Origin of the sequence: Trichocoleus sp. DQ-U1 (genome assembly GCF_039961925.1) — a bacterium.
GTDB lineage: Bacteria > Cyanobacteriota > Cyanobacteriia > Cyanobacteriales > FACHB-T130 > FACHB-T130.
Genome location: NZ_JAMPKB010000038.1, coordinates 1 through 57,671, shown reverse-complemented (window position 1 = coordinate 57,671; position 57,671 = coordinate 1). Strand labels below are relative to the sequence as shown.

The 57,671-nt window shown below is 47.1% G+C and carries 52 protein-coding genes and 1 pseudogene (1 of these 53 running past the window's edge); 27 read left to right on the top strand and 26 right to left on the bottom strand.

Annotated features, from left to right (window positions below):
- A protein-coding gene (locus tag NDI34_RS16925) for a LysR family transcriptional regulator (RefSeq protein WP_190413151.1) crosses the window boundary here: on the bottom strand, positions 1 to 720 show its 5' portion. 285 nt of this gene lie to the left of the window's left edge; 720 of the gene's 1,005 nt are visible here — the first part of the coding sequence; it begins with the start codon at positions 718 to 720; the stop codon falls past the left edge of the window.
- Between the two features lie 299 nt (positions 721 to 1,019).
- On the opposite strand from NDI34_RS16925, the gene NDI34_RS16920 reads away from it, so the two are divergent.
- The 4 genes from NDI34_RS16920 to NDI34_RS16905 all read left to right on the top strand — a co-directional run bounded on the left by NDI34_RS16920 (position 1,020) and on the right by NDI34_RS16905 (position 6,507).
- Entirely contained in the window at positions 1,020 to 1,736 is a 717-nt protein-coding gene (locus NDI34_RS16920; protein WP_348233247.1) for an NnrU family protein, read from the top strand.
- Between the two features lie 249 nt (positions 1,737 to 1,985).
- A complete protein-coding gene (locus NDI34_RS16915) occupies positions 1,986 to 2,327 on the top strand; it encodes a thioredoxin domain-containing protein (protein ID WP_190413147.1) in 342 nt (113 codons plus the stop codon).
- A 362-nt stretch (positions 2,328 to 2,689) separates the two neighbouring features.
- Positions 2,690 to 4,762 (top strand): NAD(P)H-quinone oxidoreductase subunit 5, encoded by a 2,073-nt coding sequence (locus NDI34_RS16910; RefSeq protein ID WP_348233246.1) that lies wholly within the window; start codon positions 2,690 to 2,692, stop codon positions 4,760 to 4,762.
- Between the two features lie 143 nt (positions 4,763 to 4,905).
- On the top strand, positions 4,906 to 6,507 hold the full coding sequence (locus NDI34_RS16905; RefSeq protein WP_348233245.1) for an NAD(P)H-quinone oxidoreductase subunit 4: 1,602 nt from the start codon (positions 4,906 to 4,908) through the stop codon (positions 6,505 to 6,507).
- A gap of 144 nt (positions 6,508 to 6,651) precedes the next feature.
- Here the strand turns inward: NDI34_RS16905 and NDI34_RS16900 are convergent, their stop codons facing one another.
- The 3 genes from NDI34_RS16900 to acsF all read right to left on the bottom strand — a co-directional run bounded on the left by NDI34_RS16900 (position 6,652) and on the right by acsF (position 10,920).
- Positions 6,652 to 8,847, bottom strand: coding sequence for an ATP-binding protein (locus NDI34_RS16900; protein ID WP_348233244.1), 2,196 nt, complete (start codon positions 8,845 to 8,847; stop codon positions 6,652 to 6,654).
- A 99-nt stretch (positions 8,848 to 8,946) separates the two neighbouring features.
- Positions 8,947 to 9,741 (bottom strand): hypothetical protein, encoded by a 795-nt coding sequence (locus NDI34_RS16895; protein WP_242033868.1) that lies wholly within the window; start codon positions 9,739 to 9,741, stop codon positions 8,947 to 8,949.
- Between the two features lie 102 nt (positions 9,742 to 9,843).
- A complete protein-coding gene (gene acsF / locus NDI34_RS16890; protein ID WP_348233243.1) occupies positions 9,844 to 10,920 on the bottom strand; it encodes a magnesium-protoporphyrin IX monomethyl ester (oxidative) cyclase in 1,077 nt (358 codons plus the stop codon).
- 234 nt (positions 10,921 to 11,154) lie between these two features.
- Here acsF and NDI34_RS16885 point away from each other — a divergent pair, with 234 nt between their 5' ends.
- Positions 11,155 to 11,631 carry an NINE protein gene (locus tag NDI34_RS16885; RefSeq protein WP_190438676.1) on the top strand — a complete coding sequence of 159 codons (477 nt, stop codon included), beginning with the start codon at positions 11,155 to 11,157 and terminating at the stop codon, positions 11,629 to 11,631.
- A gap of 55 nt (positions 11,632 to 11,686) precedes the next feature.
- Here NDI34_RS16885 and NDI34_RS16880 read toward each other — a convergent pair whose 3' ends face one another.
- From NDI34_RS16880 to NDI34_RS16860, 5 genes are all read right to left on the bottom strand, one after another.
- Complete coding sequence (locus NDI34_RS16880; RefSeq protein ID WP_348233242.1) at positions 11,687 to 12,442, bottom strand: DUF2996 domain-containing protein; 756 nt, start codon at positions 12,440 to 12,442, stop codon at positions 11,687 to 11,689.
- 112 nt (positions 12,443 to 12,554) lie between these two features.
- Positions 12,555 to 12,830, bottom strand: a complete 276-nt coding sequence (locus NDI34_RS16875) for a MoaD/ThiS family protein (RefSeq protein ID WP_348233241.1) — start codon at positions 12,828 to 12,830, stop codon at positions 12,555 to 12,557.
- A 103-nt stretch (positions 12,831 to 12,933) separates the two neighbouring features.
- Positions 12,934 to 14,226 carry a threonine synthase gene (thrC, locus tag NDI34_RS16870; RefSeq protein ID WP_190413131.1) on the bottom strand — a complete coding sequence of 431 codons (1,293 nt, stop codon included), beginning with the start codon at positions 14,224 to 14,226 and terminating at the stop codon, positions 12,934 to 12,936.
- Positions 14,227 to 14,471: 245 nt separating this feature from the next.
- Positions 14,472 to 14,732 carry a MoaD/ThiS family protein gene (locus NDI34_RS16865; protein ID WP_348233240.1) on the bottom strand — a complete coding sequence of 87 codons (261 nt, stop codon included), beginning with the start codon at positions 14,730 to 14,732 and terminating at the stop codon, positions 14,472 to 14,474.
- Between the two features lie 32 nt (positions 14,733 to 14,764).
- Positions 14,765 to 15,202 (bottom strand): late competence development ComFB family protein, encoded by a 438-nt coding sequence (locus NDI34_RS16860; protein WP_348233239.1) that lies wholly within the window; start codon positions 15,200 to 15,202, stop codon positions 14,765 to 14,767.
- A gap of 295 nt (positions 15,203 to 15,497) precedes the next feature.
- Between NDI34_RS16860 and NDI34_RS16855 the strand changes: the two genes are divergently transcribed.
- From NDI34_RS16855 to NDI34_RS16845, 3 genes are all read left to right on the top strand, one after another.
- Entirely contained in the window at positions 15,498 to 16,730 is a 1,233-nt protein-coding gene (locus NDI34_RS16855; protein WP_348233238.1) for an NB-ARC domain-containing protein, read from the top strand.
- A 67-nt stretch (positions 16,731 to 16,797) separates the two neighbouring features.
- On the top strand, positions 16,798 to 17,457 hold the full coding sequence (locus NDI34_RS16850) for a serine/threonine-protein kinase (protein ID WP_348233237.1): 660 nt from the start codon (positions 16,798 to 16,800) through the stop codon (positions 17,455 to 17,457).
- Between the two features lie 28 nt (positions 17,458 to 17,485).
- On the top strand, positions 17,486 to 19,234 hold the full coding sequence (locus tag NDI34_RS16845) for an ABC transporter substrate-binding protein (RefSeq protein ID WP_348233236.1): 1,749 nt from the start codon (positions 17,486 to 17,488) through the stop codon (positions 19,232 to 19,234).
- 19 nt (positions 19,235 to 19,253) lie between these two features.
- Here NDI34_RS16845 and NDI34_RS16840 read toward each other — a convergent pair.
- The 3 genes and pseudogenes from NDI34_RS16840 to hemW form a co-directional block, all read right to left on the bottom strand.
- Positions 19,254 to 19,403, bottom strand: a pseudogene (locus tag NDI34_RS16840) (phosphate ABC transporter substrate-binding protein); the annotation flags it as partial.
- Between the two features lie 165 nt (positions 19,404 to 19,568).
- Positions 19,569 to 20,318, bottom strand: coding sequence for a rhomboid family intramembrane serine protease (locus tag NDI34_RS16835; protein ID WP_348233235.1), 750 nt, complete (start codon positions 20,316 to 20,318; stop codon positions 19,569 to 19,571).
- A gap of 65 nt (positions 20,319 to 20,383) precedes the next feature.
- Positions 20,384 to 21,646 carry a radical SAM family heme chaperone HemW gene (gene hemW / locus NDI34_RS16830; protein WP_348233234.1) on the bottom strand — a complete coding sequence of 421 codons (1,263 nt, stop codon included), beginning with the start codon at positions 21,644 to 21,646 and terminating at the stop codon, positions 20,384 to 20,386.
- Between the two features lie 366 nt (positions 21,647 to 22,012).
- Between hemW and NDI34_RS16825 the strand changes: the two genes are divergently transcribed.
- Positions 22,013 to 23,092 carry a PIN/TRAM domain-containing protein gene (locus tag NDI34_RS16825; protein ID WP_190413113.1) on the top strand — a complete coding sequence of 360 codons (1,080 nt, stop codon included), beginning with the start codon at positions 22,013 to 22,015 and terminating at the stop codon, positions 23,090 to 23,092.
- Positions 23,093 to 23,242: 150 nt separating this feature from the next.
- On the opposite strand, the gene NDI34_RS16820 is transcribed toward NDI34_RS16825, so the two are convergent.
- Together NDI34_RS16820 and NDI34_RS16815 are read right to left on the bottom strand one after the other, a co-directional pair.
- Positions 23,243 to 24,484 (bottom strand): VWA domain-containing protein, encoded by a 1,242-nt coding sequence (locus NDI34_RS16820; RefSeq protein ID WP_348233233.1) that lies wholly within the window; start codon positions 24,482 to 24,484, stop codon positions 23,243 to 23,245.
- Positions 24,481 to 24,690 carry a hypothetical protein gene (locus NDI34_RS16815; protein ID WP_190413110.1) on the bottom strand — a complete coding sequence of 70 codons (210 nt, stop codon included), beginning with the start codon at positions 24,688 to 24,690 and terminating at the stop codon, positions 24,481 to 24,483. Before NDI34_RS16815 ends, NDI34_RS16820 begins: the two co-directional genes overlap by 4 nt.
- A gap of 262 nt (positions 24,691 to 24,952) precedes the next feature.
- On the opposite strand from NDI34_RS16815, the gene NDI34_RS16810 reads away from it, so the two are divergent.
- From NDI34_RS16810 to NDI34_RS16795, 4 genes are all read left to right on the top strand, one after another.
- Positions 24,953 to 25,612, top strand: a complete 660-nt coding sequence (locus NDI34_RS16810) for an ATP-dependent Clp protease proteolytic subunit (protein WP_190413108.1) — start codon at positions 24,953 to 24,955, stop codon at positions 25,610 to 25,612.
- A gap of 114 nt (positions 25,613 to 25,726) precedes the next feature.
- On the top strand, positions 25,727 to 26,323 hold the full coding sequence (locus NDI34_RS16805) for an ATP-dependent Clp protease proteolytic subunit (RefSeq protein ID WP_190413106.1): 597 nt from the start codon (positions 25,727 to 25,729) through the stop codon (positions 26,321 to 26,323).
- 174 nt (positions 26,324 to 26,497) lie between these two features.
- Positions 26,498 to 27,115 carry a DnaJ domain-containing protein gene (locus NDI34_RS16800; RefSeq protein ID WP_348233232.1) on the top strand — a complete coding sequence of 206 codons (618 nt, stop codon included), beginning with the start codon at positions 26,498 to 26,500 and terminating at the stop codon, positions 27,113 to 27,115.
- Positions 27,116 to 27,953: 838 nt separating this feature from the next.
- The gene (locus NDI34_RS16795) at positions 27,954 to 28,160 is read left to right on the top strand and encodes a hypothetical protein (protein WP_190413102.1); all 207 of its coding nucleotides are present in this window, start codon (positions 27,954 to 27,956) and stop codon (positions 28,158 to 28,160) included.
- 331 nt (positions 28,161 to 28,491) lie between these two features.
- On the opposite strand, the gene NDI34_RS16790 is transcribed toward NDI34_RS16795, so the two are convergent.
- Positions 28,492 to 28,920 (bottom strand): hypothetical protein, encoded by a 429-nt coding sequence (locus tag NDI34_RS16790; RefSeq protein WP_190413100.1) that lies wholly within the window; start codon positions 28,918 to 28,920, stop codon positions 28,492 to 28,494.
- 1,026 nt (positions 28,921 to 29,946) lie between these two features.
- On the opposite strand from NDI34_RS16790, the gene NDI34_RS16785 reads away from it, so the two are divergent.
- The 4 genes from NDI34_RS16785 (at position 29,947) to NDI34_RS16770 (ending at position 35,467) form a co-directional block, all read left to right on the top strand.
- Positions 29,947 to 30,126, top strand: a complete 180-nt coding sequence (locus NDI34_RS16785; RefSeq protein ID WP_190413097.1) for a hypothetical protein — start codon at positions 29,947 to 29,949, stop codon at positions 30,124 to 30,126.
- Between the two features lie 269 nt (positions 30,127 to 30,395).
- The gene (locus NDI34_RS16780) at positions 30,396 to 32,171 is read left to right on the top strand and encodes a S8 family peptidase (protein WP_348233249.1); all 1,776 of its coding nucleotides are present in this window, start codon (positions 30,396 to 30,398) and stop codon (positions 32,169 to 32,171) included.
- On the top strand, positions 32,168 to 32,398 hold the full coding sequence (locus NDI34_RS16775) for a hypothetical protein (RefSeq protein ID WP_190413096.1): 231 nt from the start codon (positions 32,168 to 32,170) through the stop codon (positions 32,396 to 32,398). The genes NDI34_RS16780 and NDI34_RS16775 overlap by 4 nt, the downstream gene beginning before the upstream one ends.
- Positions 32,399 to 32,917: 519 nt before the next feature.
- Positions 32,918 to 35,467 carry a CHAT domain-containing protein gene (locus tag NDI34_RS16770; protein WP_348233231.1) on the top strand — a complete coding sequence of 850 codons (2,550 nt, stop codon included), beginning with the start codon at positions 32,918 to 32,920 and terminating at the stop codon, positions 35,465 to 35,467.
- Positions 35,468 to 35,576: 109 nt separating this feature from the next.
- Here NDI34_RS16770 and NDI34_RS16765 read toward each other — a convergent pair whose 3' ends face one another.
- On the bottom strand, positions 35,577 to 36,266 hold the full coding sequence (locus NDI34_RS16765; protein ID WP_190413092.1) for a hypothetical protein: 690 nt from the start codon (positions 36,264 to 36,266) through the stop codon (positions 35,577 to 35,579).
- Between the two features lie 374 nt (positions 36,267 to 36,640).
- On the opposite strand from NDI34_RS16765, the gene speA reads away from it, so the two are divergent.
- Positions 36,641 to 38,698, top strand: a complete 2,058-nt coding sequence (speA, locus tag NDI34_RS16760) for a biosynthetic arginine decarboxylase (RefSeq protein WP_339380229.1) — start codon at positions 36,641 to 36,643, stop codon at positions 38,696 to 38,698.
- A gap of 73 nt (positions 38,699 to 38,771) precedes the next feature.
- Here the strand turns inward: speA and NDI34_RS16755 are convergent, their stop codons facing one another.
- The 4 genes from NDI34_RS16755 to NDI34_RS16740 all read right to left on the bottom strand — a co-directional run bounded on the left by NDI34_RS16755 (position 38,772) and on the right by NDI34_RS16740 (position 42,868).
- A complete protein-coding gene (locus NDI34_RS16755; RefSeq protein WP_190413091.1) occupies positions 38,772 to 39,941 on the bottom strand; it encodes an NDP-sugar synthase in 1,170 nt (389 codons plus the stop codon).
- A 199-nt stretch (positions 39,942 to 40,140) separates the two neighbouring features.
- Positions 40,141 to 40,953 carry a ScpA family protein gene (locus NDI34_RS16750; protein WP_190413723.1) on the bottom strand — a complete coding sequence of 271 codons (813 nt, stop codon included), beginning with the start codon at positions 40,951 to 40,953 and terminating at the stop codon, positions 40,141 to 40,143.
- 35 nt (positions 40,954 to 40,988) lie between these two features.
- Positions 40,989 to 41,399: a LapA family protein gene (locus NDI34_RS16745; RefSeq protein ID WP_190413090.1), complete on the bottom strand. Its 411-nt coding sequence runs from the start codon at positions 41,397 to 41,399 to the stop codon at positions 40,989 to 40,991.
- Positions 41,400 to 41,782: 383 nt separating this feature from the next.
- A complete protein-coding gene (locus tag NDI34_RS16740; RefSeq protein WP_348233230.1) occupies positions 41,783 to 42,868 on the bottom strand; it encodes an AI-2E family transporter in 1,086 nt (361 codons plus the stop codon).
- 199 nt (positions 42,869 to 43,067) lie between these two features.
- Here NDI34_RS16740 and pdxH point away from each other — a divergent pair, with 199 nt between their 5' ends.
- The 3 genes from pdxH (at position 43,068) to NDI34_RS16725 (ending at position 45,217) form a co-directional block, all read left to right on the top strand.
- On the top strand, positions 43,068 to 43,712 hold the full coding sequence (gene pdxH / locus NDI34_RS16735) for a pyridoxamine 5'-phosphate oxidase (protein ID WP_190413088.1): 645 nt from the start codon (positions 43,068 to 43,070) through the stop codon (positions 43,710 to 43,712).
- Between the two features lie 391 nt (positions 43,713 to 44,103).
- On the top strand, positions 44,104 to 44,604 hold the full coding sequence (locus NDI34_RS16730) for a hypothetical protein (protein ID WP_190413087.1): 501 nt from the start codon (positions 44,104 to 44,106) through the stop codon (positions 44,602 to 44,604).
- A gap of 148 nt (positions 44,605 to 44,752) precedes the next feature.
- The gene (locus NDI34_RS16725; protein WP_190683827.1) at positions 44,753 to 45,217 is read left to right on the top strand and encodes a translation initiation factor; all 465 of its coding nucleotides are present in this window, start codon (positions 44,753 to 44,755) and stop codon (positions 45,215 to 45,217) included.
- Between the two features lie 126 nt (positions 45,218 to 45,343).
- Here NDI34_RS16725 and NDI34_RS16720 read toward each other — a convergent pair whose 3' ends face one another.
- Together NDI34_RS16720 and NDI34_RS16715 are read right to left on the bottom strand one after the other, a co-directional pair.
- Positions 45,344 to 46,003, bottom strand: coding sequence for an HAD family hydrolase (locus NDI34_RS16720; RefSeq protein ID WP_190413085.1), 660 nt, complete (start codon positions 46,001 to 46,003; stop codon positions 45,344 to 45,346).
- A gap of 123 nt (positions 46,004 to 46,126) precedes the next feature.
- Positions 46,127 to 48,145, bottom strand: a complete 2,019-nt coding sequence (locus NDI34_RS16715) for a hypothetical protein (RefSeq protein ID WP_348233248.1) — start codon at positions 48,143 to 48,145, stop codon at positions 46,127 to 46,129.
- 488 nt (positions 48,146 to 48,633) lie between these two features.
- On the opposite strand from NDI34_RS16715, the gene NDI34_RS16710 reads away from it, so the two are divergent.
- On the top strand, positions 48,634 to 49,377 hold the full coding sequence (locus NDI34_RS16710) for a DUF2993 domain-containing protein (RefSeq protein ID WP_348233229.1): 744 nt from the start codon (positions 48,634 to 48,636) through the stop codon (positions 49,375 to 49,377).
- Between the two features lie 579 nt (positions 49,378 to 49,956).
- Positions 49,957 to 51,267 carry a nucleotide disphospho-sugar-binding domain-containing protein gene (locus tag NDI34_RS16705; protein ID WP_348233228.1) on the top strand — a complete coding sequence of 437 codons (1,311 nt, stop codon included), beginning with the start codon at positions 49,957 to 49,959 and terminating at the stop codon, positions 51,265 to 51,267.
- Between the two features lie 173 nt (positions 51,268 to 51,440).
- On the opposite strand, the gene NDI34_RS16700 is transcribed toward NDI34_RS16705, so the two are convergent.
- Entirely contained in the window at positions 51,441 to 51,635 is a 195-nt protein-coding gene (locus NDI34_RS16700; RefSeq protein WP_190438634.1) for a hypothetical protein, read from the bottom strand.
- Between the two features lie 564 nt (positions 51,636 to 52,199).
- Between NDI34_RS16700 and NDI34_RS16695 the strand changes: the two genes are divergently transcribed.
- Positions 52,200 to 52,544: a helix-turn-helix transcriptional regulator gene (locus NDI34_RS16695; protein ID WP_190987210.1), complete on the top strand. Its 345-nt coding sequence runs from the start codon at positions 52,200 to 52,202 to the stop codon at positions 52,542 to 52,544.
- 75 nt (positions 52,545 to 52,619) lie between these two features.
- Here NDI34_RS16695 and NDI34_RS16690 read toward each other — a convergent pair whose 3' ends face one another.
- Complete coding sequence (locus NDI34_RS16690; protein ID WP_190987211.1) at positions 52,620 to 52,763, bottom strand: hypothetical protein; 144 nt, start codon at positions 52,761 to 52,763, stop codon at positions 52,620 to 52,622.
- A gap of 95 nt (positions 52,764 to 52,858) precedes the next feature.
- Here NDI34_RS16690 and NDI34_RS16685 point away from each other — a divergent pair, with 95 nt between their 5' ends.
- The 3 genes from NDI34_RS16685 to NDI34_RS16675 are packed head-to-tail and all read left to right on the top strand — an operon-like array spanning position 52,859 to position 55,035.
- Positions 52,859 to 53,662, top strand: a complete 804-nt coding sequence (locus NDI34_RS16685) for a hypothetical protein (RefSeq protein ID WP_190987212.1) — start codon at positions 52,859 to 52,861, stop codon at positions 53,660 to 53,662.
- A gap of 5 nt (positions 53,663 to 53,667) precedes the next feature.
- Positions 53,668 to 54,882: a DNA methyltransferase gene (locus tag NDI34_RS16680; RefSeq protein WP_190987213.1), complete on the top strand. Its 1,215-nt coding sequence runs from the start codon at positions 53,668 to 53,670 to the stop codon at positions 54,880 to 54,882.
- Positions 54,883 to 54,891: 9 nt separating this feature from the next.
- Positions 54,892 to 55,035, top strand: a complete 144-nt coding sequence (locus NDI34_RS16675; protein ID WP_190987214.1) for a hypothetical protein — start codon at positions 54,892 to 54,894, stop codon at positions 55,033 to 55,035.
- Here NDI34_RS16675 and NDI34_RS16670 read toward each other — a convergent pair.
- Both NDI34_RS16670 and NDI34_RS16665 read right to left on the bottom strand, forming a co-directional pair.
- The gene (locus NDI34_RS16670; protein WP_190413078.1) at positions 55,032 to 55,238 is read right to left on the bottom strand and encodes a hypothetical protein; all 207 of its coding nucleotides are present in this window, start codon (positions 55,236 to 55,238) and stop codon (positions 55,032 to 55,034) included. The genes NDI34_RS16675 and NDI34_RS16670 overlap by 4 nt on opposite strands.
- 191 nt (positions 55,239 to 55,429) lie before the next feature.
- A complete protein-coding gene (locus NDI34_RS16665) occupies positions 55,430 to 57,160 on the bottom strand; it encodes an ATP-binding protein (protein ID WP_348233227.1) in 1,731 nt (576 codons plus the stop codon).
- Between the last annotated feature and the right edge of the window lie 511 nt (positions 57,161 to 57,671).

Genomic DNA, 57,671 nt, shown 5'->3' with positions numbered 1-57,671 from the left:
ATTTTTAATTGCCTCAATCGAGTTAAGTTCCATCTCTATTTTGAGGCGTCGGGTATCGATACCACAGCGAGTTAGCACTTGGTCAATCACCTTGCGGATGGTGGATTGGGAGTCTAAGGCAATGAACTGCAATTTGTAAAGATCGTCTTTTTGGATAGTCCCAATTTTGGCGAGGGGATGTAAGGCTGGCAAGATCAGCGCTAGTTCATCTTCAGCATAAGGAATAATTTTTAGTGCTTCTTGTAGTTCGGAAGGAACCTCTCCCCCAATGATTGCCAGGTCAACTTGCCCGTTGGCGACACTCCACGCCGTGCGGCGCGTCGAGTGAACGTGTAATTGTACTGCTACATCTGGATACTGCTGGCGGAACATCCCAATCATTCGGGGCAGTAAGTAGGTTCCTGTCGTCTGCGAAGCTCCTATAATCAGGGTGCCACCCTGGAGATTTTGCAAGTCTTCAATGGCGCGGCAGGTTTCTTGACAAAGCGTCAAGATTTTTTCGCCGTAGCTGAGAAGTAGGTGCCCTGCTTCCGTCAGTTGTGCCCTGCGTCCTCCCCGGTCAAACAACGGCACATCCAACTGCCGCTCTAAGTTTTGGACTTGGAGGCTGACAGCGGGTTGCGAGACGTACAGGCTATCGGCGGCACGCTTGAAGCTTCCCTCGGCGGCGATCGCTTTAAGAATGCGGAGTTGGTCTAAAGTGAAAGGAAGGTCAGACATACAGGCTTTACCTGAAAAGGGAAAGGAGCGACTGAGGCATAAAGCTCGGCGATCTGTTAGCTTTTTGTCGGTTGTCAGTTGTCAGTTGTTGGTTACTGCTGACATTTGACCGATGACCCATCACCAATGACCGAAGGATCGCTAAGCGCTCTCTTGCGAGAGATGGGGCTGGACTCAAGCGATTGATAGCCCACTTCGTTGTAAAGCCTCTCAGTCATCGACAGTAACACAACACGAGATCAAGTCTCTCAGGGAATACTTGGGGGGTCTATTTTCTACTGGAAATTACGTAAAAGTTTATGAATTTCTTTAGCCTTCTGACTCCTAGCCACTACATAATGCTGGGACTGCTTTTTGGGTTTGCGATCGCTCACAGTGGTCTGGCTGCACTGCGTCCTTGGGGCGAAAAAAAAATCGGCCCCCGCCTCTACCGCATCTTATTTGCCCTCGTCAGTCTTCCTCTAGCAGTGGTGTTGATCGTTTACTTCATTAATCATCGTTATGATGGGCTGCAACTGTGGCAAGTTCAGGGCGTCCCCGGCGTTCAGTCGGTGGTGTGGGTGCTTTCGGCTATCTCATTTCTGTTTCTTTATCCAGCAACTTTCAACTTGCTAGAAATTGCCGCCATCGAAAAGCCTCAAGTGCATCTTTACGAAACCGGCATTATCCGCATCACTAGGCATCCCCAAATGGTCGGACAGGTGATTTGGTGTATTGCCCATACGCTTTGGGTTGGCACGACGTTTACCCTCTTAACTTCAGTAGGGCTAGTGCTGCATCATTTATTCGCAGTTTGGCATGGCGATCGCCGTCTCTTGGCTCGCTATGGGGAAGCTTTCGAGGCTGTGAAAGCTCGCACCTCTGTTGTCCCCTTCCAGGCGCTCCTGGAAGGGCATCAAACCCTGAAATGGCAAGAGTTTCTCCGCCCTGCGTATCTGGGGGTCACTGCTTTCATTCTGCTGTTGTGGTGGGCGCATCCCTGGTTGATCCAGGCGACAGGTGTTGTCAGATGGTAGTGTGAGTTCCGCAATTATGCTGAGCCACGCGATCCCAAATGGATGTAGCATGATTCCAAATAACTTTCAGCTTAATTACGCTCTGGTTCTACCGCCTTAGCTTCCCCATAGATGCCTAGACGTAGTAGATACGCACTGGCATACCAGTTGCGCTAGAGTAAGCTGAAGGATTTTACTTCATTGTTTATTGTTCCACTTCCTCCTTTTGGCTGACTTTCAATAGTAAAAGCGAATAAAACTAGAGGGATCATGGTGCTTTCTGTTAACGAACGGACGTTTACACAAGAAGTTTTAGAATCTTCCACCCCAGTCCTAGTTCATTTTTGGGCACCCTGGTGTGGATTATGTCGGCTAATTAACCCCCTCCTGACTAGAGTTCAATCTGAATGGGGCGAACAAGTCAAATTAGTTGGAATTAATGCCGATCAAAATTTAAAACTGGCGAATACTTATCGCCTCCAGACTCTACCCACGATCGTTCTGATTGAAAACGGCAAGGTAGTTCACCGCATTGATAGCTTTCAAGGGCGGGATGATTTACGCATGGCATTAGAAAAAATTATGGTAAGTTATTTGCCAAATTCTGCCTGAAGTTGGAGATAGCTGCTCCTATCCAAGATAAATAGGACTGACGCAGAGATCCCCTTTACATCCGCCGATAAAGTAGGGAATTGTCCGGTTCCCCGTTTTCAAGGGGGGTTTGGGGGATCTCGGTTTCAAGTTTTCAGTGCGTAAATCCCGATCAATTTTTTCGCTGCTTGTAACTTTTCAACCTGAATGCAACGTTTTACCCGTTCTTAAACCCACCGATTCTCTCTATCGGTGGGTTTAATTTTTGGCTGACAGGTTTCTGCCTGTCTAAACTGTTAGTTATAAATACTTTAGAGACCGTCTGTGTCACAATGTAAACGGTCTTACCAAGTTAGTGAAGAAATATAAAGTAGGCGTCAGTGATGGAACTGCTCTATCAGTATGCCTGGATCATCCCAGTCCTGCCGCTAGCTGGGGCGATGCTGGTTGGTCTGGGACTAATCTCGATTAATCGATTTACCAACAGTCTGCGGCAGTTCAACGCCGTGGTTATAGTCTCCCTGCTAGGGGCGGCGATGAGTTTCTCCTTGGCGTTGCTCTGGAGTCAAATTCAAGGTCATGCTACCTACACTCGTAGCCTGGAGTGGGCAGCAGCGGGAAATTTTCACCTGAATATGGGCTACACGATTGACCACTTGACGGCCCTGATGCTGGTCATCGTGACGACAGTTGCCTTCCTGGTGATGATTTACACCGATGGCTACATGGCTCACGATCCGGGGTATGTGCGCTTCTATGCCTATCTGAGCCTGTTTAGTTCCTCCATGTTGGGTTTGGTGGTCAGCCCCAACTTGGTACAGGTTTATATTTTCTGGGAACTGGTCGGTATGTGTTCTTACCTACTGATCGGATTCTGGTATGACCGGAAGGCAGCAGCCGATGCTTGCCAAAAGGCTTTTGTCGTCAACCGCGTCGGCGACTTCGGGCTGTTGTTAGGGATGCTGGGGCTGTACTGGGCGACGGGCAGCTTTGAATTTGACGTAATCGGCGATCGCCTGCAAGCATTTGTCGCATCAGGCTACCTAAGTACCGGCCTTGCGGCTCTGTTCGCAATCTTAGTGTTTATGGGACCAGTGGCGAAATCTGCTCAGTTCCCGTTGCACGTCTGGCTACCAGACGCGATGGAAGGCCCTACCCCCATCAGCGCCCTGATTCACGCGGCAACGATGGTGGCTGCGGGCGTCTTCCTAATTGCGCGGATGTATCCCGTGTTTGAAGGCATCCCAGTCGCAATGAACGTGATTGCCTGGACGGGTGCCTTTACTGCATTTTTGGGGGCAACTATTGCCATTACCCAAAACGACATCAAGAAGGGTCTCGCTTATTCCACCATGTCCCAACTGGGCTACATGGTAATGGCAATGGGCGTCGGTGCCTATACTGCCGGTCTATTTCACCTAATGACACACGCCTACTTCAAGGCAATGCTGTTTTTGGGTTCTGGTTCTGTGATTCACGGCATGGAATCAGTCGTAGGTCACGATCCCGCCTTGGCTCAGGATATGCGGATGATGGGCGGACTGCGGAAGTATATGCCGATTACCTCCCTCACCTTTTTGATTGGAACGCTCGCGATCAGCGGGATTCCACCTTTCGCTGGGTTCTGGTCGAAAGACGAAATTCTAGGCAGCGCTTTTGGGGCAAATCCGGCGCTGTGGTTCGTCGGCTGGCTGACGGCTGGAATGACTGCTTTCTATATGTTCCGGATGTATTTCCGGACGTTTGAGGGCAAATTCCGAGGGCATGAATCAGGCATCAAGCAGGAACTACTAGGGGCGACTAAATCTCCCCAGGTCGAATACGCTTTTGGCCCTGGGGCGATGGATACTAGAGAGTTATCCTCCAAAGCCCATGACAGCCACGATGACCACGGTCATAGCGAGTATCCCCACGAGTCGCCGCTGACGATGACGCTGCCCCTGATTGTTCTGGCGGTGCCGTCGATGCTGATTGGTTTGGTTGGGACACCTTTCCACAATTATTTTGAGGAATTCATTCACGCCCCCGGCGAACCGCTGACCGAGGTGCTAGAAAAATCCACTGAGTTTGATTTGACAGAATTTCTGATCATGGGGGGTAATTCGGTCGGAATTGCCTTGATTGGAATTACGCTGGCTTCTCTGATGTACTTGAGAGGCAAGATCGATCCTGCTGCGATCGCTGCTAAAATCCCCTTCTTTTACAAGCTGTCGCTCAACAAGTGGTATTTCGACGAAATCTATGACACCCTCTTCGTTCAAGGGTGCCGTCGCTTAGCGCGACAAGTCATGGAAGTGGATTTCCGCGTGGTTGATGGCGCAGTCAACTTCACCGGCTTAGCGACGCTGTTGAGTGGTGAAAGTCTGAAATACTTTGAAACTGGTCGCGTCCAATTCTATGCCCTGATTGTGTTTGGGGCGGTGCTAGTGGGCGTGATTGTCTTTGGTGTGACTTAAATTTAGAAACCGCTCGCTGTGTGTTTCTACCCGCTGTCAACAAAAGATAAAAGGAAAAAGCCGAAAACTTTTTCCTTTTTCCTTTTTAAGTACACTTACTCATAGCTGACAGCTAAACCTTATTGCTCACGATTTGATATCTCATGAATACAGCTAATTTTCCTTGGCTGACTTTTATCATCCTGTTCCCCATCGCGGCATCCCTGTTGCTTCCGTTAATACCCGATAAAGATGGTAAGACGGTACGCTGGTACGCCCTCATTATTGGGCTGATTGATTTCGTGGTGATGGTTTATGCCTTCTATACTCAGTACGACTTTTCTAATCCCGGTCTGCAACTGGTGGAAAGTTACTCCTGGGTACCCCAAATCGACCTAAGGTGGTCGGTGGGCGTAGATGGCTTGTCAATGCCGCTAGTATTGCTTACCGGCTTCATCACCACCCTGGCGACTTTGGCAGCATGGCCCGTGACGTTTAAGCCGAAGCTGTTTTACTTTTTGCTCCTGGCGATGTACGGCGGTCAGATTGCAGTGTTTGCGGTCCAGGATATGCTGTTGTTTTTCCTGGTGTGGGAACTGGAACTGATTCCGGTGTACCTGCTGCTGGCAATTTGGGGCGGTAAGAAGCGTTTGTACGCGGCTACCAAGTTCATTCTTTATACGGCTGGCGGATCGCTGTTCATTTTAGTAGCCGCCTTGGCGATGGCGTTCTACGGCGATACCGTGACGTTTGATATGAGGGCGATCGCTTCCAAGGATTACCCCCTAACTTTCCAGCTCTGGATCTATGCAGGGTTTCTGATTGCCTACGGCGTCAAGTTGCCGATTATTCCCCTGCATACTTGGCTACCAGATGCTCACGGCGAAGCAACTGCACCAGTGCATATGTTGCTAGCAGGAATTCTTCTGAAGATGGGCGGTTATGCTCTGATTCGGATGAATGCCCAGATGCTACCCGATGCTCATGCCGTGTTCGCGCCCGTTTTGGTGATTTTGGGCGTTACCAACATCATCTACGCCGCCCTCACCTCTTTTGCCCAGCGTAATCTGAAACGGAAAATCGCTTATTCCTCGATTTCCCACATGGGATTTGTGCTGATTGGAATTGCCACGTTTACTGACTTGGGTTTGAGCGGTGCAGTGCTGCAAATGGTTTCCCACGGTTTGATTGGGGCAAGCTTGTTCTTCCTTGTGGGAGCCACTTATGACCGCACCCACACCCTGATGCTGGATGAAATGGGCGGCGTCGGGCTGAGGATGAAAAAGATGTTTGCCATGTGGACGACTTGTGCCCTCGCGTCATTAGCATTGCCAGGGATGAGCGGATTTGTGGCAGAGATAATGGTGTTTGTCGGCTTTGCGACCAGCGATGCTTATAACCCCACTTTCAAGGTCGTGGTGGTCTTTCTAGCCGCCGTTGGCGTGATTCTGACCCCCATCTACCTACTCTCGATGCTGCGGGAAATTTGCTACGGGCCGGAGAATAAGGAATTAGTGGAACACGAAGCCTTGATCGATGCGGAACCACGAGAGGTGTTCATTATCGCCTGTCTGTTGGTGCCGATTATTGGCATTGGCTTGTACCCCAAAATCCTGACTCAAATTTACGACGCAACCACTTTGCAGCTGACGGAGCGACTGCGAGGTTCAGTTCCGACGCTGGCGAGTGGGCGACAGGTTCCGACCCAAGCACAGGCGGATATTCCCCTGTTGTCGTTGCGGGCACCAGAAATCGGCAATCGCTAGACAATTCAAAGGTGAAAAATCGCAAAAATTTTCTTGATGTTTGAGTTTTCAGCTTGCTAAATTTTCATAATCAATAATCCTTTTTGGGGCGGAATTAAATATCCGCCCTTTTTGTTAAAAATTACGAATTCATCGGCAATAGTATCAAATGTGTGATGGCGGATGCAGGGGAATTTCTATCAGAAATTGCGCCCCCTGACCGGGCGCTGAAATACATTTGAGTTGACCGCCGTGTTTTTCAACCACAATTTGATAGCTAATCGACAACCCAAGCCCTGTGCCAATACCGACAGGCTTAGTTGTGAAGAAAGGATCGAAAAGTCGCTTTCTGACTTCCTCTGCCATTCCTGGCCCATTGTCGGAAATCTTGATTACGACTCGGTTATTTGTCAACACGTCGGTACGAATCCGAATGATACTGGCGTCGGCTTTGATTTGTTCAAGCGATCGCTTTTTGTTAGACTCATCCAAAGCATCAATTGCATTGGTGAGAAGATTCATAAATACTTGGTTGAGCTGCCCTGGATAGCACTCTACTTTAGGTAGGTTGCCATATTCTTTGATTAGCTGGATAGGGGGATGATCTGGTTTGGATTTGAAGCGGTTTTGCAGAATTAGGAGCGTACTTTCGATGCCTTCATGAATATCTACCAGTTTCATCTCGGCTTCGTCAAGGCGGGAGAAATTGCGTAAGCTACGCACAATCTCACAAATGCGCTCTGCCCCCACATTCATAGAAGAAAGTAATTTAGGCAAGTCCTTGATGAGAAAATCTAGGTCAATCGCGGCAATTTCGTCTTGAATTTCTGGCGTTGGATGGGGATATTGCTGTTGATATAGTTGCAGCAACCCAAGAATGTCTCGCGTGTATTCGCTCGCTGGGGCTAAATTCCCGTAGATGAAGTTAACGGAATTATTGATTTCATGCGCGACTCCAGCCACTAGCTGACCCAAACTGGACATTTTTTCACTTTGAACCAGTTGAGACTGAGTACGTTGGAGTTCCTGAAGCGTGGTTTCGAGCCGGGTGGCGTGTGCTTGAGCGATCGCTGCGGCTTCACGAGTTTGAGTATAAAGTTCTGCTTGGTTAATCGCGATCGCGACTTGGTCACAAACCGCCGAAAGCAGTTCCACTTCATCGTCATGCCAAGTTCGAGGACTGCTAAATTGACCGCAGGCAACTACACCAAGTTCGCCCGTGCGAGTCATTATCGGAAAATTTAGTATAGAAACGTACCCCAGCGATTGGAAGAACTGCCGTGAATTGGGGTCGGTTAACGCTTCAATATTATCCAAATGGATGATTTCTCGGTTTAAGAGTTGTCTTACTTGAAAACTGGTCGGTTCCTCTGGATAGCAACCCAGAAAGCTAGGCAAATTGTCTACCTTCGCTTCATGCAATATCTCCCAACTTGCCGATTCACCATTGGGACGATACCACATGAAAAGGCACTGCTCAATTTGCAGGAGCCTGCGGATTTCCTGCACGGCTGTTTCCAAGATGGTATTGAGATCCAGCGAACTGCGAATTTGACTAGCAAGACGATTGAGTAGTTCTTCTCGCTGCGCGAGTTCTCGGAACCGAGCTTCTGATTGCCGCAACGCTTCCTCCACCTGCTTGAGAGCGCTGATATTACTTCCGGTGCCGATAATTCGATAGATGCGACCCGCAGCATCCCGCAGTGGAGTTAAAGTCGTTAGCCAATAAGTGTCTACACCCTGCAAGGGAATGCAATCCTCGTAAAAAGTACATTCCCCTGCGACGAGACATTTTGTATATCTCTCATGCAAAGAATTACCTAACTCTAAACCAAATAGTTCATGGGGAGTTTTGCCCATCGCTTGGGCACTACTGATGCCAGTAACCATCGCTATCGGTCGATTCCAGCTAAGGTAGCGAAAAACCCCTTGGGCGTCCACATCTAAAACAAAGATGGCGTTTTCCACGCCCTCGTAGATGGAATGGAAAAAGTCCTCACTTTGGATCATCTCTGCCGACAAAATCAATCCGCCCCTTTCACCGCTAGGGTGCTGCCAAGGATGCAGGCTCCACTTTATCGGCACCGAGGAACCGTCAGGGCAAACAAAGCTACTTTCCTGGTACTCTTCTACACTCGCCCCAGTTAAAACTAGCTCAGCCTTGTGCCGCCATTGGTCGGGAAGGTGAGGAAAAACTTCGTAATGCGATCGCCCAATCAGATTTTGCTCATCTAGCCCGTAATCGATTAGCCACTGACGAGAAGCGAGCAAGTAACGCATCTGGCGATCGCACATCGCTACGGCAGCAGGTGTATGTTGCAAAAATAGCCCAAACAGCTCTAAATTGTCTGAGGCGTTCATAGGTCGGCAAAGGCTCTTTTTGTAATGGCATTCAAATTTAGAGGTTTTTAGGGTTAAATGCTGTAAACATTGCAATATTCAATTATTTAAACACTTAATTTAAGGCATCCACTCTAGTACAATGCCAACCCGGCTATCTTTGCGTTGTCTTGCATTTTGCTTCTCAATGTCTGTCGATAAGCGCAGATTGCGGGTAAAGGCATAGCCGACAGAAAGCTTTGTAATTCCGACTTCTTCATTCGTTGCAGGAGCAACCCAACTCTGAGTTAAGGAGATATCGGCTGCACCAGTACGAGATAAAACGAACATCAGCTTCGCACCCACATGTAAGCCATCTGTTGAGTATCGGTCAGTTTCTAAATGCCGATAGCCTACCAGGGGTGCGATGTTGATGTAGCTGCCCAAGGGAACTACATAGTATCGTAAATCTGCTCCATAAGCCTCGCGCTGACCCTTGAACGCAGTTTGATAATCCCCACTGACGGTTAAGCCGGTGCGACCAATAAACACGTCCTCCACGCCAATATTAACTCCCCCGGCTTGCCCAGATGAAGGAAACTGGGAGTAGCCGAGGCGCACCCTAGTCCGAAAGCTGGGGTCATTGCGAATTTCTTCTAACACATTCGGCACGTCTCGCCGCCAACGCTGCAAAACCGGGCTATTTTCAATCATTTCTGGACTTAAATCTAAATCGCTAGCCTCTGGCTTGGACGTTCCTGGCGGCTGGGTTTGAGTCTGGGTTTGAGCCTGCGTAGGCGAGATCCTCAAAATCAGAGAAGTACCGATTGCGAACAGGATAGAGTCTCGCGCAAAGGCGCAAAGGCGCAAAGAAAGGCAAGTGAGCGTCTGTGCATCTACCGGGCTGAGGCGCGAGATGCCAAAGGTCTTCGTCATTGAGGTTGCGTCAGTTTTATATTTATGAAGAATTTTGATAAGGATAAAAAAAGTGGCTCTGCTTAGTACAGAACCACTTTAGTTGAGGGAAGATGCTCAAAATTAGCGGGCTTTACCTTGCACGGCTGTCATGTCAATCGGCTTGATTAGGTACAAGCGCAGCAGCTGCCAAGCATTAGAAGCATAAAGGGGTAGCTTCTGGAACAATTGCAGGAATTTGGGGGTGTTGGAGGTTGCGATCGCACCCAGCTTCTCATTATTTTTGATGCACACTTCTAAGCGGTCGTAAAATTCTGGCTTCTCTACATCCAGAATCACTGGGAACACCCGTCCTGCGGTTTCGTTGGTCTTCTGAATCACGTGAATGTCATATTCCCGTGCATCCAGACCGAGTGTGGCATAGAATTTGGAACGCTGGATGTCGTTGAGATACATCGTCGCAAACACTGACAGCAGGAAGAAGCGACACCACAGCTTTGCTTTCCAATCATTCAAGAATTGGGGTTGCGCTCTCATTACGGCATCGAAGAAGTCTCCGTGCCGGTTTTCATCCTGGCACCAGTTTTCAAAGAAGCGGAAGATGGGATAAACGCGGTTTTCGGGATGGGCTTCTAGGTGCCGGTAAATGGTGATATACCGCCAGTAACCAATCTTCTCGGACAGATAGGTCGCGTAGAAGATGAATTTCGGCTTAAAGAAGGTGTATTTGTGATTCTTGGTCAAAAACCCTAAATCTAGTGACATATTGAAGTCTGACATTGCCTTATTCAGGAAGCCAGCATGACGAGCTTCATCCCGCGACATCAAGTTAAAGCCTTCTGCCAGAAGCGGGTTTTTGTCCTTCAATCGGCGTCCGAGTTCTTTGTAGAGTAGGAATCCGGAGAATTCTGCCGTGCAGGAACGCTCTAGAAATTCAATAAATAACTGGCGCGTCTCCCCATCAATATGATCCCAGGATTGGTCAAACTCGGCATCCCGCACGAAGTGGTGACGGTTGTAGTCAGCGCGGAATTCTTCCATCAGCGCCTTGAGTTCATCTTCATTTGGCGACAGATCCATCTTCGCCATTTCATCAAAGTCGGTGGTGTAGAACCGGGGCGTCAGTAGGGTTTCTTTCGCAGGTACTTTCACCCCAGGTCTTAATTCTTCAAAGCTGGGTTTTTTGAGGGAATCCACCATATTCTTTGTCTCTCTTGTTTCTCTTATTATTATGATTCCGTCGCTTTCACTCAAAGGCTTGCGTTCCAGTCTACCAATCTACACGAGAGCGATCGCACTTGTTACGTTAAGACTTACTACACGCTGTCAAGTTTTGTGACATCTTCAGAGTTCTTGCTGCTCAATTCCTAGGTGCAAGAGTGAAGAACAAAATCCTATGATTGAAGTTAGGACATCTGAAGCGCTAGGAATCTTATGAAGAACGTCTCGACTGCCTATGTTCTTTGGCTAGCCTGTTTTTTGTCCCCACCGATAGCGGGGATGCATCGCCTATACAATGGCAAGATTGGCACGGGGCTGCTGTGGCTGTTTACGTGGGGTTTGTTTGGGGTCGGGCAGTTCGTGGATTTATTCCTGATTCCCGGCATGGTGGAAGAACATAACGCCAAGCTGCAAGACCGCTTGGGAGTATCATCCACGGGCGTACCTCTATCGCCACCTGCGATCGCGCTTACCAAACAAGAGCTTACCCGCGATCAACTAATGGTTAAACTTGTGAAAGCCGCCGCTGCTAGAGGTGGCAAACTTTCCGTTACCCAAGCGGTGATGGATACAGGTGTAAGCTTTGCCAAGGCAGAAGCCACTTTGAAAGAAATGCTCAAAAGTGGCTACGTCATGGTTGATAATCACCCAGAAACTGGCATTGTCATTTATGAATTTATCGAGTTGTAATGGCTCATTAGTCATTAGTAATTATCTAATGACTAATGAAATTCACCTTTCCCGACTAATTTCTTTCCAGCCACTTTTGAGCATTCAACCGCTGCGTCACGCCAAACACCATTAAATCCAGCGTGAGCTTGCGCTCATCGCACAAAAAAGGCTCAATGATACTGGGTTTAGAGCCTTCAAAACAGGAAAAAGCTCTTTGTTTTTGGATGTCTTCTTCGGGAAAATAAAGGTTAAAGTTCCGCTTTCCTCCTTGCCAGCTCCCGTTGACTTGCCAGCATTCTGAGATTTCTTGAAGCGGTTTCTTGTCAAATTTCAGCTCTAAATTTTTGACGCCCTTTTTTTCAAGTGCTGTTTTCAAAGCTGGTAAATAGTCTTGTTGAATAAACTCAACAAAAGGCTTGTCTTCTACCGCAGGTGCCTTCTCTTTTTTAGCCGCTTTAGCAGCTGGCTTATCCCCTTCTGGCGACTCGTCCTTTTTAGCAGCTTTGGCACCTGCTGGCTTATCTGCTTTAGCAGCTTTGGCACCCGTTGGCTTATCCTCTTTAGATGCTTGAGCTGTTTTTTTAACATCTGTTTGAACCTGAGCCGAGTCATCTGGGGTTGATGCCTCTGTCGAAGATTTTTCTCCAGCCGCATTCGGATTCACCTCCGGATTCACAGCTTCTGGAGCGGGTGCGTTTGCTGTAGGAATGTCGGTTGCTACGTCAGAATCCGTACTGGGAGCATTTTCTTCAGAAACACTAGGAGCCTGCTTGTCAACAGTGCTAGGAGCCACCTCTCCGGCGTCATTGTGATTCGTTTCTTCTGCCATTGGACTTATCCGCAAGTTGGTGATTTTTTTGAATGTATGCAGCATGGATGAAAATAGGATTAACAATCCCGATTCGAGATTGAAATCCTTTACTGCTCATCCTAGCTTGGAATCAGCCTCCCGCCTGCGCTGCCACAATGCTCACCTCATCACCCTCATTCAGAGGTGTCTGAGTTCCATCCAAAAAGCGGATGTCTTCGCTGTTGACGTAGAAATTCACAAATCTACGGGGTTCGCCCTTTTCATCGCACAAACGCACTTTGATGCCAGGATAGCTTTGCTCTAAGGATTCGAGCAGTTCACCAATCGTACCGCCACTGCCTTCAATGGTGGCTTGATTGTTTGTAAGCTTCTGGAGAGGAGTCGGAACGAGAACTTTGACTGTCATAGTTAAAGATTATTCAGTAGTCATTCATGCGTAGTCACGAGCGATGAGTCATTAGCAACCCCGGAGGGACTAATGACTCATCACAAAAAGCTGATAGCGATTATTAAACCAGAACTTGCTGCCAGTCGAGACGTTCGAGTGTCCGAGAGCGCTCTAATGCCCGCTCGAAACTGTCCAGTTTCGCCTCAATCGTCAGGGGTTCCCCGATGTATCCTTGCACCGCTTCTTGGGTTTTCAGTCCGTTGCCGGTAATGTAAACGACGGTCGTTTCTTCGGGATCAATTTTACCCGCTTCTACCAATTTTTTCAGCACGGCGATGGTGGTGCCACCAGCGGTTTCGGTAAAGATGCCTTCGGTTTCAGCTAATAGCTTGATGCCTTCAACAATTTCAGTATCGTTGACTGATTCAATGTTACCGCCGGTTTTCTTGGCGACTTCCAGCGCATAAACTCCGTCTGCTGGGTTGCCAATCGCGATTGATTTGGCAATGGTGTTCGGCTTCACGGGGGTTACGAAGTCGCGCCCTTCCCGATGAGCTTGGGCAATGGGGGAACAACCTTCAGCTTGGGCACCGCTGAAACGGACGCTCTTATCAGCTACTAGTCCAACGTTGATAAATTCTTGGAATCCTTTGTAGATTTTGGTGAACAGAGAGCCAGATGCCAGAGGAGCGACGATATGATCCGGCAGTTTCCAGCCTAGCTGTTCTGCTACTTCGTAGCCGAGGGTTTTTGAACCTTCCGAGTAGTAGGGACGGAGGTTAATATTGACAAATCCCCAACCTTGGGTATTAGCAACTTCGCAGCAGAGGCGGTTCACTTGGTCGTAGTTGCCCTGAACTGCCATGACGGTGGGACCATAGATGAGTGTACCTAGAACTTTACCGGCTTCTAGGTCGGCGGGGATGAAGACGCAGCAGTCTAAACCGGCGTAGGCCGCGATCGCTGCTGTAGAATTCGCTAAATTACCCGTACTGGCGCAGGATACTGTCGTAAATCCTAATTCCTGCGCTCTTGTTAAAGCGACCGACACCACCCGATCTTTAAAGCTCAGGGTAGGCATATTGACGGCATCGTTTTTAATATAAAGATTTTTAATACCCAGACGGCGAGCTAAGCGATTGGCTTTTACCAAGGGGGTCATGCCAGTTCCCACGTCAATCGGCTTTTCTGTGGCGACGGGCAAGAAGGAACGATAGCGCCAAATTGAGTTAGGCCCTGCCTGAATGCTTTCACGAGTGACGGTGCGGCGCAGAACATCGTAATCGTAGGTTACTTCCAGAGGGCCAAAACAAAACTCACAGACATGAGTTGCCTTGAGTTCGTATTCGGTGCCGCATTCTTTACACTTCAGTGCCGTAAAGGTTGCCGTTGTTGACTGGGTTGCCTGGGTCATGGGTATTTACACTCTAATCGTCCGTCATCGCTCGGTTGATACTAACACAGGCAAAAATACCCGTCAAGTATATCCGACTCTTTTAGTCGGGATTAAATGTTGTCTATGATACAAAATTCAGCCCTCAGTCTGAAGACTGGGGCGATTACATTCCAAGCTTGCGGTCGCTAATTTCGGAAAAAGAGGGAATTGAAGCGGATTTGGGATGAAAAAACCGAATTTCTGGCGTTTAACTTTTGTCTTTCCTAGCCACCGCTAACAGGGGGAATCAGCACGACTTCATCCCCATCATGCAGAATCGTGTCTGGCTCGACGAATTGAAAATTAACGCCAAAGCGAGTAAATTGACGCCATTTGTCAAGTTCCGGATGTTCGGAAGCAAATTTATCTAATATCGCTGAAACGGCTGTATTTGGAGGGATTTTCAGCACCAGTTCCGAAACGCCATAAGCTTCTTGATAGGCGGCGAATAATTTGACGGTAATCGCGATCGCTTCAGTGGACATAGGAACTGATGCTAGAGGTGGCTGGCATTAGATTAGCGCGATCGCCGACCATCTGCTTTATGAATGCCCCCTAATCCAAAAAGCGATCGCACCCAAGAAAGGGAGACGGGGCTTTTGGCATCTTCAACATCTGCATCAGATGCACTCTCTTCGAGGTTCTCGGCGTTTTCTGCACAAGGAAGGGAATTTACCACGTTCAAGGAATCTTGTTGCACAGCCGCCAATGCTTGACCCACCGCCACGATAATCTGAGGTGCTAACTTAGCTTTAGCCCGTTGCTGCTGTAGATACCATCCTCTGGGACTGGTCGCATACAGGGCTGGCAGACGATTCAGGGCGTAAGCGATCGCATGGGCTGGATTGATATAGTTGACCAACTTTGGCGGTAACTGCTGGAGTTGTCGGTGTACTTCCTGAGCAACTAACAGTTCCATGACATTGCAGTAGGTTAGAACTTGATTCGGTTGCATAATCTTCTTAAAGACTGAGCTGGCAATCTCTGGAAAGAAGGACAGACGTTAAAGAAGGCGATCTAGCGCCTTATCCTCTCAGATTGCCAAAGACGCTTCAGCTTGACGGCTCACTTTTTTGCTGACTCTTTGGCTCAGTTTTCAGGGTAAGGCTGCGATCGCTACACCGAAAGGTAAGCCAGAATAAGCGAGAATTGTGGTAAAGAGCTTAACTATGGCGGGGTCTCTCAGAGCATCTGCACGGGGACTAGAAAGCGTTGATAAAGCCCGAAAAAGGAAAGGTTGGACAAAAACAATGACCGTTTCTTGGTGGCAGGCTGCCCTAACGACCCAGGCAACCTTGAAACGGTTTTGGCAGAAAAAACCCATTCAGCAAGAGACCTTTATTAATATTTGCCAAGCTGTCGGGATCGACAACTGGAAGGAAATTGTTGATTCAGGTGCAGTTGAAGAAGTAGAAGCGCGTGAAATTCCTATACTCGATTGGGGTGAAGCGCCTGATGTCTCTGGTTTCTATGGGCGCACAGAAGAACTCGCTGTGCTTGAGAAATGGATTGTTGCTGATAGTTGCCACCTAGTAACGTTGTTCGGCATGGGAGGAATTGGTAAAACAGCGCTATCCGTGATGCTAGCCGAGCAAATTCAGAATGAGTTTGATTATTTCATCTGGCGATCGCTCCGTTCTGCCCCATCAGTGGAAGACCTGATCGCAGACTTGCTCCGATGCCTCTCCAACGAGCAATCAACCGATTTACCAAAAGATATTGGTCGCCGAATCTCTCAGCTAATTGAGTCTTTGCGATCTCCCAAAGGAACAAACCCTTCCACAGGTTCCCATCGATGTCTGCTGATTTTGGATGAAGTCGAAACGATTCTAGGTGCTGGTCAAGCAACTGGGTATTATCGAGAAGGGTATGAAGGCTATGGCGAACTATTCAGACGAGTGGGAAGAGAGCGCCACAACAGCTGCTTAATGCTAATCGGTCGAGAGCAACCGAATGAAATTGCATTAATCCAGGGAGAAACTCCAAGCGTTCGTTCATTACTGCTGTCCGATCTCAATGATACAGACGCTTGGCAAATATTTAGAGCCAAAGGTTTGTCAGACGAAAACCACTGGAAAAGCCTTTTTCAAATCTATCGAGGAAATCCCTTAATCTTAAATATTATTACCAGTTATATAAAAGACTCATTTGCTGGTAAAGTTTCTGATTTCTTAAAGCTAGAAACAATATTTTTAGGCGATATTCATCTAATTTTAGATACTTCCTGGCAACGGCTATCAAATTTTCAAAAAGAAATTATGTTTAAGTTAGCGGCTAATCTCAACTCTAGCTCTATCTTTAAATTAAAAGAAGAAATCAATCTAACGGTTTCAACTTCTGAAATCATGGAAGCGATTCAAGCATTAGAACGTCGTTCGTTGATAGAAAAGCAAATCGAAGGGAATGAAGTTATTTATACGCTTCAGCCGGTAGTGAAAAGGTATGTTAAAAGAAAAATTACTCAGCGAACGGTCGAACAATAAAGTTATTTTCCGAGAGGAAGTTATAATTTTATAACATTCCCACTCAAATCGGGATAGTGTGTTTGCCGTGAGTTATTGCATCAATCCCAACTGCCGCAATTTCAACGAACCTGGTAATCAAAGCACTTGTCCTGACTGTGGCTCCGAAAGTTTAGTAGAAGGGCGCTATCGGGTCATCCAACGTTTGGGCAAAGGAGGCTTTGGCCAAACCTTTGAGGTGGAGGACGTGCGTCGGGAAGGTATAAAAAAAGTCCTAAAAATTTTGCTCACTGATTATGAGAAGGCAATCTGCCTATTCCAGCGGGAAGCCGAAGTTCTAAAGAAGTTGAATCATCAAGGGATTCCCAAAGTGGAGGCAGATGGATACTTCCAGTTATGTCATCTAAAGAGCGAAAAGCCCTTGCACTGCTTGGTGATGGAGAAAATTGAGGGAATCAACTTAAAAGAATGGTTGAGCAGCCGGAACCATCAACCCATCAGCCAAAAGCAAGCGCTCGCCTGGTTGAAACAACTGGCAGAAATCTTACAGCAAGTTCATCAAAGCAACTATTTTCACCGGGATATTAAGCCGTCTAACATTATGCTGCGACCTGATAATCAACTGGTGTTGATTGATTTTGGTGCAGTCCGGGAAGCTACGGAAACCTACTTGCACAAATTAGCCGGAAGAGATGGCACAGCAATAATTTCCCACGGCTATACACCCCCCAGAACAAGCCGATGGTAGAGCTGTTTCCAAATCTGATTTCTATGCTTTGGGACGCACCTTCGTTCATTTGCTGACAGGCATACATCCCCATGACCTTCCTGGAAACCCCCAAACAGGTCAGTTGAATTGGCGAAACAGTGCCCCCCAGATTTCACTAGAGTTGGCAACTTTAATTAATGACCTGATGGCTCCTTTCGCAGGGAATCGACCTGAAAATGCCCAAGAAATTGTGCAACGTTTAGAGGAAATTGAGACGCAAATCAACAATCATCGGCGGACACGATCTCCCGACGACACGCTTACTTTGCTTCCTGAAGGCAATTGTTCAGACGAAGAAGTTACCAGGAGTATCAACTCAGGCAATTTAAGGCTTGTACTCATTTGGGTCGTGAGTGCAATTCTTTTGACAGGACTCGGAATAATTATCTATACGCTTGTGAAACCGCCGAAGGCTTGTGATTCCAATCTTGCAGACAATGTCAGTTGTGGAGAAGAAGTTTTAGTTCCCAGTTTGAAAGGCGCTCTCAAGCAAAAAGGCGTGCAAAAATTTGCCAGCGGTCAATATGCTGAGGCTGTTGGTTTATTAGAGAAGGCACGGAGCGAACAGCCAAGCGACCCGGAAATTTTGATTTACCTGAATAATGCCCGATTGATGGATAAAAAGGAAAAGGCATACACGATTGCTGTTGCCGCTGCGATAACCAACAATCCAAACAGAGCGTTGGAAATTCTACGAGGAGCTGCCCAAGTCCAAAATGAAATCAATCAGGGTCAAAGGATTAGTGGTAAAGGGCTGAAAGTAGTCATCGCAGATGATGCCAATAATCCTGCCAAAGCTAAACAAATTGCCGAGTCATTGGTGTTGAAAAAGGACATTTTAGCGGTCATCGGTCACTATGCCAGCGAAGTGACACTGGGAGCGATCGCAATTTATCAACAGCACGGGTTGGTATTAATTTCTCCAGGTAGCACCTCGGAAGACCTCTCAGAATGGAGCCAAAAGAGCGAACACGTTTTCTTTCGCACTGTACCCAGTAATCGCGTGAATGCCCAGGCTTTGGCTAGCTACATGATCCAAGCCAATCAGCGAACAGCCGCAGTCTTTTACTCTGGCACAAGTAATTACAGCAAATCTATCCGAGATCAATTTCACGTTAGCTTCCCCGCAAGTAGAGGACGGGTAAGAGCAGATTTTGAACTGTGCAAAAAGGACTTCAATGCTGTTGAGGCGATTAACCAAGCACAAGCAAAAGGAGCGGCTACGCTTGTCTTTCTCCCGGATGGTCAGACCTGTCCTTTTTCCTTTCAGAATGTCTTAGCGGTGATTAAGGCAAATCAGGGTCGTTATCCGATGGTGGGAGCATGGGCTGTTTACAGTTCTGAGATTCTACAAATCGACCCTAAATATGTAGTCGGTCGCCTAGTAGTAACAGTCCCTTGGCATTCCTTGAGCAGCCCCAATCCAACGTTTCCCAAAGAATCTAAGCAGTTATGGAAAGCGGAAGTGAGTGGGCTGACCGCTACGACTTATGATGCAGCTCGTGCGTTAATAACGGCTTTAGCAAAAAAACCTCAACCGAATCGTTCTGACGTGCGGCAGGCTTTATCGGCTCCCGACTTTCGAGCCAATGGTGCAATGGGGATAATTAGTTTTCGCGGTGGAGATCCCAATGAGCCGATCTTTACATTGGTCAAAGTCGTGCCGTCTAACTGCTCGCTTTATGGTTTTAAGTTTGTACCTGTAGACTATCCCCCAGATAAACTTAAAGAAATGGAGCGCGGTTGCAAAAACTAAACGTACTTATCCGAATGCTCTAGCGGATTCTGACAAATCCAGCCTTTTCAACCAGTTTTTGACCCCGATCTGTTAGCAGTAACTTGGCGTAAGCTTCCCCAGATCGTTGTTCAATTTGTTCGTTTTGTTTAACAATTACTGATAATCGGCGAGTTAGAGGATATCGACCATTCGAGAGTATTACCACTTGTGTATATCGTTGAATGTCATTAAGTCTCTATTTGAGTTCGTCATTCATCGTCAAACCTTTAACTTTCCAAACTTTTTACCTATGGTTGTTTCTCTCAACTGAATTAGGTTCGCTATATAAATCAGCTCTAACAGCTTCTCTCCACTAATTCTTATGAGTTCTCTGCGCCTCAGGGGTTCGTTTTTTATCGATACTTCTTTTTAACAGCAACACGAGAATGGCACCAATTGCTAACCCTACACCATGTGCCCAATACCCAACGCCCACGGGATTGACGCCACCGGAAATATTTAAGCTGCCGATTCCATAAAACATTTGCTGAATAAACCACCAGAATAGATAAAACAAAGCTGGCAGTTCAATCGGGATAAACACAATTACCAGGGGCAAAATGGTATCAATTTTTGACTGAGGAAAACTCAGAAAATAGGCTCCGAGGACAGATGCGATCGCGCCATTGGCTCCAATTAATGGCATCGTCAAAGTAGAGTCTAGTAAAACTTGTACTATGCCCGTCAAAATGCCACCCAGCAAATAAAGTAGTAGAAATCGTCGGTGTCCGAGAAGATTCTCTACACTCTTTCCAAAAACAAATAAAAATAGGATATTTCCTAAAATTTGACCAAAGCTGCTGTGGAGAAACATCGCCCAGAACAGGGAACTGGAGAACATCAGCAAGGCAACCCATGCTGCTGGATTTTCCCCACTGAGGACATCTGAAATCACAGCACTTATTCGGGCAGGAACGATACCCCAGTGTTGGATAAAAGCGCTCAGTTTACCTGCAACCTCTAATTTTAACTCCCACAGAAACAAAGCAACATTGATTCCGATCAGGGCGTAATTAACAATCGGTTTGCTGCGACTGGGGATGTTATCAGCAATAGGAATCATGAGGATTTTAGATTTTAGATTTTAGCTTTTGGGTGAATCATCAATCCACACTCTTGCCCTCAAACTTATCCTAGCTCGCTAAACAAATCCGCCAAAATTACATTGGAAAATAAAAACCCTTCCGGATCGGTTAATCTTAATCGTCCCTTCGGTGGGAGTTTCTGGGCGTCAAGCGCGATCGCTTTCCCGCTTTCGCCAACAATTTCTACCCAACCTTGCTGGTAGTAGGATTGCAAACACGTCCAAATTTGTTGCAGCGTCTGTTTGCCAAACTGTTCAGCTAAGGTTGATAAACTAAGGCCCTCTGCTAGACGCAAGCCCAGCATCAACGTTTCCAACAATACTTCAGATGTCAATGTTTGAGGACAATCCCAGACGCCACCTGCTTTGACTATCTGTTGCACCCATTCGTAATATTCCCGTGTTTTGCGGGGACGGGTGAACCGGCACCCTTGCAAATGACTGGCGGCACCCATGCCAAAGGCATAGTAGGGGCGATTTTCCCAGTAAACTCGATTGTGGCGGCATTGATGACCGGGTTTGGCATAATTAGAAATCTCATAATGTTCGTAACCAGCACTGGTGAGAACTTGCTGCGCCAGTCGATACATCTCGGCAGCCATTTCATCGGTAGGAAGCGGTTTGGCACCGGGTTGATACTGACGCCCAAAGGCAGTAACTGCCTCGACTTGGAGATCGTAAATTGAAATATGAGTGGGCGCGATCGCTACTGCGGTTTCTAGAGATTCCTGCCACTGTTCCAACGTCTGATGGGGCAAACCAGAAATCAAATCTAAGCTAAATTCGGGAACCCCCACTTTGCGGACTAGCTCCACAGCTGCAAAAATATCAGAGACAGAGTGAGATCGCCCGCATACTTCCAATAGTTCTGGCTGAAACGCCTGTACCCCCAGACTGATTCGATTCACTCCAACTGAGCGGTAGCCTTGAAGTTGTTGCGAGTCAAAGGTGCCAGGGTCCATCTCCATCGAAATTTCAGCATCGGTGGCAATACCAAAACCAGCATCAAGTTGAGTCAAAATTTGCTTGAGTTGTTGCACCGATAACAACGAAGGAGTACCACCTCCAAAAAAAACTGTTTTTAGCGAATTTCCATGTACTGGTGTAACTTCAATTTCTTGGCACAATACCTCAACATACTGCTCAATTGTGCCAGAGTTCTTACCAGTCTTGCGATCCCCTACCACAGACACTGGAAAATCACAGTAAAAGCACCGGCGTCTACAAAATGGAATGTGGAGATAAGCAGAGCTGGGGATACCCAAATTAATATTTTTTGCGTCCGGGATTAAATAATTTAAGACCATAGTTGTATCAATACTCAATATAGCGATGAAATCTTTAAATGTTTGATTAACAGTTGTTACTTTACTGAATTGTTGTCAGGTCTTTTCTTCTCTTAGCAAGAATACGTCAAGGCTATACCCCGTCTTGTTTCCTGCCTTTTAGAAGCGACATAATTGGCTAATTTTTCAGAATTGTTCTTTTAATAAATAAAGAGGTGACTTCATCAAAATAGCTCAAATTGGATTAAATGCTGGTGCTAAATCAATGGTCATACGCAAGAGTGAAGTCAATAACACAAAAGATATAATAAAACAAATGTAAATTTGTATCAGTTCTTGAGAGCCGCTTTCAGGAATTGAAGCAATCATCCCAAATAACTGGAAACCATGCTTGACGCAATCATTATTATTTTATTCATCCTAGCAGCGGCGGGAATCGGGTTCGACGCGATTGAATTACTGCCTAGCGGTGCCCTACATCAAGTCAGCAATCAGGACGCTTTACGCTGGGTCTTCGCCGGGTTTGCCGCCCTGGTTGGGGGCGCTGCCGGTTTGCTCGTGCAGACGACCTATCGACGCTTGGAAAAGAGAGTCCGGGAAATGCCGATCGAGGTCATTTTGACCAGAGCTGTCGGTTTGGTGATTGGCTTATTAGTTGCCAACTTGATGCTGGCACCCGTTTTCTTACTACCAATGCCCTTCGATTTTGCTTTTATTAAGCCTCTTGTTGCCATTTTAGGCAGTGTCATGTTTTCCTACTTGGGAGTGACTTTAGCGGATACCCACGGTCGTTCCTTCTTGAGGCTGATTAGTCCCCACAGCGTGGAAACGATGTTGGTGGCAGAAGGAACCCTCAAACCTGCCTCGACCAAGGTTTTAGACACCAGCTGCATCATCGATGGTCGCATTGAAGAACTGCTAAACACTGGCTTTATCGAAGGTCAAATCCTCGTACCCCAGTTTGTCTTGCAGGAACTGCAACAACTGGCAGATGGTTCCAACGATCTGAAGCGAGTTCGGGGACGGCGAGGGCTAGATATCCTGAACCAGATGAAGGATGCTTACTCAGAACGGATTGTAATCCACTCCGCCGATTACGATGAAATTCCCAAGGTGGATGCGAAGTTAGTCCGGTTGACGCAAGAAATCAACGGCACTTTGCTCACCAACGACTACAACTTGAGTAAGGTTGCTACTTTGCAGAAAGTGCCGGTGCTGAATATTAACGATTTGGCTCAGGCAATTCGGGCAATTTATCTGCCTGGTGATAGCTTGGATATCAAAATTATCAAGGGTGGCAAGGAACCAGCTCAGGGCGTCGGCTACCTGGATGATGGCACAATGGTGGTTGTGGAAGACGGGCGCGACTACATGGGTGGTGAAATCCGAGTGGTTGTAACCAGTGCCTTGCAGACTTCGGCGGGGCGAATGATTTTTGCTCGCCCTCAAGCGTCTGTTGTGGCTTGAGTAGCTTGAAGTGGCGATCGCCACTGGTGGCACCTAGAAAGCCCACAAGCACCACTCTTAAAATCTCACCGCCAAGAAAGTACGCAGAGGTAAATTGCTTCCTCTGCGTACCTTTGCGTTAACCTTGGCGTACCTTTGCGTTAAAAAAGCCTACTCCTGCAAAATAGTTTTAGAGACGATCCGTGTCTTCTTCCTATCTGCTTCCGAAAGTTCTTCACCTGATTGCAAGCGAGTAGCACTGGTTTGGAGAACCGTCGCGCCTCCCTTGTCTCCCATTTGCAGGGCGGTTTTGGCGGCAGTTTGTAACATCGTCGCTGCACCCACGCGATCGCCTTGCTGCAATTTCGCCTCTGCTAACTGAGTTTGTCGGTATTTCGCCAACGCCAAAATAGACTGTTGCACCTGAGGATTGGGTGCGGGTTGGTAACTCCGGACAACATTCGCCTCAACTAAGACTTGTTGAGAAATTAGCCCCATTTTATCCTGGGCGGGATCGTCGTAACGGACTTGCACCTGGGCGATCACTTGACGCCCTTCCGCTAGCTGGCTGACGTAAAGATTCGCCAAAATGATTCGCGGCACATCTTTCATCAAGTCTCCCAGACGTACCGTATAGCGATCGCCTTCTTGTTGCACCGGCAGTTCAATGGTATCTGGAGCAACTTGGGCGATGGGTTTGAGTTCCGCTAACCGTACCTTCGGCATTAACGAAAGTGATAAGTAGGCATTTGTCAACCCCACCGCAGAGATTCGATTAAACAAGCGTCCAAACTCATTAACTGCTTGTTCCGGACGCTCAATATAGGACAGCGTACCGCCACCCGCATCAGCAATTTTTTCCAAAACATCCTGGTTCCAGTGAGCGCCAAATCCCAATGTATTCAACGTCAGGTTGTAGCCAGTCGCCACTTGGGCAAATTTCAGACAGCGGTTGTTGTCGCCATGCTCATTTTCGCCATCTGTTAACAGAAAAGCTTGAGAAACCGTTTCCTTTTTGCCCTTCGCCAGTTCTTCAATTCCCAGTTTTAAACCCTCATCAATCGCCGTACCCCCATCTGCACTGAGCCGATTAATCTGTTTCTTAATATTTTCTGGGTTGTCAATGACTTGGTTGGGGACAAGCACTTTGGCTTTGTGATCGAAGGCGACAACCGAGATGCGATCGCCCGGTGTGAGACGATCCACCAGACCGATCGCTGCCTGTTTCACCGTTTCCAGGGGGCGTCCATTCATCGAGCCACTGTGGTCGAGAATTATGCATAAATTGAGCGGGGCACGATCTTCAAGATCCCCAGCGATCGCAGAAATAGAAATTTCTAGTTGACGCTGGCTACTCGTTTGAGTCGCGTCAATATTCATATCATTCAAAGCAGGCTGTAAACCAACTCTCATAGCACGCTCATTCCTGGCAGAACAAGAAGGGATCGGAGTAACCACAAGACTAAACGCTGACGCTCCGGAAAGGGAACCATAAAATTACCCCAACCGCGACCGGGCTTATTTTCTACAATAGCTTGCAGCCCAACACGGCGGAAGCAGCCAGCCAAAAGATCGCAATTCTTTGCAGAGGAAAACGCGATCGCTGGGGTGGATTTCACCCATCACCTTTCGCAAAAACCGATACTTAAACTCAGGTTTCTCTGTTTAAAAACCCAAAAATTAGAAGCGTTTAAGGCCCATTTTCCGGCGTCCCCTCCCAAAAAGCCCGCTGACAGGCGCTAAAGCGACATCAAGCCACCCTCAACCTGACTAAAAGCGGTAAGGGGAGTAAAACTGCTAGAATCCAGTCAGTACGGTGGGGCACACCGGAATTAATGTCAAATTAAAGATAGCACCACTATTGCAGCTTTCCGATACGCCATGAACTCACCCATCCAGGCTGTTCAAGCTCCCTACGGCGGCGATAGCTTCTACCGAACACCGCCACCAGACTTACCGTCCCTGATCTTAAAGGAGCGGATTGTCTATCTGGGAACGCCCTTGGTGCCAGAGGTAACGAAACTAATCATCGCCCAACTGCTGTTTTTGCAGTACGAAGATCCAGAAAAACCGATCAAAATCTACATCAATTCCACCGGCACCTCGCGTTACGACGGCGAACCTGTTGGCTTTGAAACCGAAGCCTTCGCCATCTGCGACACGATGAACTACATCAAGCCGCCCATTCATACCATCTGTATCGGTTCGGCAATGGGAATGGCGGCAATGCTACTCTCTGCTGGGACTAAAGGCTATCGCGCTAGCCTGCGCCATGCCACGATTATCCTGAACCAGACTAAGAGCTACGCTCGCGGTCAGGCGACGGATATTCAAATCCGAGCCAAAGAAGTGCTGGCTAATAAGACAACGATGCTGGATATCCTATCGCGCAATACAGGTCAGACTCCTGAAAAAATTGCCAAGGATATGGATCGACTCTTCTATATGACTCCGGAGCAAGCTGTGGAATATGGCTTGATCGATCGGGTTCTAGAGTCCAAATCAGATTTACCAACACCACTTCCCGCCGGTGTCATCTGAAGAATTAAAAATTAAAAATTAAAAATGAAGACTATTCAAATTTTTAATTTTTAATTTTGCATTTTTAATTCTTTGGATACGAATTTTCACTTTTTACGAACGGAGTTCTACATTATGCCTATTGGCTACCCTAGAGTTCCCTACCGGATGCCAGGGGGACAATATACCGAGTGGATTAACATCTACGATCGCCTTTACCGGGAACGGATTATTTTCATGGGCGAAGATGTTGATGATGAAATGGCTAACCAGATAATTGCCGTGATGCTTTATCTGGATTCGGAAGATCCGGGCAAGGACATCTATCTCTATATCAACTCTCCGGGTGGCGTAGTCACGTCTGGCATGGCGATTTATGATACCATGCAGCACATCAAATCAGATGTGGTGACAATTTGTGTAGGCTTAGCGGCATCAATGGGTTCGTTCCTGCTGACCGCTGGGACAAAAGGTAAGCGTCTCGCTTTGCCTCACTCGCGGATTATGATCCACCAACCTTCTGGTGGTACGCGGGGACAAGCCACAGACATTGAGATTGAAGCGAGAGAGATTCTACGGATTCGTCGCCAGCTGAATGAGATTTATTCTCACCGGACGGGTCAGCCTATTGAGAAAATTGAGAAGGACATGGATCGTGACTTTTTCATGTCTGCTCAAGAAGCGAAGGAATACGGTCTAATTGACCGCGTTATCGAAGAACGTCCGAAGTAATGAGTGATTAGCTGTTAGCTGTTAGCTGCTTGACGGGTGGGTAGTCGCAATTGTAAACTTGGGCTTCCAACAAGATTCTCAGAAGCTAATAGCTAACCGCTAAAAGCGAAGGGTTAGAAATAAACTCCCGACTATCAACGAAGATTAAAGCCTAATCGATAGATGATTCCTCTGATGAACCTCGCAGATTGTTACCGGGTGTTGGGGTTAAGATCAGGGGCATCTTTTGCAGAAATTAAAGCGTCTTACCGACGTTTGGCACGGCAGTATCATCCCGACGCAAATCCTGGCGATCGCCAAACGCAGGATAAATTTATAGAGTTGACGGAGGCTTACAAGTTCCTCCTCGGTGTAGTAGATAAGTCTGAGACGGTTGAGAAAGTATCCAATCCAGAACAGACAGCTGCACCGCCTCCTCAACCTTCCGTCACGAAGGTGACTCGCAAAGAGACGCCCAAAGACACGCCCATTCAAAAACTCCCAGACTTGTCGATAACTGAGCAACAGCTGAAGTGGAGTTCTTATCAGCAGTTGCAGCAGTTGCTGAAAAATCGCCGATTTCCCCGCGCGATCGCCCTCATCGAAGGACTCGCCCAACGTCTGCCAGAAGATCCAGAAGTGTGTCAGTGGCAAGCGATCGCTTATCAACGTTGGGGGCGTCAGCTGATCGCTGAAAAGCAACTCGAAAAGGCAAGAATTTATCTAAAAAAAGCCCTGAAAACCGACCCCCACAATCGCTCTCTCTGGGCAGAAGTGGAACGAGATTTTCGCCGTTTAGAGCAGATTTTTTAGCTTTACTTCGCTGCAACCAAATATCTTCAATTGGGTTCTGCTTGGGATTCTTTGGGAGCAAAGCGAATGCAAGTGATTTTCCAGTTGGACTCCTCGAAGCCTTGATTAACCGACTCCAAGGACTCTCTCACCGCTTGTGAGCCATGATAGATAGGTGGCTCCATCTCAAATCAGGGCAATGGGACTATTGGGACATTTGTCTAGGAGATACTTGAGAAAAGCAATCATGCCCTCAGAATTGCCTGCCTCAGGTGCTTGAATCAGTTACAAGGATATTGCACGCGAGAGTAAGCACCGCTATATAAAGCGACTCCTATAGCAGTCGTATTTGAGTTGTGATGATGCTAACGGTTCAGATCGCCGACTTCTTAGCGGGGATCTGACCTTCAGGAACAATTTAGGATTGCTATAACAGATAATTTATTAAATAAATATTAATTGTGAAAATCGTTACTCTAGACGCATTTTCGCCCTAGCCTCTCTTAAAAACGGAACCTGAAATCTGGCTGTCTCTACCAAAAATGTAGGTTAACGAGATTCAGATTTTCTTTATAAATGTCCTCTCACCCATCAATAACCGTTTGTTTGGGAAGGGAAGGATTTTATCCAGTGCCTATAACGCTTGACAGCAGATTGTTTTGAGCAATGTTGCAATTGCTTAATCTATGGATATTTGACGCTCGTATTTATGTTAAGCAGCTTCATAACTTTTTATGATGAAATGCAATGTTTTAAGTGGATATCGTACAAGTTATAGCTCATTGTAAAAATCAGATCGCATACTTTATAAAGACAGAGAAATTTTGCTTTTGAAATGGTTCCTCAAAGGAAATACTTTATGCAACCCTTAAATTCACCAGTTTCAGCCTGTCGCTATTGTCAATTTTATAATCCGATGGGACGACGTGGCGGCTGTTGTCAAACTCTTGGCGTAACCGTTCAAAGTGGATGGCAAGGTTGTCAACTGGGAATTCCTCGGTTTAAAATTCCCTACGAATGTTCCCAAGAAGATTCGCAGAAACGAGTTGAAGCAATTGTAATTTAAAATACAACAGAAAAGAGGAATCTGAAACAGTCTGAAAGTTAGAAAGCCAATTTTTTTTATTTCTCCTTTAATAGCACGCTTCTGTTTGACGGGTTGCCGGAAACTGAAAAAGCAATTTTCTCAATAAGAATCTATGCATTGCAACCCGTCTATAATGGCAAGCCCATGAAAGGAGTTCTTCAATCGTTTAGTTTTTCCCTTTTAAATAGTGCGATCGCTGATAAACCCGTTAATACGGGTTTTTTTGGGTATTATTCCACACATCGGATAAATGAGCGATCGCTTTCCGATACAAGTCCAAAACCCGCCTGGCCTCTTTGTCTGAAAATCGTTACACTTTCCCCTCTGCCAAGTTTTGTAATTCCTGCTGTAGAAAATTTCCCCATTCCGCTGCAAGGGGAATCTCAGTAAAGGGGATTTTCACCGAAGCGGCTGGTGCAAAGACAAATTCCAGCGAAGCGACACGACCTTTACTGGGCAGTGCTTCTAAATCAACTGGCTTGTCATCTACTAGCAGCCGAATCGCTTTAACATCCTTTAAGGAAAACGTTTGCACCTCCACTGGACCTTTGCGCGTCGGTTTTCCCCAGGTTAAAGTGCTGTCATTTTGAGCCAACACTGCATAGATATCGTACTTAGATCGCTCAAACTGCTGTGCCCAGACGCGATAAGCTTCAACTTTTTGATACTCATTCCAGCCTTGCCAAGCCAGCCAGATAAACGCTGCCAGTAGGGGCAGCCACAACAGACCTCTTTCCATTGTCGGATTTTCGCTCTTTAACTATTCTGATATCTTGCAGCCTAACAGACGATTGCATCTATCCTTGGTTAGCTCCCCTTCGGCTATCTGCTAAGTATAAATACTGGATCTAGATTTGCCTAAAACCGTCGAAAGGTTTCTCCAGAAGCTTCCCGATGAGAGTAAATTGCCCAAAGGCTTGAATAAGGCTTTACCAATACTTACCAATACCAACAAAGTCCGCCCAGCTCTTTGAGAGGCGCTTCGCGCTTCGGAAACTCAATTTAGCCTGCCTCGCTGGCTTTGTTTCGATAAAAGCTCTCACAACTTCCGCCCCTTTGTCCTGAACGAGGCATTACGCATAAGTCCCAGCTTGTTGTCTTCCTGATGCTTCTCCCGTACAGATGCGCCCTTGGGTTCTCAGTTTGAGGGTGAAGTATTCGTGCCTTGTACAAGTCACTTCAACCCAAATCTTTCTGCGCCAATGCTTTACCCCTACATGATTTCAACAGAGGCGGGTAATGCATCGTTCTTCTGAAGAGGGGTAAAAGGGTTGGTGTAGCCGCAACTACAAGTATCGGTAGGTATTTTGGCGCTCATTACGCTGCACCCAGTTTCTAGCTGCGATCGAGATCACAAAGCTGGAAACAGCCAGTCACATTTGGTGAGCCAATCCCATCACTCAAACTTGGGGATTTCAAGCAAATATTTGCAGCAATAATGTCACATTTTACTATAGGTTTTTATCACTAGAGAATCTTAATAAAACCTTCATAATTAAAAACATCGAATTCAACAAACTAAGATGCAATCTCACATTTATCTACGTCAAGTCATTATCGAACAAGTGATTTATCAAATATTTACTATTAGTCGAATTTTTCGTATGGCTCAACCAAAGTTGATGTTAACGTTATCCTCTAAATATTTAATTAATATAAGATTTTAATTGAAAATTATTTGATATTATTCAGTTTACAGCACTGAATAATAGATCTGATTAAAAAAATAATTTCATCATAATTATTTCAAAACGACAAAAATTTTATGAGTCATCTACTACTAAAAGCTACAGGAATATTCATCTTTATATTTGGGTTACAACTGCTCAATATTCAATTGAACTTTATCATCAGAACTCCCGATAATACTACACAAAATCAAACCTACGAACCCCCAAATCTAGGATTCTCGGACGATAATAATCAAGGCGCAGGAACCCGCTAACGACAAGAGAATGCCTCCCTCACCTCAAACTGAGTATTAAATAGACGCTCATCGGCTGAAAACCCACAAGTCCTTCAGTAAGAGTAAAAATAGGGTTCTTTCGCTTCAAGAAAACTTTTGCCACAAGCAGCCTGATTCGTATCGCTGATTACTGCAAACGAGCGGTATTACTCCAACAAACAAAAATTAATAACTAAAAACTAAATACACCACGGGGCAGATGCATGAGTTATCGTGGGGAGAAACTGGCGCTCACAAGACGGGTGAATATGAGAAAGCTTTTGATAGCGTGCTTGTTTTTATTGGGGGTAGGTTTTGCCCTGTTTAACTTCAAAGGACTGGCAGCACAAGGTGAGTTTGACTCGATTGTGCTAGATTTCCGCGAAGACGTACCAGCAGAAGTGGTGCAAGAACAGGTGCGATCGCTTGGCGCTCAGTATAACAGCGAATTTTCCGAGTCAGATCAGTTGTATATCATTAAAGGCGATCGCAACCTGCTGAAAACTCTAAAAAAATCGCCTTTAGCCAAAAAAACCGAATATATTGAACCGAATTATGTCTACAAAGCTCTGGAAGTCCCCAACGACCCAGAGTACAGCAAACAGTGGAACCTACGGAGTATCAACGTAGAATCTGCTTGGGACGAAACCAAAGGCGCAGGGATGACAGTTGCCGTCATTGACACCGGCATCAGTCGCGTTCCTGACCTGAAAGATACCAAGTTTGTCCAAGGCTACGACTTTGTTAACAACCGAGACCAAGCAGACGACGACAACGGGCACGGCACCCACGTTGGCGGTACTGTTGCCCAAGCCACCAATAATGGCTATGGCGTCGCGGGTATTGCTTACGAAGCCAGCCTTATGCCGCTGAAAGTGTTGAGTGCAGAAGGCGGCGGCACCGTTGCCGATATTGCTGAAGCCATCAAATTTGCTGCCGATAACGGTGCTGATGTCATTAACATGAGCTTGGGCGGTGGTGGCGAAAGTCAGGTAATGCAAGAAGCGATTGATTATGCCTACAACAAAGGCGTCGTCATCGTAGCCGCAGCAGGAAACTCTAATGAGAATTCTGCCTCCTACCCAGCTCGATATCCCCACGTTATCGGTGTTTCAGCAATTGATTCTGCCGGTGAAAAAGCCTTTTACTCCAGCTATGGTGCTGGTGTGGATATCTCAGCCCCTGGTGGTGCAATCACCGAAGAAAATCCATCGGGTGGGATTCTGCAAGAGACTATTAGTTATGACGAAAACGGGAAGCTCATCCCCACTTTTGCTGCCTTCCAAGGCACCAGTATGGCGTCTCCCCACGTTGCCGGTGTCGCCGCTTTAGTGAAAGCCTCTGGCGTAACCGAACCGGAGGAAGTATTGGGTGTCCTCAAAAAGTCGGCACGGGTAATTTCAGATGACCCTCTCAACTACTTTGGGGCTGGTCATCTCGATGCTTCTGCGGCTGTAAAACTGGCGGTACGCGGGCAAATTACCTTCCGCGACTTCTTCCGCTGGTTGCGCGATAATGGCTATCTCAATCCTCGCTTCTGGATTGATGGCGGTGCGGTGGCACTGTTACCTAAGATTGCGATGGTATTAGGTTCTTATGTCCTTGCCTGGTTCTTGCGGAATTATTTCCCCTTTGGCTGGAGTTGGTCGCTAACGAGCGGTTTAGTCGCCGGGAGTTCTGGATTATTCTTCCTGCGCGGCTTCTATATTTTCGATCTTCCTCAGTGGCCTTTCCGGATGATGGGCAGTTCGATTCCCGAACTGGGCAATACGATTCAAGGCAGTGGTTTATTGAATCCCATCTTCGCCAGCGTGTTGATTCCTTTTGCATTAATCGCCTTGCTACTGGGACACCGCAGTTGGAAGTGGTTTGCGATCGGCTCGACCTTGGGCGTGGCATCCTGTTTATTAGTGAGTGCCGTAGCAGATCCGGCAATGTTGTGGTTAGGTCATGGCGCGATCGCTAGGCTATTCCTAATTACTAATGCCCTCCTGTGTATCGGACTCGCCTATTTATCCAGCAAAGGAGAAGGGCAAACAGCATGAGCATCAGCGTAGAAGGCACTATCGAACGCAAGGGACTTGGTCCAGGCACCTGGGCGCTAGTCACACAAGAGGGTGAAACCTACGAACTCCACAAGGCTCCAGAAGATTTACGTAAATCGGGACTCAAAGTGAAAGTCAAAGGTGAGGTGCGAAAGGACGTGATGACCTTCGCGATGATTGGCCCAGTTCTAGAAGTTAAATCTTTTGAGGAAGTCAGTTCGGATTAGCCATGAGCGCTTAGCGGTTGGTCATTCGTTAACAGCGAATGAGCGATCGCTAATCTGCCTTCTGCTTCTCGTTATTTCCAGCACAGTGGCTCTCCCATCGCGGGGTTGAGGGATGGAAATGCCAAGCAACTTGTGTCAGTTCCCCCCTAACCCGCCTTTGAAGCCGGGAGAAATCCAGAAAGTCTTACACCGCCTAACGAACCGAAAAAAAAATCCCCGGCTCAAACCGGTGAGCCAGGGGATGTCAATCAGGGTGCATCTACCAATCTACTCTTCTAAAGGATTCCTCAACTATCCGGATTAAGTTGGGGTAAATTTAACGATTAAATTAGAATAAATAGAAATTTTCTCTCCCTTTCCCGGAATCCATCAACGGCATCAGCGTTCAAGAAAACGAAACTGCCCTTCATGGAAACTTTAAGTAACTTGAATCTATCTAGGAAGAAAGGGAAACAGTTCCTCCTCCAGGTAAGAAAAGCAGCTAGAAGGTTCTAACTGAAGCAGGAGTGCATAGTAGCAGTGGCTCAGGAATTTCATATCTCTGTAAATCCCTTAGGGGAAAGTAAATATTGGGTGCGGACAGAATGGGTTGCCGCACCGGGTGCCGTCCCATTTGCCGAAGAGCAGGTAACGTGGCAAGTGGAGGATTGGTTAGCTCAGGCGAGGCACCTGATGAATGACCCTTTGCTGATGGCTTTGTCTCCTAGCGATATTTCTCGATCGGGTTCCCCGAACCGAGAAGCCACCCAATCTTCCCTTAACTTGGTGGCGCTGGGGCAGCAGATGTACGATGCTTTGTTCCAAGGAACGCTGCGAGATAGTTGGATGATCGCGCAAGCGATCGCTCAAGATCGGCAAGAAGTATTGCGGTTGCGCTTGGGATTAAAAGATAGTCGCTTACTCAGCTTACCTTGGGAAGTATTACACGATGGCGATCGCCCGTTGGCAACCGGAACCGATGTCGCCTTCTCCCGCTACCAGATGAGTACCCGGTTGAGAAGTCCCACTGTTTCGTTAGGTTCTGGGTCAAATCAACCGGCGGTGCGAATCTTGATGGCGATCGCTGCCCCCAACGACCAGGAAAGTTTGGCGCTCAAACAAGAAGTCAGCCACCTGCAAGCAGAACTGAGTCACCGTTCCCGGAATGGCTTACCCGAAATTCAACTCACTGTTCTGGAGCAACCCGGTACGGAGCAACTGACGCACGAGCTGGAACAAGGTCAATATCAAGTTTTCCATTATGCAGGTCATAGCGACCAAGGAGCCTACGGCGGCAATCTCTACCTCGTGAGCCGCCAAACCGGGCTGACGGAGATGTTAAGCGGAGATGACTTAGCAGGGTTGCTTGTCAATAACGGCATCCAGCTCGCAGTGTTTAACTCCTGTCGGGGCGCTCATACCGCCGCTTCAGCTCCCAGCGACGGTGCCGCAGAGGGAAATTTGGCAGAAGCGCTGGTCAAACGCGGTATCAAGAGCGTGCTGGCGATGGCAGAACGCATTCCGGATCAAGTCGCTTTGACCTTGGCACGGCGGTTTTACGGCAATCTGAATCAAGGTTATCCGATTGACCTCAGCCTGAGTCGAGCGCGGCAAAGTTTAATTTCTACTTACGGTTCTCGCCAGCTTTACTGGGCTTTACCGATCCTCTATCTTCACCCGGAATTTGACGGTTACTTGACACCAGGTCATCATGCCATCAATGCCAAAGCAGAGCGACTTCAGTTGCCTGACGCTTCTGGGGCAGACATTGCTTGGGGAGGAATGCTGAATCCTCTCTCTAGGGAGGAAGAAGCGGTATTCACGGCACCGCCGACTGGATCTCGATCCGGTTTCTTAACCACCGACGAGGCTTTAGACTCCTTAGAGAATGACTTCTACGGGGATGACGATCCCGACTGGACCGATCCGGTTGATGATTTAGAGTATGACGATATTGGCTACGAAGACGACTCGGCTTTGGTTGCGGATCTGTTTCGCCAGCTAAAGCCTGAAGTAGCAGCAGAGACACAGAGGGAAACAGAGGTAGACCAGACAAGGGACAGACATGTAGAAAGAGAAAATCAGACAACGATCGCCGCTCACCCGCTCAGCGAGTCGAAAACACCCCCCCAACCTGTCGCCGCAGCGATCGCTGCTGAGTCAGCACCGAAAAACGCGGGTTCGGGAGAATCGCTACTGGGATATGCCGCCGGGAACCCCCGGCTGCGATTTTGGCAGCATGGTGAAGGGAAGAAGGGACAGCGACGAGCCAAGCGTGCCCCACTGATTTTGCTGGCGTTAGGCTCGACGATGGCGCTCGCGCTTTTGGGTTTCTGGTTCTTGCAACGTCGTCCGCAACCTTCAGACTTGTTGTTCTTTCAGGAGAATACCTCAACCTCACTTCCGGCACTCCCTAGCCCCAATCTCAAAAATGTCAATCTCCAGAAAGCCAATACCCCGACAGTCACCGCGATCGCCATTGAACAATTCAGTCAAAATAACTTATCCGCCGCCGGGGTGGCTGTAGAAGAATTGCTGAACCGAGGAGCGTTACAGCAAGCCCAAGGGGCGCTTGACAACGTTAACAAACAGAAAATCGATGACCCAGCCATCAGCTTCCTGAGAGGGCGTCTGGCGTGGCAGTCTGTTCAAACTGGCAGCAAGGATTACAGTTTGGATGATGCCCGTCGATTTTGGGAGCAAGCGGTCAAAAAGCAACCTAAGTCTGCTAAATACCTGAATGCCCTAGGGTTTGCCTACTATTTAGAAGGGAATCTCGATCGTGCTAACCAAATTTGGTTTGATGCTTTTTACTTGATAGAAGAAAAGCAAGCTACTGTTGCCGGATCGGTTGCCCAACAAGAAGCTTTGACTACTTATGCAGGATTAGCAATTGGGCTAACGAAATTAGCTGCATCTCAACCTGCTGATAAGCAAGCAAAACTTTTGGATGAAGCCCGGAAGCTCCGACAAAAGGCGATCTCAGAAGACCCGGTTAACTTCCAACCGGAAGCCCTGAGTAAAAACTGGCTCTGGACAGAAAAAGCAATTAAAGACTGGCGATCGCTACTTTCGACAAGTCAAAAGTAATTCCCGAAAAAACATCTACTTGCACGTTGAATTTTAGTAATTAGTAAAAAAATTTGAGTTTTGAATTAAGAATTTTTTTCTAACTCAAAACTCAAAAGTTTTATAGTAATTACTTTTTGAGCAACGCAGAGAGAGACTGTCGCTTTCGCAGATCCATGATTTCTGCCAGACTATCCTCGCCCCAATCCAGAGGATGATTTTCTTCTGGAGGCACCACCGTTACCTCAGTCATCCCATAATTTGTCATCATTAGGGGCACTTCTTGAGGTTTAGAGAAGCCTTCTGCCGGTTGTGGCGGCATGGGACGACGCTTTTGCTTTTGAGTCGGGCGGCGTTGTTTTTTGCGGACGCTTGCAGTCGGCTTTGACCGTTTGAGAGATTTACGCTGCGGTGAACGACTCAGGTTTAGCGCTATCAAAAGCGTTCCAGTGACAAAGCCCAAGGCGATCGCACCATACAACCACCGTGGCACTTCCTGTTGCTTTCGAGCTTCCGGAACTTCCGGCACCGCTGTAAAACCGGGCAACGGGGTTCCAGATGGCTGACTGGTTGTGAAGCTTGGCAGTAGTGATGTCTCTGGTTCTGGAACCGTCGTTTCGGCAGGCATCGGTTCAACAGATTTAGATTCCTCCTGCTCGATGGGGCCTGTACTAAATAGACCTAGCGCTGCTACTGCTGCGATGGTAATCATGGACGCCCACAAACCGCCCCAAAAGGCGAGTGGGTACTTCTGAACCATCTGGTACAGGAAAACAAGGCTAAAGCGCTGTATAGGAGGCTTATCGGGCTGATTGAGCATTGAACGCCCTCAACTAGCACGGCTGATTGATATTGGGTAATTTATATCAAAGTTTTATCAAATTTTGAAAAACTCGGTATAACTCACTAGAGGCAGATTTTAGCAAAAATTGCCTGCGATCTTCCAAAAAAAGAAAATATAGTAACCCGGACAAAGAGATGATTGTAGCAGCCAAGAACCAGAGATTTTGGAGATTTCAGAGTTCTCAAAGCAGAGAATTACTTATCCCCAATCCCCAAGTACAAATTTTGGTAACAATGGGAATTAAGCAGACATCCAACCGCAGGTACTGATTCAAGAGAAGACACCTGCCTATGATAAATGAATGCGATAGACTAGCTACTCGACAGGGCACAGGGAGGATAGATAAAAAAATGGGCGAGCAGTTTACGCCTGCAATTGAAGAAGAGCCATCAGAAGAAGAAATTGTGGCACAAAGTTCATCGAATCGCCGTGGCACCTCCGGTGCCCTTGCCCGGAGAAATGCAGGACGGGAAAAACATGATATGGCTTTAACTCGGCTAAGCCGTGAAAGCTTGCCCCAATCCTGGTCAATAGAAAACAGTGAGAACCTGTATCGGATTGAAGGTTGGGGTCAACCGTACTTTTCGATTAATGCAGCCGGTCACGTTACAGTTTCTCCCAAGGGAGAGCGCGGTGGGTCTTTAGATTTATTTGAACTGGTCAACGCCCTGAAGCAGCGCAATCTGGGGCTACCACTGCTGATTCGCTTTTCAGATATTTTAGAAGACCGGATTGAGCGATTAAATGCTTGTTTTGCGAAAGCGATCGCGCGTTACAACTATTCCGGTACTTACAAAGGTGTCTTTCCGGTCAAGTGCAACCAGCAGCGACACTTGGTTGAAGATTTGGTGCGGTTTGGTAAACCCCATCAGTTTGGCTTGGAAGCTGGCTCGAAGCCAGAGATGATGATTGCTTTGGCAATGTTGGATACGCCTGGGGCATTACTCATCTGCAATGGCTATAAAGACCGGGAATACATCGAAACGGCGATGTTAGCGTCTCGACTGGGGCAAACGCCGCTGATCGTCTTAGAGCAGGTTGAAGAAGTACAGCTGTGTATTGAAGCCAGCCGTCAGTTGGGCATTAAGCCAATTTTGGGCATCCGGGCGAAGCTGAGTACCCAAGGCGTGGGACGCTGGGGAGGATCTACGGGCGATCGCGCTAAATTTGGTTTGACCATTCCCGAAATCATTCACGCGGTCAACGAATTACGAGACGCTGACTTGCTGGATTCGCTGCAATTGCTGCACTTCCACATTGGCTCTCAGATTTCCGCAATTAATGTCATTAAAGATGCCATCCAAGAAGCTAGCCGGATTTACGTCGAGTTAGCCAAGCTGGGGGCTGACATGAAATATCTCGATGTCGGCGGCGGTTTGGGCGTGGATTACGACGGTTCTCAAACCAATTTCTACGCTTCCAAAAATTACAATATGCAGAACTATGCCAACGATATCGTGGCAGAGTTGAAAGAAGCTTGTGCCGAACACCAGTTACCCGTTCCCACGCTGATTAGCGAGAGTGGGAGAGCGATCGCTTCCCATCAGTCGGTGCTGATTTTTGATGTTCTCGGCACCAGCGATGTCCCATCTGGGGCACCCGAACCCCCAAAAGAGGGCGAATCTCCGATTATTAATTATCTGTGGGAGACCTACCAATCTATAAACGAAGAGAATTTCCAAGAGCTATACCACGACGCCGCTCAATTCAAAGAAGAAGCCATCAGCCGATTTAATTTGGGGATTTTGCGCCTCACCGAACGAGCCAGAGCCGAGCGTCTTTACTGGGCTTGTTGTGAAAAAATTCTAGCGATTACCAGGAAGCAGGAATACGTTCCCGACGAACTGGAAGACCTGGAAAAAATTATGGCTTCCATCTACTATATCAACCTGTCTGTCTTCCAATCAGCGCCGGATTGTTGGGCAATTGACCAACTGTTTCCCATCATGCCGATTCATCGGCTGGATGAGGAACCAACACGGCGGGGAATTTTGGCAGATCTCACCTGCGACAGCGATGGCAAAATCGATCGGTTTATCGACCTCAGAGATGTCAAGTCGGTTTTAGAATTGCATACGCTGAAGCCTGACGAACCCTACTACCTGGGGATGTTCTTAAATGGAGCTTACCAGGAAATTATGGGTAATCTGCACAACTTGTTTGGCGATACCAACACGATTCACATTCATTTGACACCCAAGGCTTACAGGATTGAACATGTCGTCAAAGGTGACACCATGAAGGAAGTCTTGGGTTACGTACAGTACGATTCTGAGGATCTGATTGAGCAGATTCGTCGGCTATGCGAACAAGCGCTTATGGATAAGCGCATTACCATTCAGGAATCCCAGCGATTGCTGCAAAACTACGAGCAGAGTCTCAGTCGGTACACTTATCTGTCGTCCTGATGAGTAATGAGAAATGGGTAGAGAATCCACTTGTGACCCACTACCCATCTCCCAATGACCGCTGACCGATGACTTAAATCGCTTCCATCCCCAGTAGATCGGCGATCGCTTGCCGTTCTGCTGGCGGATTAGAGGGCAGAACTTGACGAGCATCGTTAATCAGCCAATCGAGGGCGGCGGCTTGGACATCAATCGTGGCACCTGTCTTATCCACGCAGTAACGTCCGAACACCAGCTTATCGACTAAGCGCACTCCTGGGCCTAGGCGGGAGTATTCAAAAATCACGCTATTTTCCACCTTGGCACCGCTGCACACCCAGCAATTGGGTCCGATGTAGGTGGGACCGACAATCTTGGCTCCATCTTCAATGCGTGTCATGGCACCAATGTAGACTGGGCCTGTGATGTCAACCTTGTCCCAGTTCACCGCTACATTTAATCCGGTATAAATACCGGGAGCCACTTTCTGTCCGGGAATTGCCACATTTTTGACTTCTCCCAGTAACACGCTACGAATTGCCTGCCAGTAGTCTGGCACTTTGCCAATATCCACCCACTGGAAGTCCATCGGGATTCCGTAGAAAGGCGCACCCATTTCTACCAGTTTGGGGAATAACTGACCCCCGATATCGTACTCCTCGCCAGAAGGGATGTAATTTAAGATTTCTGGCTCGAAAATATAAATCCCGGTATTGATATTGGTGCTGAGCGCTTCCTCCACTGATGGTTTTTCTTGGAAGGCTTTGATTCGTCCCTCTTCATCGGTGACGACGACTCCATAACTGGAAACCTCATTCTGTGGCACTGATTTCATCACAATCGTCGCGATCGAGCCTTTTTCTTTGTGCCACTTCACCGCTGCGGTCAGATCCAAATCGATCAACGCATCTCCGCACAGCACCACAAAGGTGTCATCAAAAAACGGAGAAAAATCTTGGATGCGACGCATCCCGCCAGCAGAACCGACCGCTTCGCCGATCAAGTCGCCATTTTCTTCAATCCGGCCTTCAAAGGAATAGCCAATTTGCACCCCAAAACGCTGACCATCCCGGAAATAGCTTTCAATCTCGTTAGCAAGGTGGCTGACATTGACCATGATCTGGTCAAACCCATGCTGCCTGAGTAGTTCCACCAAGAACTCCATCACTGGTTTTTGCAGAATGGGAATTAAAGGTTTGGGAATGGTGTAGGTAATCGGACGAACGCGGGTACCTTTACCAGCCGCCAGAATCATGGCTTTCATGAATATTTTTTCCTCAACCTAGGCCACTTTGTTTTCGTGCAATTTAGCTGTATTCCATCCCTTCACTGGAGGCAAGGGATGGCTGGTCAAATATTTTAGTCGATTGACCTTGTCGATATTCTAGATGTTTCTCACCCTAGCGTTTAATCAACATACCGGCAGGAACTGAATGCGCCCCTGTTACAGTACAGAATCATCGCTACAGCGTTCGGATTTTTAGGTCTTGGTAGAACTCCTCTTGGGCTAACTCTACCTTAGACTGAGCAGACAGGAGTAACAGCGCCCAAAAAACTCCCACTCGGTCATTGTGTTTCGGCGCAGTTTCCACCTCTTCAGGCAATTGATGCGCGTTTAACGGTGCTGACCGTTGTTTTACCCCTGCCCATAACTCTAACAGCTGGTCTAATTCCAGCCAATCCTGACCGGGGGACATTTGGGGCCAATGACTGCTCAAAAACCGATCTAGGTGAGCTGCGGTTTCGGTCAGATTTTCTTGGTGAGCGAGGGCAGCGATCGCGCGGGCGGTTTGGGAACGAGACTGGGAACGGTAACTTGGGTCTTTAATCGCGTTTGGGCCAGCAGGTTTTTCTTCCAGTACCGTGGCTATTTGCTGTAGCTGTTCGATTAATTCGTGTAGGGTTACACGACGAGTTTGGGGAGGCATTGCTGTCCCTCGGCGTCGCAAATGGCGCTCCAACCGCGTTGGCAATTGTCTGGGATCGGCGGCGGTGTCGTCCAGCTCGTCCTCAGTGGGTTCGAGATTGTCTGGGAGCGATTGCGAAAACAGGGTATCCGCCTTGAGCAATACCAGCATGGACGCATACAGAAACGCCTGCCCGGATTGGGACAGCTCTACTTCAAATGTGCCAGAGAGCTTCTCCCCAGCTTTCTCCAATTCCAATAAACATCGATCGATCGCCTCAATCACTTGGACATCCCAAGGGTCGATTTCTCCCCGCTGAGCCAAATCGATTAAAAGGGCGATCGCTTCCTGGGCTGGGCCAATGGTCATCGGCATAAACTCAAGCTCAAATGAAGCTAAATTGATTAGGCAAGGGATTCCTGTTCTTTTGCTGCCGCGAGACTTGCTAGCTTCCCTCCAACTACCTCTGTGTTTTCAGTCTGGAGGGTCGCGTTTAAGGGCAGACTTTGTCTCTCTTCGATTTCTGCCTTGTAGTGTTCAATATTTTCCTCTAATTCTTGGATGCGCTCGTCTTTGGCACGCATCTGACGCAATTGTTTTCCAGATTCTAGACTTCGCAGCAACCGCGCCCAGATACTAAAAATCCACGCCAAGACAGCTCCAAGACCCATCGCCAGAATCAGTTCAATACACAAGGGCGCTTGCACTTCGACACCTTGAACAATTTGAATGGCGGCAGGTTCGGTATTTTCTAAGCTGAATAAAACTAGCGCTAGTAACACCGCGAAGATCAGCAAAAAATTAATCTGTCGCATCAATGAACTCCTAAACAATGCAGATCCCTTGCCAATTTTACAAGGAAGAACGAGATGAATTCCCTATTTAAGGATGAGAAGGATTTGAGTCTCACCTATCCTACTCTACGTCTACGCCAAGTGCATACACTCGCCAGTTTTGAGAAAATCTTGAACCCAAAAAGGGTACCTGTTAATGTTGTCTGAGTGCAAGAGCGATCGCGCTTATTTCGTATGACAAGTAGAAGCCGATTTCTCCTCATCGAACAACAATAAAAGTTTTGGAATGGCACACACCAACCAATATTGGGGATCGTGCAGAATCTTTTTTGAGTTGCCAAGCGCATCTTTGCTTGGTTTGTAGTGCTGATAGCTTTTAGGGCGGTATTTATTCTGATAATCCTTCAGATGTCATTAGGGTTTCGGGAAACCGTCTCTGTCGTCACAACTGAAGGCTGACGCAAAAGGCGGAGGGTATCGATAGTGTCCTTAATCGTACCCGCGAGGGGCACGGACACGAGAACTCCCAACAGTCCCGCTATCTGACCTCCGATCAATAAAGCGATAAAGATCCAGATTGGATTAAGTCCGGTGAAATCGCCCATTAACTTAGGAGCAAGGACGTTATCTTTGATCTGCTGCATGAAAATCGATGCGATCGCGACCCAAACGGCTAACCAAAAATCTTGCAGCATCACCAAAAGCGTCACCATCCCAATCCCCAAGGTGGCACCGATAAAGGGAATGAGTTCGGCAACCCCAATTAACAAACCAAACAAGAGCGCAAACGGCAGGTTCAGAGTCAAAAAGATTGGCGTCAGCGTTGCCATCATAAACAGTCCTAGGAGGACTTGCGTAATGAAAAAATTCTGAAAGTTTAGCCGCAGGGATTCGCTCAACGGCAGACCAATCTGAGACGGAAGGAGATTAAACAAACCCTTCCACAAGCGATCGCCATACAGCAACATATAAAACGCCAGCACCACCACAAACACGACATCGATTAATCCGGTCAACGTCCCTAGCGCCACGCCAAACGCCTGACTTGCTAGAGCCTGCGCTTGGTTTTCGATCCGAAAACTGACGCGACGGCTAAATCCTTTAAGATCCAAAGGCAAACGACGAGTTTTTGTCCAGGCGTCCAACTGATCTAAATTTTGATTGCTTGTCTCTAACCAATCTGGAATATTTTTGAACAGTTGAGTCGTTTGATCTACCAATATCGGGACGAGAGTCACGCCCAAAATGACAAGCACCGCTAAAGTCACCACCAAAACGATAATTACCGCCTGTGTCCGCTTGAAGCGAATCCGCTCTAACACCCGCACCGGGTAATTGAGTAAAAAAGCCAGAATTGCCGAAATGGTGAGGATGGTAATTAAATGCTCAAAATAGCGAAATATCTGGGACAGAACCCAGATATTTAAAGCCACAATCGGGCCGGTCAAACCGAGAATCAGCAGGCGTTGAAGATTGGCTGAACGGCGCATCGCACTCACAACCTGTAGCAGTGGCTCCCTGGGTACTCGTAGAACGACTGGCTAGACTTTACACTCTAACCCATAGCCAGTCTAAAGTCTAAAGTCTATGAATATAGCCGCAAGCGATAAATTTTTTTGTAGGATGTATGAAAACTGGGGTCAAGCAAGACTTTAAAATACTTAAATTAGGGATTGAAAAAATATAAAGATGGATACAAGCGTAGCCGATCTGCGTAAAAATTACACCCGATTTGGACTGAGCAAAGCGGATAGCGACCCCAATCCCTTTCAACAATTTAAAACTTGGTTTGACCAAGCACGGGCAGCTGAGCTTCTCGAACCCAATGCCATGACTGTTGCGACTGTTGGGGCTGATGGCAAACCTAGCGCCAGAATGGTTCTACTCAAAGACTTCGACGAACAAGGCTTCGTATTCTACACGAACTACGAAAGTCAAAAAGCACAACAACTCCTCGTCAATCCGTGGGCGTCCTTAGTCTTCTGGTGGGCGGAACTGGAACGCCAAGTGCGGATTGAGGGGCAAGTGGAGAAGGTTTCAGATGCTGAATCAGAAGCTTATTTTCACAGCCGTCCGCTCTTAAGCCAATTGGGGGCTTGGGCTTCGCGGCAAAGCCAAGTCATTGAAAACCGCGAGGTACTTGAGCAACGCTTACAGGAACTCAAAGAGCAATATGAAAATCGGGAAATTCCTCGACCGCCCCATTGGGGAGGCTTTCGAGTCATTCCTACAACAATTGAGTTTTGGCAGGGGCGTCCGAGTCGGCTGCACGATCGCTTGCACTATCGACGAGGTGATGATGGCAACTGGGTAATTGAGCGATTATCACCTTAAGAAAGAATACTTTTAGAAAGCCCATAAAAAGAGGCAAACCCTATCTTTATAAGCAATGCTTATAAGCAATACGTAGGGTTAATTTTTGTGTATTTCTCCTTTCTTCCGAAGCTGACCGAGTTGGTAAATGGCTGTCGGGTCTATTCCTCTTGGATGAAGCCTTTACTCAAAATTCTATCCAGAGCTGTAGGGAATTATTCTTAACTTGCCTCATGATTGGGTGGAAACAAAAACACTGACTTGTGCTGTTGTCGGTCAGCGGTAAATACTCAATTTCTAAACTTGTTGTTGGAAATTTATTGAAGAAAAAAGTGTTTTTGGAATAGTGCAAGTTTTCCTCATGAGTGCGTCATAACAAGACATCCTGTAACGGAGGGAGAACAGGAAATTGATGAATACAATAGCCCCACAGCGTCAAAGATTTTTACGCCCAATGGCGCTGCTGCTTTCAGCGTTACTAATGGTTCCGTTTTTAAATGCTTGCGGTGAGTCGCAGACTAACACTCCACCGCCACCTGTTGACGATACGCGGGGTGGAACAGTGACAAATCCTCCCCCCACCAACCAACCCCAAGCCAAGAAAGGATTATCAACGGGTCAGAAAGTGGCAATCACTTTGGCGGGAGCGGCGGCACTTTACTATCTTTACAACAAGAATAAGAACAAGCAACAGCAGGGGGCGCAGGGGAAATACTACCTTTCTAAGAACGGTCGTGTCTACTACCGGGATGCCCAAAATCGGCCTCACTGGGTAACGCCGCCACCCGGAGGAATTCAAGTTTCGGAAGAGGAGGCACGGCAGTATCGTGACTTCCAGGGCTATAACAACAGACCCACAGGGCGCGACCTGAGAGGATTGGCTGAAGCGAATGCCCCGATTCCTGCACAGTAAGCGCACAGTAAGCGCTGCTATCTCTGGGTTGCAGATATGCGATCGCCCGACCAGCCATAAAAACGCCAAGATCCACAACGGCAATGAGGAATCAATCTGTACCCTCTACATAGCCGTTTCACATAGCAATTGAAAAAGGAGACAAATCATGGTAGATGGGTTTATCAGAAAGATGCAGGATGCCTTGCTTGGTAACGACCAAGACGCGACCAACTACGACGATCGGGAAGTCCGCCCCGCGAGTGAAGATCCCTTTGGCGATCCAGGAAATTATGGGCAGTATGGCGATGTCCGCCCCGCGAGTGAAGATCCCTTTGGCGATCCTGGCTACCAAGGGCAGTTTGGTGATGTCCGTCCCGCTAGCGAAGATCCCTACGGCGATCCAGGAAATTATGGGCAGTTTGGCGATGTTCGTCCCGCCAGCGAAGATCCCTACGGCGATCCGGCAGACTACCAAGGGCAGTTCGGACAAGGGCAGTTTGGAGATGTCCGTCCTGCAAGCGAAGATCCCTACGGCGATCCAGCAGATTACCAAGGGCAGTTCGGAGATGTTCGTCCCGCAAGCGAAGATCCTTACGGCGATCCGGCAGACCAGGAAAGTAGCGGCTGGTAAGCTAAAGCTGTTAGCAACTAGAAGTTGCACACAATCGTAAAAAAGCAAGTAAAAAGGCAGTAACGGAATTCGTTACTGCCTTTTCACTAAATGTAGGGAGTTGAAAAAAAACAGACCTTACCGTGTTTAGATCAAGGGAGAATTGTCATAATTGGCTAATAGATCGGCGGGGTGATCGTAGATAGCGATCGCACCCTTGAGTTGATTATCGTCAAAGCCACCAGAACGCACCGCAATTACACCCACACCAGCTTTATTTGCAGATTCAATATCGTAGGGAGTATCGGCAATCATCACTACTTGATTGGGTTCCATTTGCATCTTCTTCAATGCTGCTTCCACGATGTCTGGTGCTGGTTTAGAGGCATCGGCATCGCTAGAAGTTGTCGCTTCATCCAGTAGATCGTCAACTTGTGCGGCTTTCAGCAACGGGGAGAGTTCTTGACTTGATGCAGAGGTAGCGATAATCAGCTTTAATCCAGCCTCCTGCATTTTCAAGATCAGGTCTCTTGCGCCGTCTGTAGGAGACAGTGTTGGTGCAAAGCGGTTGACCATTAGTTCTCGACGCTTCTGAGAAACGGCTTTCCCATCTCCGTCTTCGTCATTTAATTCCGGCACCATTGCTGGGATGACGTGATCGCCACCCATCCCAATCAGCGGTCGAACTTTATCGAAGGGTACCTCATAACCATACGTTGCAAATCCCTCAACCCAAGCTTGGGCATGGGCATCATTGCTCAGAACCAGGGTACCATCGATATCTAAAATTACGCCTTGCACTGTCATGGTTGTATTACCTTTGGATTTTGGTTGTATTTGTCCCCCTTTTTAAAGCGGGATTTTCTCTGCTTTGATTCCTGTTTCGATCCCTTCAACCCCCTGCATCGGGGCGAAGAAAAAACGCGATCGCTAATTTGAGGCTACCGCTGGCAGCACTTCCGGGTCATCATCCAACGAGAGGAGGAATTGAATGATATCGGTCTGATCTTGGGAAGTGAAACCTGCCTCGGTGTCTACCCAATAAGCGTGTCCGCTGCCGTCTACATTCGACTGTTGTAAGTCAGAATTCGCTCGGTTAGCGGCTACCGTTGTTTCGCGCAGGTTGCGATCCAGCAGCACTCGCAAACTTGCGCTGGGATCGGGCTGGATATTGTTAAGCAACGTACCTGCCATGCCTAGTTGATTGGGATCGGCAACCCTAAAGCCGTCTTTATCTCGCTTCAGTGCTTCGGAACTAGCTGCCACACCGCCATCATGGAGATAAGGTGCGGTTACGGCAAGTCCAATTAAGCTAGGTACCTTGTAACCACCGGCTGGGTTGCTGATGGCAAAGGCTAATTCTAGCGATCGCTGTGGCGTGATATCAGTCGGCACTGACAGCACCGGCGGATCGGGCGGCAAGGGGACTGGGACGTTACTAGGATAAGTTTGGGGTTCTATCAAGATGCGGGCAAAGGGTGCTTGCGCCGGACCCCGTGAGGGCTGAGTTCCAATCTCATTTGCTGCAATTACTTCATGGTTGGTGAAGTAGCGTCCGCTATGACACTCAACGCAACCAGCTTTTGAGAAGATGGCTGCACCCCGCTTCAGGGTGTCTGTACTAGCAGTTTGAGCGGGTGGCGGTGCCAAGCTATTCTGAAATGCTGATATTCCGTTAAGTTGTTCGCCGACCGGGAATCTTGGTGAGTTTGCCATCAACCCATCCAAAATAAAAGGCGAACCTTTCGGGTATCCAGGCATCTTAATTACCTGGTTCATTCCCGGTTCCCCTGGTGTGGGATCGATTTTTTCAAAGAATTCTGATGGTTTTGCCCCTTCTGGCAACCGAAAAGCTTGATTGGCTGAATTTTGAAAAATAATTCCCAAATAAGTTTCTTTGTCAATATTTAGTAACGCTTGGCTGGAATCAGCCCCGGTTGTCGCGTCGGAATTGGTGCCGTGAACGTTGCTGTTGAGGGTAGTCAGTCCGTGAAACCAGCCAATGGCAGCGTTTCCACTCCAGCCGTAGGGCCAAGCTTTGTGGGTATAGGAGGAAGGATTTTGGGAGGGATTGTTGACCATGTTGCCGGTAGAATCAAAGTTCCCCGGAGGCCAACTGAGCAAATCGGCATCGACGGCATCTTCTACGGCTTTGGCATCTGGGAGACGGGCGATTTCCCCATCAGCGTTGATGTAAGTGCGATCGCCTAAGGGAAGTTTAGTGGGATTCACACCCGTCTGGCGAAACATGGCGGCGGAGTTCGTAGCCATTGCCAAGACTAAGCCGGGATCGACATCGTTGTTCGGCGCACCTTCGATAACGCGCCCACTTCTGCTATCGATTGCAGCATGACACAAGGCGCAAGTGATGCCGACTCGAACCTTCCCCTTCTCAATGCTGGTACGCATTCCCAGGGGCAGAATTGAACCAGCAGGCACGTCCATTCCGGTGTTCAGCAAGGTTCCGGCGGTAAAAGTTCTGCCGCCGATGGTGACATTTTTATCGATGGGAATCTGGAGGTTCGTGGTATGTTTTCCTCCCAGTCGCGCGATCGCTTTTGTCATCGTCACCAGGTTGATGGGTCCATTCAGCGCCCCGACAACATCGGTCTGAAAGACTTGATCTTTAAAAGTTTCTGAGTAAAAAGCTTTGCGTCCCAGGTTAATTAAGTCCTCTGTAACCTCAACCGCCCCATTTTCCGGTGAAAGTTGCTTGCGTCCTTCCTCAGTTTGCAGCAGACTTTGAGCTTCGTCTTTAGCGATCGCGTATCCCAACACATCATAGGAACCGATCTCCTGCGGTGCAGGCTTCGTAAGGGGTGTAAAGGTGTTGTAGAGGCTGGGTGTTGCGGGAATCGCTAGCTCAATTTGAAAAGCCAAAAAGCTGATGACAACGAGAACTAAAGCTAGCAGGAAAAATGGGCGCGGTACCTTCGGCAACACCTTCATCGAACGCACGATGCCTCGCAAATCTATCAATTACCTCCGCTACTTTAAAGGGACAAACGCCGTCTCTCGTCTGTCTGGAGGCTGAACCGACTGAGTGTATATTTTTACACTCAAGAAAGCAGAGGTTTTTCAACACAATTAGCACAATCGCGATCGCGTGTTGTTGATACAGTACATTCCCAGGATGATTTTGTCAGCAGTGGAAAGCCCCTCCTTGCCGCAGTTCGTGGGCTTTCCACTGCTGCTGTCACAATTTTTGACAGCGGCAGGAAGGTTACAAATAGACCTGATTCCTAAAATTTTACTGCTCCCGCAATCTACGATTAAATTGAATTTCTAAAAAGTCTCAATAACCCAATAATCACCACTTTAGCGGTTTATTCGCTATCTAAAACTGTAGTCCTAGCATTGCTTCTGCCATCAGGTAGATACACTCTTTTAAGCAAATTGCCTAGATTGAGCAGTGATAGGGCAATAGGAGAAGTAGCGTGACCCCAGATAAAGCTGGATTGGGAGAACAAACGCTTAACAAGCTAGCAGAAATGGCGCTGGCAAGCCAACTGGCAATAGTAGAAGAATTAAAAGTTCAGATCAAGACGGATCTAAGCAAACTTTCCCGTGGTGAAGTTGATTTTATCGCTATTAATATCAATGGTCTAATTATACAAAAGTTTTTGCCCTCGGAAGAATTACAAATAGAAATTAATCGGATTAGTGTCAAACCTCGTCTTGCCCTAATCGGCAAAATCAAATTAACCAAGCCTTCTCAAGGAACACTTCGCGTTGTTATCAGTGAAGAGAATCTTACCCATGCCTTCAATTCTGAATCTTTTCAGAAACATCTGCACCAAAGCAAAATTTTTATTGAGAATAGAAAACTATCAATTCATATCCAAAAAGTAAACTTTTCTCTACTAGCAGACGGCAATATAGCTTTGAAGTCCGAGCTAATTCTGGATAAAACTGGACAAGTTCAGCAACTTGCCTTCACAGCTACACCTCGTATCGGAGCTAATGGGCAAGAAATTGTCCTCCAAGATGTGAATTATTTAGAGGGAAAGGAACTCCCACCACAACTAACAGATGTTTTGGTCGCACAAGTGAGCGAAGTTTTAAGCCTGCGTGACTTTGACAAAAAAGGGATGTCACGGCAATTTCAGCAGATTGATGTAGTGGCAGGTAAGTTAACTTTGCAAGCCACCATTAATATTGAGCAGATTCCTTCCTCTTAAGCTGACATTACACAAGTTTGAGTAAATTTTTGTTTACAAATAATTTTAGTGTTTAAAGTTACAATTTAACTTAACAGGACTACCATTCTTTAGCTAGAAGTAGAAGTGAATTAGTAGCAGGTACTTTAGTTACTAACAGGCTAACAACCGATTATTTCTCTGAATTTTTTAATACCCGAAGCCAATAGGTCTATTTTATCCGGTTCTGCGCTCCTGTTATTGATTTTGGTTTAGAAGCTCCCAGTCTTATGATTTTAATCTCCTAAGTAGCATCATCAGTTAACCAACTGGTTGCTCTTGAGGCTTACTTATGTTGATTACTTTTTGTATTTTTCCCTGACTGGATAACGCTGACCTAAAACCAAAACCCTCAGTAGAGATACCAGGAAGTTGTCTTTGCTTACAAGGCTTAAAAAAAGTGCGTTCATACCGTGGGTTTCCTAAAAAAAAGCAGGATTGCTTGCTAATAAGTAAGATTACCTCCGCTTTATGAGGATAGGGTCTGAGCCTTATGCGTGGCGTGCTTGCAGGAGCTTTAAATAGACCGCTTCATTATTAAAACTCTATCTAAGCCGACCCATGACTCACTTTGGTGTAATTTGCCCGCCTTTTTCAGGTCATTTGAACCCCTTGGCAGCGTTGGGACGAGAATTGCAACAACGCGGTCATCGCGTCACTTTCCTGCAAATACCGGATCTAGAGGCATCTGTACGCTCAGAAGGGCTAAACTTTTATCCGATTGGGCAGGGGATTTATCGACCCGGATTTCTTGCGGAGTCCTTCGCGCAACTCGCTCAATTGAGCCGTCTAGAGTCACTCCGTTATTCAGTCACCTTGTGCCAACAGGTGAGTGAAATGTTCTGCCAAGATGCCCCCGATGCCATTCAAGCGGCGGGGATTGAAGCACTGCTGGTGGATCAGCTTGAACCAGCGGGTGAAGTTGTAGCTGAATCCCTCAATATCCCTTTTATTACTGTGTGCTGCGCCCAAGCTATCCGCCGACAGGCAGATGTTCCCCCCTTTTTTATGGGCTGGAGCTACCAGAATACCTGGTGGGCGCGTCTTCGCAATCTAGCTGCTTATTACCTATTAGATCGCAATAGCAAGCCGATTCAGAAAGCTCTAAATGAGTATCGCGCAGCGTGGAAGTTGCCCCTGAAACAAGGCTTCAGTCTCTCCTGTTCTCGACTTGCCCAAATCAGCCAACAGCCTGCTGCTTTTGATTTTCCCTGCGCCAACCTGCCAGAAAACTTCTATTACACTGGGCCATTCCGTAATGCGTCACCGCGAACAATTCCCTTTCCCCATGAACGGTTGACCGGACAGCCCCTAATTTACGCTTCGCTGGGGACTGTGCAGAGTACCAAACAGGAAATTTTCTCCTGCATTGCAGAAGCTTGCGTTGGACTGGATGTTCAACTGGTTCTCTCTTATGGAGGTGGGATGAATGTAGAAGCGGTTGAAAGGATGCCCGGTTCGCCGCTGGTTGTAGAGTATGCCCCTCAGATGGAATTGATTTCTAAAGCAAGGTTAACCATCACGCACGGGGGACTGAACACAGTACTCGATTCGCTCAGCCACGGGGTTCCTTTAGTTGCTATCCCCATCACCTATGAACAACCGGGGACTGGAGCGCGAATCCAATGGACAGGTACGGGTGAGGTGGTTCCTTCAGACGGTCTGAGCATTTCTAAGTTGCGAGGCGCGATTCAACGAGTGCTTACGGAGGATTCTTACTCAAATAATGCATTTCGGCTCCAACAGGCTATCCGTCAATCAGGCGGCGTGAAGCGAGCTGCTGATGTTGTTGAGCAGGCTGTAGGGTTCAAGCATCCAGCTCTGTCGAAATTAACGTCCAATGTATCTAGTGTATCTAGGAGTGTTGCGTGAACTCTATCAAGTGAATTATCAAGTGAATTGTCCGCCGCGACTCTGCTTCGGTGATGGTTGGCTAATCCTCTAATGAAAAAACAGGATAGAACGCCAGCGTTCTATCCTGTTAGCAAAATAAAACTCTATACATCAACTGAAGTGATGATGAGAGTTTTTTGAGGTGATTTTATTTAGGTCGTAACTTCGGCAGCTTTTGCTGCCACGTCGAAAACGATGTTGTAGCTTTCGGTTGAACCCAAGCGTTGGAGGACTCGCTGATGGGCTTCTGCGTCACAGCGGCGGCGAAAACGAGCAACAACCGAGGATTGCAACTTGGGTACGCGACGCATTAGGCACCAAGGGTGAAGCTGGTTAAAGTAGGTCATAAAATTTTCCCGATGATACCTAGGGTTTTTTGATGAATGTGCTTTGAAGGATGGCGATAAGGGTGTGGCGATCGCTATCGTTCTTTTGCGAGTGCAGTCCCCATCTATTGATAGGGTTGCGCTGAAATGCCAGCTAGTATTGGTGTTTTATCTGTAACCCAGACAGTCCAGATGGGCTATTTATGGAGGAAAGCAGGTGCGATCGCCCCTTTGGTTCAGTGCTGCTTTGATGGCAGCAATTCCCGGTGCTACTCGCAGTGCTTCTGTTGCTTTGGATTTGTTCATAGATATTTGATTGGGTAGATGGGTACAGGCGTGCGAGCCTTGTCGCTAGCACAAACAGCACTCATCCAGCTTAATTTCCGGCAGCTATGAGCAGGAAATACTACTTTGTTGGGGGATTACTGGAAGGTTAAAAATTGAACCCTCTTTATAGATTGTAACATAAAATGATTCAAGTTACTAACTTGAAACGAATAGTCGCAAAGTAGGGCATGATAGCTTAGTTTTAGGCACTAAAGGCGATTACTAGCGGTTTTACCTGTAATAAGGAAGAGAGAGTCGTTGAGACGAAGGTTTACGGATGAAGGGCTGCGGCAGATGGGCAACTTCTTACGAGCCTGTCGGGAAGCGAAAGGCTTGAGTGTCCACAAGTTGAGCGAACACACGAAGGAGTATGAGGCTCGCTTCTATGAAGGGTTGGGAGAGCCATTGCCTAAAGTTCTTGGGGTGAGCATTGCAGCCATTTCAAGAATTGAGAATGGAAACTTAAATAAACCAGCACCTGATATTTTGTGGATACTCTTAGATGTTCTCAAACCCGAACACCCGACTGAGAATCGTATTCTGACGCTGGAAGATTTGCTGCTGATTGGTACGGAAGCTTGGAACCCAAACATCGGAGACTGAACGTGTCAGTTACTTCTTCGCTCTGGGCTAGTTTTAACCAGAAAGCGAAAGTGAACAAGAGTTTGGGCGATTTGCCTAACTTGTTGATAAGGTAGCGATCTCACTCAGAAGAAAATTAGGCGATCGCCTTTTAGTGGTGAAGGGGAGAATGCGATCGCTTCCTGACCGATGCAATAAAAAAGGGCGCGATCGCAACTGGTGGTATAGATAAAGTTTCATGGCATAATCACTACACGTTGTTGAGAAACAAGGAATTTGGAAGTTGAAAGGCCGAATTGTATAGCTACTAAAAACAGAGCTAGGGACACAAATATATGACCTCTGTTTCAGAGCAAGCGCAAGACGAAGAGTACATCAAAATTGTTATAGATCCAATTTCTGCTTGTAAAAATTACATACCAAAATTTGGAGGTAGTGCAGGACTAACATTATCTGAATTTCAAAGCTTATACCAAGCTGATCCCTTCTACTCATGGTTAGGCTTAGATTCTCCTCTAATGTTCACTGCTCATAAAGCCGCTGGTGGCATGACATCAGTGTACCGACAAGTTGGGATAGGTTGTCAAAGACTGATTCAACGCATTATTATGGATAGCCTTAATCTGACAGCAGAGCAATCAATCTGGTCTTATGAAATTAAAAAAATAGAGGGGAAGACACAAACTTTATCTCTCGACTGCTGCATCCCAATAGCTGAAACGAAACTTGACCGCCGTCCAATAGTTACTAACTGGGTTCAAAATGCCTGTAGAGCAGTCAACATATCAGAAGATATGATACCAGTTTTCAAAGGAGCTGTTTTTGAAATCCGACAAGGGTATAAAAGTAAAGACTCAAAGCGCCAGAATGCTGATATTGCAAATGCAGCAGCAGCTTACTCTGAAGGATATTTGCCAGTAATATTACTTTTTTCAAACCAGATAGATAGTAGCGTTGCCGATCGTTATATTAAATCACGCTGGTTAATACTTCGAGGTACAACTAATGGTTCAACAACTAGCTCTACATACGAGTTTTGTCGCCAAGTGCTAGGTTACGACTTAGCAAATTTCTTCCAACGCCATTCCGCTAGGTTGAAGCAAGAGGTAGAATCAGTTCTAACCGCTTTATTGCAATAAACTGAATGATTTCTCAAAGGGCTGATTTGACTTTCAAAGACAATCTTAAGCAAGGGCGACACGGTTGGATACGTTTGACTCCAGCCTATTCAGTCAAGGTAGTTCAAAATGTCCTCGAATATGTTGGAAAACCACAACTTGTCCTCGATCCTTTTTCTGGTAGTGGAACAACAGGGTTAGTCTGTGCTGAGAGGGGAGTTAATTGCAATCTGATAGAAATTAACCCATTTTTAGCTTGGCTATCACAATCAAAAGTACATCATTACAGTCCATGTGAATTAAACGCAGCTATTGAAATAGCTGGTGCTGTAGCGGAACAAGCATCCCAAAATGAGCAATTTGATAATCTCTGGATTCCACCGCTTAATTACATTGAACGTTGGTGGTCGCCAGAAAGGTTAAAGATACTAGCAAGTCTTTTTCAGGCGATACAAAGCCAGAGGAAGAATGGAAAAGATAGTTTGGCTTTAAATCTAGCGCTTATTGCTTTTTGTAGAACAACAATAGAGTGGTCGAACGCTGCTTTTAATCATCAATCTATGTCTTTCAAAAAAGAAAAAATAAGCTTTAATAAATTAAATGAAAAACACTTAATTATTAATGATTTTGTAAGCTACTGTGAGCAGACTATTAATTCTGCAAAGCAACATCTTTTAGGAAGTGTTTCTGTACAAAATAGTGACTCTCGTTACATTCACATAAACGATTGTAGGAAGTATGATTGCGTAATTACCTCACCTCCCTATCCAAACCGGATGAGTTATATACGTGAAGTAAGACCTTATATGTATTGGCTAGGTTTCCTTAATAATGCGCGTGAGGCAGGCGATTTAGATTGGCAAGCAATTGGCGGAACTTGGGGAATAGCAACTAGCCGTTTAGCCCAATGGGAACCTGGAAATACACAAATTAAAAATGAAAACTTCAAAGGTATAATTCAAGAGATTAATAAGCAAAGCCCTATCCTGGCAAACTACGTTCATAAATATTTTGTCGATATAGTAACCCACATAGATAGCCTAAGCTATGTTCTTGTTAAAGGGGCAAAAATTTTCTATATTGTTGGCAATTCTAAGTTTTACGATACACTTGTTCCAGTAGAAGAGATTTATATGAGCATAATGAGGCAATGCGGTTTTAAAAACGTGCAAAGTGAAGTAATAAGAAAAAGAAATTCAAAAAAAGAATTATATGAATTTTTAGTGACAGCAGAATGGTAAGTTTGAAGAGTGCAAGTCGTTAATACTGGGAGCGATCGCATCCTCTGCAAAAATCTAAATCTGCCAAAATTGGCAGGATGCGATCGCATCCTTTTAGATGCAATAAAAAAGGGCGCGATCGCACCCACGAAAACAATTATTAAAAAACTTTAGAATCTTGAGCCGCAGATAGATTCCACAACCGCTACAGGCTCATTTCGATGTTGCTCTCGGCAAATTAAATTCTTAGCCAAACGTTGCTCAGCATAGGCTCGGTGAGTAAACCAGCCGATCGGCGTACCAGCGATCGCGCCGATCAGCAGACCCGTTAGCAGACTATAAACCAGATGCTTTCGAGTAATCCTATTCTCTTTCATTTAAAAGTTTCTCCTAATGGCTGAACCATTTTAAAGAAAGCAAAATTTAGGATAAATTTACGTCCCTCTCCTTGCTTATATCCGAAGTCGCATCCGTGATGGTATACCGTCTTTGCTCCTATCCCATACCATACGCTTACGCTCGGTTTTGGGGTTTTGGGTATTTAAAAATTTTGTTGCTAGCGATGAAATTAGACATTTCCAGTCCGTCCGACAAGGGACGCGACGACCGCAATTAACTCAGTGGGATCAATTGGTTTAGCGACATGAGATTGAAAACCTGCCGAAAGGGCTGCTTTTTGGTCGTCTACTCTGACATAAGCCGTCAACGCCACAGATGGAATTTGTCCTTTTTCCGCCTCTAGCGCCCTCACCCGGCGAATTAGACTGTAGCCGTCCTCATTTGGCATTCCAATGTCACTGATGAGTAAATCTGGCTTTGACTGTTGGATAGTTGCGATCGCTTCCTCGGCTGAGGCGGCAGCGATCGCTTCTGCTCCATACTGTTCTAGAATGCTCTTCAGCAACTCACGGGCATCAGCTTCATCATCAACAACAAGGATCTGCAAGCCATCAAGAGGGCTTTCCCAAAGGGTGGAACGAGGACTTTCTTGAGGATTGAGCGCTGAAGATTGAGAACTGCATAAAGATTCCTCTTCCTCAGTCCTCTTTTTCACCCCAGCACTGTTGAGAAGCGGCAACTTCACGATAAATGTTGACCCTTGCCCCTCTCCGGGACTCTCAGCACGCACGGTTCCTCCGTGTAGTTCCACCAAGTGGCGGACAATTGCCAATCCCAGCCCTAATCCTGTATAAGACCTGGTGATAGAGTTATCAGCTTGGCGAAAGCGGTCAAACACGTAAGGCAGAAAGTCAGGACTGATGCCCTCACCCGTATCCCTAACTGAAATCTCGGCGTGGGAGCGATCGCCTTGAAGGTAAACTTCAACTCGTCCGCCTTCAGGCGTGAACTTAATCGCGTTGGTGAGCAGATTCCAGATTATTTGCTGCAAGCGGTCTGGATCTCCTGAAATTAAACCCACAAAAGTATCCACCAACAGATGAACTTGAATGTTCTTTGCATCTGCTGCTGGACGTACCGTATTGATGGCTGACTCAATGACTGGAATCAGTTCCATTGAGCGAACTGTGAGGCGGAGTTGACCTCGAATAATCCGCGAAACATCCAGCAGATCCTCAATCAAACGTGCTTGCGCCTTGGCATTTCGCTCAATCGTTTCGATAGCACGAGCGGTCGTCGCCGCGTCAAATTTTCGGGTACGGAGAAGACTCGTCCACCCCAGCATCGCATTGAGGGGCGATCGCAGTTCGTGAGAAAGGGTCGCCAGGAACTCGTCTTTCATCCGGTTGGCTGATTCAGCCTGGGTACGTGCTTCTTGTGCGCGGGCAAGTAACCGAGTACGTTCCTCTTCAGCTTGCTTGCGATCCGTGAAGTCGCGCATGATTTTAGCCAACCCTTGCACCTGTCCGCTCTCATCGCGTAAAGACGTGACAATGCCACTGCCCCAGAAACGGCTGCCATCCTTCCGGACGTGCCAGCGTTCGTTCTCAGCCCGACCTTCCGTCAATGCCTTTACCCGTTCTTTCCTGTCTTCGCCGCGATCGCGATCTTCAGGTGTAAAAATTATGGAGCCAGATTTGCCCAAAATCTCTGCTTCCTGATAGCCTAAAATGCTTTCTGCCCCTGCTCCCCACTTAATAACACGTCCGTCGGGATCGAGGAAAAAAATTGCATAGTCTTTCATGTTTTCCAGCAACATCAGGAAGCGCTCTTCGTTTAACCGCAAAGCCTTCTCTGAGTGCTGATATTGATTTTCTCGTTTCTCTAACTCCGCAACTCGTTGGCGGAGTGCTACTAATTCAGCGATGAGTTCACTTTTAGTTTTATCTTCCTCTTTCATGGGGGGAGCATTACCATCGAGTCTCACTCTAGAGAAGGAGCTGGGATCGAGTTGTGGTCGATTTTTCAGAACTCTTTTCACAGTTGCAGCTAGTAAGGTTTTTCTTCACCTATCTTTAGGCTGAAATTTAAATTATTTAAGTCGTTGAATTAATTTTTAGGGATAGAGAGTCCCTTTCGAGGCAAAAAAAGCTGAGATTTGGTAATTTTTAATCCAGCAGAAAATGCCAAAATATCTAATCTAGAGATTCAGCTACATTTTTTTAATTAAACTAACGCGATGTGCAACTTTTCCGAATAAGAATTCCACGGAATTCTTTTAGGAAATCCCGCTTTCATCCACGCTTGTACTCGTATCAAGCGCTTATGGGACAACCTAGCAGCCGTAGGTTGGCTCTGTGTGAGAGAAAAAACAAAGCGAGCGTTTGCTGCATTTGGGTTACACGCACCTCAACCCAACCCATAGGGAATTTGTTAGTCAGCCGTTTCGTTTCACCTCTCTCCTCCAAAAG

Coding starts and splice junctions, on each gene's coding strand:
- NDI34_RS16920 (WP_348233247.1), top strand. CDS start 1,020: ATGAATTTCTTTAGCCTTCTGACTCCTAGCCACTACATAATGCTGGGA.
- NDI34_RS16915 (WP_190413147.1), top strand. CDS start 1,986: ATGGTGCTTTCTGTTAACGAACGGACGTTTACACAAGAAGTTTTAGAA.
- NDI34_RS16910 (WP_348233246.1), top strand. CDS start 2,690: ATGGAACTGCTCTATCAGTATGCCTGGATCATCCCAGTCCTGCCGCTA.
- NDI34_RS16905 (WP_348233245.1), top strand. CDS start 4,906: ATGAATACAGCTAATTTTCCTTGGCTGACTTTTATCATCCTGTTCCCC.
- NDI34_RS16900 (WP_348233244.1), bottom strand. CDS start 8,847: ATGAACGCCTCAGACAATTTAGAGCTGTTTGGGCTATTTTTGCAACAT.
- NDI34_RS16895 (WP_242033868.1), bottom strand. CDS start 9,741: ATGACGAAGACCTTTGGCATCTCGCGCCTCAGCCCGGTAGATGCACAG.
- acsF (WP_348233243.1), bottom strand. CDS start 10,920: ATGGTGGATTCCCTCAAAAAACCCAGCTTTGAAGAATTAAGACCTGGG.
- NDI34_RS16885 (WP_190438676.1), top strand. CDS start 11,155: ATGAAGAACGTCTCGACTGCCTATGTTCTTTGGCTAGCCTGTTTTTTG.
- NDI34_RS16880 (WP_348233242.1), bottom strand. CDS start 12,442: ATGGCAGAAGAAACGAATCACAATGACGCCGGAGAGGTGGCTCCTAGC.
- NDI34_RS16875 (WP_348233241.1), bottom strand. CDS start 12,830: ATGACAGTCAAAGTTCTCGTTCCGACTCCTCTCCAGAAGCTTACAAAC.
- thrC (WP_190413131.1), bottom strand. CDS start 14,226: ATGACCCAGGCAACCCAGTCAACAACGGCAACCTTTACGGCACTGAAG.
- NDI34_RS16865 (WP_348233240.1), bottom strand. CDS start 14,732: ATGTCCACTGAAGCGATCGCGATTACCGTCAAATTATTCGCCGCCTAT.
- NDI34_RS16860 (WP_348233239.1), bottom strand. CDS start 15,202: ATGCAACCGAATCAAGTTCTAACCTACTGCAATGTCATGGAACTGTTA.
- NDI34_RS16855 (WP_348233238.1), top strand. CDS start 15,498: ATGACCGTTTCTTGGTGGCAGGCTGCCCTAACGACCCAGGCAACCTTG.
- NDI34_RS16835 (WP_348233235.1), bottom strand. CDS start 20,318: ATGATTCCTATTGCTGATAACATCCCCAGTCGCAGCAAACCGATTGTT.
- hemW (WP_348233234.1), bottom strand. CDS start 21,646: ATGGTCTTAAATTATTTAATCCCGGACGCAAAAAATATTAATTTGGGT.
- NDI34_RS16825 (WP_190413113.1), top strand. CDS start 22,013: ATGCTTGACGCAATCATTATTATTTTATTCATCCTAGCAGCGGCGGGA.
- NDI34_RS16820 (WP_348233233.1), bottom strand. CDS start 24,484: ATGAGAGTTGGTTTACAGCCTGCTTTGAATGATATGAATATTGACGCG.
- NDI34_RS16810 (WP_190413108.1), top strand. CDS start 24,953: ATGAACTCACCCATCCAGGCTGTTCAAGCTCCCTACGGCGGCGATAGC.
- NDI34_RS16805 (WP_190413106.1), top strand. CDS start 25,727: ATGCCTATTGGCTACCCTAGAGTTCCCTACCGGATGCCAGGGGGACAA.
- NDI34_RS16800 (WP_348233232.1), top strand. CDS start 26,498: ATGAACCTCGCAGATTGTTACCGGGTGTTGGGGTTAAGATCAGGGGCA.
- NDI34_RS16795 (WP_190413102.1), top strand. CDS start 27,954: ATGCAACCCTTAAATTCACCAGTTTCAGCCTGTCGCTATTGTCAATTT.
- NDI34_RS16790 (WP_190413100.1), bottom strand. CDS start 28,920: ATGGAAAGAGGTCTGTTGTGGCTGCCCCTACTGGCAGCGTTTATCTGG.
- NDI34_RS16785 (WP_190413097.1), top strand. CDS start 29,947: ATGAGTCATCTACTACTAAAAGCTACAGGAATATTCATCTTTATATTT.
- NDI34_RS16780 (WP_348233249.1), top strand. CDS start 30,396: ATGAGAAAGCTTTTGATAGCGTGCTTGTTTTTATTGGGGGTAGGTTTT.
- NDI34_RS16775 (WP_190413096.1), top strand. CDS start 32,168: ATGAGCATCAGCGTAGAAGGCACTATCGAACGCAAGGGACTTGGTCCA.
- NDI34_RS16765 (WP_190413092.1), bottom strand. CDS start 36,266: ATGCTCAATCAGCCCGATAAGCCTCCTATACAGCGCTTTAGCCTTGTT.
- speA (WP_339380229.1), top strand. CDS start 36,641: ATGGGCGAGCAGTTTACGCCTGCAATTGAAGAAGAGCCATCAGAAGAA.
- NDI34_RS16755 (WP_190413091.1), bottom strand. CDS start 39,941: ATGAAAGCCATGATTCTGGCGGCTGGTAAAGGTACCCGCGTTCGTCCG.
- NDI34_RS16750 (WP_190413723.1), bottom strand. CDS start 40,953: ATGACCATTGGCCCAGCCCAGGAAGCGATCGCCCTTTTAATCGATTTG.
- NDI34_RS16745 (WP_190413090.1), bottom strand. CDS start 41,399: ATGCGACAGATTAATTTTTTGCTGATCTTCGCGGTGTTACTAGCGCTA.
- NDI34_RS16740 (WP_348233230.1), bottom strand. CDS start 42,868: ATGCGCCGTTCAGCCAATCTTCAACGCCTGCTGATTCTCGGTTTGACC.
- pdxH (WP_190413088.1), top strand. CDS start 43,068: ATGGATACAAGCGTAGCCGATCTGCGTAAAAATTACACCCGATTTGGA.
- NDI34_RS16730 (WP_190413087.1), top strand. CDS start 44,104: ATGAATACAATAGCCCCACAGCGTCAAAGATTTTTACGCCCAATGGCG.
- NDI34_RS16725 (WP_190683827.1), top strand. CDS start 44,753: ATGGTAGATGGGTTTATCAGAAAGATGCAGGATGCCTTGCTTGGTAAC.
- NDI34_RS16720 (WP_190413085.1), bottom strand. CDS start 46,003: ATGACAGTGCAAGGCGTAATTTTAGATATCGATGGTACCCTGGTTCTG.
- NDI34_RS16715 (WP_348233248.1), bottom strand. CDS start 48,145: ATGAAGGTGTTGCCGAAGGTACCGCGCCCATTTTTCCTGCTAGCTTTA.
- NDI34_RS16705 (WP_348233228.1), top strand. CDS start 49,957: ATGACTCACTTTGGTGTAATTTGCCCGCCTTTTTCAGGTCATTTGAAC.
- NDI34_RS16700 (WP_190438634.1), bottom strand. CDS start 51,635: ATGACCTACTTTAACCAGCTTCACCCTTGGTGCCTAATGCGTCGCGTA.
- NDI34_RS16690 (WP_190987211.1), bottom strand. CDS start 52,763: ATGAAACTTTATCTATACCACCAGTTGCGATCGCGCCCTTTTTTATTG.
- NDI34_RS16685 (WP_190987212.1), top strand. CDS start 52,859: ATGACCTCTGTTTCAGAGCAAGCGCAAGACGAAGAGTACATCAAAATT.
- NDI34_RS16680 (WP_190987213.1), top strand. CDS start 53,668: ATGATTTCTCAAAGGGCTGATTTGACTTTCAAAGACAATCTTAAGCAA.
- NDI34_RS16670 (WP_190413078.1), bottom strand. CDS start 55,238: ATGAAAGAGAATAGGATTACTCGAAAGCATCTGGTTTATAGTCTGCTA.
- NDI34_RS16665 (WP_348233227.1), bottom strand. CDS start 57,160: ATGAAAGAGGAAGATAAAACTAAAAGTGAACTCATCGCTGAATTAGTA.